Here is a 57,671-nt window from a genome sequence, read left to right as displayed (position 1 = left end):
GCAGGCACCCTACGGTGCTCCTTACGGCCAGGCACCGTACGGGCAGCAGCCGTACGGCCAGCCGTCCTACGGCCAGCAGGGATGGGGCACCCAACCCCAGGGCATGACGGACGAACAACTCCAGCAGATGTACAACCAGCCGTCTGCGGGCCCCGCCGACACCGGCAGGATGACATTCGACGACGTCATCATGAAGACCGCCGCCTGCCTCGGTGCAGTGGTGGTGGGCGCAGCCGTCACCCTGGTGGTGGCGCAGGGCCTGGCTTCCCTGCTGATGATCGTCGGAGCCTTGGGCGGCTTCGTGCTGGCCTTGGTCAACACCTTCAAGAAGCAGCCCTCACCCGCCCTGATCCTGGCCTACGCCGCCCTGGAAGGCCTGTTCCTGGGCGGCCTGACCCGCATCCTGGACGGCATGTTCCCCGGCGTCGGCCTGCAGGCCGTCATCGGCACCCTCTCCGTCTTCGCCGTGACCCTGGTTCTGTTCAAGAGCGGCAAGGTCCGCGCCACGCCCCGTGCGATGCGCTTCTTCATGATCGCCCTGATCGGCTATGCCGTCTTCGCGCTGATCAACATGGTGATGATGTGGACCGGAGCCGTGCAGTCTCCGTTCGGCCTCCGCACTTCCTTTGAGATCTTCGGCATCCCGCTGGGTGTCTTCATCGGCCTGCTGGCCATTGGCCTGGCAGCGTTCTCGCTGATCATGGACTTCACCAGCATCGAGGCCGGAGTCCGAAGCGGTGCTCCGCAGCGCTTCTCCTGGACGGCCGCCTTCGGCCTGACTGTCACGCTCGTCTGGCTGTACGTGGAGATCATCCGCCTGCTGGCCATCCTGCGCGGCGACGACTAGCCACCGGCGGCAACTGCCGCCGTCGTAAGCAAAGGCCATGGGCCCCACCAAACGGTGGGGCCCATGGCCTTTTTGCGCGCCCGGCCCGTCAGGGCCGCGCTGGCGCGCGCCTAGGCAATACGCATGGCTCCGGCGGCAGGGGAGACAGTGAAGATGTCCGGTGCCTTGAAGCCGGCGTCGGAGAAGGCCTTGGCGACGGCGGTCCGCACCTGCTGCTCCGCATCCACGGGAGTCAGGGCGATCGCGGCCCCGCCGAACCCGCCTCCGGTCATGCGGGCGCCGAGGGCCCCGTTCGCCCGGGACGTGTCCACGGCCAAGTCCAGCTCCGGGCACGATATTTCGAAATCATCGCGCATGGAAACGTGGCTGGCGTCCAGCAGCGGACCGATGGCAGCCGGGCCGGCACCGTCCAGGAGTTCGACGGTCTGGAGCACCCTGTCGTTTTCGGTCACCACGTGCCGCACCCGCCTGAACGTCACCTCATCGAGCAGCCCGGCAGCCTCTTCAAGGTCACCCACCTGGACGTCCCGCAGCGCCTTGACCCCGAGGACTTCCGCCCCGAGCTCGCAGGACGCGCGCCGGGAGGCGTAGCCGCCGTCGGCATGGGAATGGGACACCTTGGTGTCGATGACCAGCAGCACCAGGCCGGCGGGTTCTGTCTCGAACGGAACCAGGGCGGCTTTCTGGTCCCGGCAGTCGAGGAAAACCGCATGGCCCTTGGCGCCGCGCAACGACGCGGACTGGTCCATGATCCCCGTGGGCGCGCCCACGAAGTCGTTCTCCGCACGCTGCGTTGCCAGCACCATCTCCTCGGCCCCAAGCCCGGCGCCGGTGAGGTCGTTGAGGGCGGAGATCACGGCGCATTCGATGGCGTGCGACGACGACAGGCCGGCGCCCAGCGGCACGGTGGAGTCCAGGAGCAGGTCCAGGCCGGGGACGTCGATGCCCCGCTGCCTGAGGGCCCACATGACACCCAGGGGGTACTTGGTCCAGCCCTTGGCCGTTCCGGGGTGCAGGGAGTCCAGTGACGTGGTCACGATGCCCTGGTCACCGTAGGTGGACAGCAGCCGCACGGTCCGGTCCGGGCGGACCGCGACGGCCACCCGGGCGGTGCGGTCGATGGCGAACGGAAGGACGAACCCCTCGTTGTAGTCGGTGTGTTCGCCGATGAGGTTGACCCGCCCCGGCGCCTGCCACACGCCGTCGGCAGCGCCACCGAACGCCTCGGTGAAGCGGGCGGCGAGATCGTGGGCGGAGACCGGGGCTGTGCCGGCCTGGTCCTGGCTGCTCACGCGGAAGCTCCTTCTGGTGCGGCCGCCATGGCGGACGGCTCTGTCGACGACGGGACAGAAACACTGCGCAGGCGCTCCGCCACGCTTTCCGGCGTGGTGTCGTTGATGAACGCGCCCATCGCTGCCTCCGAGCCGGCGAGGTATTTCAGCTTATCCGCTGCCCTGCGAGGGGAGGTCAGCTGCAGGTGGAGGTAGCCGGCCGGGCGGAGGACCTCGTCCAGGGGAGCCTGGTGCCAGGCTGAGATGTAGGGCGTCGGGGTGGGGTAGAGGGCGTCCACCCGCTTGAGCAGGTCGAGGTACACCTGCGCCAGCTCGTCTTTCTCCTCCCCGTTCAGGGCAGCGAGGTCGGGGACGTGGCGATGCGGGACCAAGTGGATCTCCAGCGGCCACCGCGCGGCGAAGGGTACGTAGGCGCTGAAATGCGTGCCCTCCACCACCATCCGGCTGCCGTCTTCCCGCTCGGCCCGCAACATGGAGCCGGTCAGGGTTTCGCTCCCGTCCTTGGCGTCGTAGTACCTCCGGGCCGCAGCCCCCAGGACGCCGGCGCGCGGCGTGACGTAGGGGTAGGCGTAAATCTGTCCGTGCGGATGATGCAGCGTCACGCCGATATCCGCTCCCCGGTTCTCAAACGGGAACACCTGCTTGATGCCGGCCATGGCGCTGAGGGCACCGGTGCGCTGTGCCCACGCTTCGATCACCGTACGGGACCGCTCCTGGCTCAGTCCGCTGAACGAACCGGTGTGTTCCGGGGTGAAGGACACCACCTCGCAGCGGCCATAGGCGGGACCTTTCGTTCCCCAACCCGGATCCGCCGGAACGGGCCCCAGGGCCGGGCCAAGGGAAGGGAAGCGGTTTTCGAATACCACAACGTCATAGTCGGCGGCCGGGATCTCTGACGCGTTGGAGTCAGTGGTGGGGCAGATGGGGCATTGGTCCGCAGGAGGCAAGTGCGTCCGTGCCTGCCGGTGGGCGGCAACCGCCACCCATTCCCCGGTCAGTGCATCGAACCGGAGCTCGCCCGGCTCGCCCCTGGGCGGCAGTCCGCGATGGTCCGTGGTGAGTTCGGCAGTCCGGGGCGCGGTGGTGCCCGCATCGTCGAAGTACATCAGTTCCCGACCGTCGGAGAGCGTGGTGGTAGTCATCCCTGTCATGGCAAAAGTTTCTCATAAACGCTCAATAAAGAATAGTTAACAACAAAAAGTAACAGCGACGCTCATGCGGGCACGGCTCCGCCCGTTGTACGGTAGGCCCATGACTGCCTCGTCCGAACCCGAAAACCACGGTCCCGCGTTCCTCCCGTCCTGCGCTACCGGCCGCCAACACGAGCTGCGCCGCGGCGACGCCGCGGCGGTGGTCACCGAGCTCGCCGCCGGCCTGCGCTCGTACCACCGTGGCGGTGTCCTGCTCACGGAAACCTACGGCGATGACCAGATCGCGCCTGGCGCCACCGGCATTACGCTGGCGCCCTGGGCCAATCGGGTGGAGAACGGGACCTGGTTCCTGGATGGGAAGAAGCAACAGTTGGACATCACCGAAGTGTCCCGCAACAACGCCAGCCACGGACTCCTGCGGAACGCCGGTTACTCCCTCGTGGGGAAGTCGGAACACTCAGTGGAACTGGAAGCCACCATCTTTCCGCAGCACGGATACCCCTTCCTGGCCCGGCACCGGGTGCAATACCAACTCACCGAAGACCTGGGACTCCACGTCACACAGACGCTCACCAACGAGGCCACGGCGCCGGCCCCGTTCGTCCTGGGCGCACACCCTTACCTGCGGGTCGGTGACACCCCGGTTGAGGACCTGGTGCTGACAGTCGCCGCTGAGACCCGGCTGGTGGCCGACGACCGACTGATCCCGCGCAGCACGGCACCGGTGGACGGGGATACCGACTTCCGCTCCGGCAGTGCCATTGCCAATCTCGCAGTGGATGTTGCCCTGACCGACCTGCACTATGACGGGGGCAGGGCGCGGCACACCCTTGCCGCCGCCGACGGCGCCGCGGTGTCGCTCTGGCAGGACGAGGCCTGCCGCTACGTCCACATTTTCGTCAGCACCGAGTACCCCGGACGGACCCGCGCCGTGGCCGTGGAACCGATGACCGGACCGGCGAACGCTTCCAATTCAGGAGACGGCCTGCGCTGGCTGCCGCCGGGCGAATCCTTCAGCATCGAATGGGGGATCGACTACGTCCCGGCCCAGGCCGGGGCGTTGGTTTCGCATTAGCGCAAGGCTGCGGAAGTATTGGGTTATGACGCCACATGAGGACGCCGTGACCCAGGCAAACCGACCTTCTGCCACCGCCGCCCCGCTGAGGGTGCTGACGGATCGTGAACTCGACAAAGACATTCCCTACGGCGTCCGTATTGCGGCATCCTGGTCGTGGCGGCTGGGCCTGATCCTGCTGATGGCAGGAACCCTCGTGTGGCTGCTCAGCAAAATCACCCTGCTGATCATTCCGATCATGGTGGCCGCTCTCCTTGCAGGACTCCTGAGTCCCGTCACCCACTGGCTGAAACGACGGCGCCTGCCCGCCGGCCTCGCCGTCGCCGTGACGGTCCTGGGCTTCATCGGGGTCATCGCGGGCGCGCTGGCCCTGGTGGGCCGCCAGCTCGCGGTCGGGTTTGGAGAGCTCTGGTCCCAGGCCCTCGAAGGCATACGGCAGGTCCAGGACTGGCTGTCCACGGGCCCCCTGCACCTCACGGACGCCCAGGTGGACCAGTACGTCAAGGACGCCAGTGACGCGCTGCAGAACAACAGCAGCAGCATCCTCAGCGGTGCGCTCTCCTTCGGCAGCACCGCCGGACACTTCGCGGCCGGGATGCTCCTGTCCCTGTTCATCCTCATCTTCTTCCTGCTGGAAGGGGACCGGATCTGGGCCTTCCTGGTCAGGCTGCTGCCCCGGAAGGCCCGGGCCGCGACCTTCGGTGCAGGCCGCAAGGGCTGGGCGTCAATGGTCAGCTATGCGCGCATCCAGATGTTTGTCGCTGCCGTCGACGCAATCGGAATCGGCGTCGGAGCGGCCATCATCGGTGTCCCGCTGGCGCTTCCGCTCGGCGTGCTGGTCTTCCTCGGCTCCTTCATTCCGGTGGTGGGCGCCCTGGTGACGGGCGCCGTCGCCATCCTGCTCGCTTTGGTGGCAAACGGCCCGGTCAATGCCCTGGTGATGCTGGCCATCGTCCTGCTGGTCCAGCAACTCGAGGGCCACATCCTGCAACCCCTGGTCATGGGCAAGGCAGTCTCGCTGCACCCGGTGGCGGTGATCCTCAGCGTTGCGGCGGGCTCCTACCTCGCCGGAATCCCCGGGGCGCTGTTCTCGGTACCCATCCTCGCCGTAGCAAACTCGGCCGTTCGCTACATTGCCGCAAGAACGTGGGAACATGAACAGGTGCCGGTCATCGCCGGAAAGCCCATCACAGCCGGAGCGGGCGGGGACAACACCATCGAGGACGTTGAACCGCAGGCTGCATCCGATGCGGGGCTCGAGGCTGCCGGCGCAACAGCCGAACACCGCGATGCCCGCACCGCCTCCCGAGAGGGCACCGGAGCCGAATCCAGAGGAGAGTAGTCCGTGAAGATCCTTGAAACCCTTCCCGTCACACTGGACGATGTCCTTGAGGCGCAGAAGCTGCTTGACGGGATTATTGCGCGCACCCCCGTGGAATCGTCCCGCGCGCTGGGCGGCATGGTGGGCGGTGACGTCTACTTCAAATGCGAAAACCTGCAGCGGGCCGGGTCATTCAAGGTGCGCGGTGCCTACGTCCGCATGGCGCGGCTCTCCGCAGACGAGAAGAAGCGCGGCGTGGTGGCCGCCTCCGCCGGCAACCACGCCCAGGGTGTGGCCGTCGCCGCCAAGAGCCTTGGCATCAAAGCCCGTATCTACATGCCCCTCGGAGTGGCGCTGCCCAAGCTCGCAGCAACCCGCAGCCACGGCGCCGAAGTGATCCTGCATGGCCACAACGTTGACGAAGCACTCGCCGAAGCGCAGCGCTACAGCAATGAGACCGGAATGGTCTTTGTCCACCCGTTCGACAACGTGGACGTCGTGGCAGGGCAGGGGACTGTTGGCCTGGAAATCCTGGAACAGGTGCCCAACGTTGACACCGTTCTCATGGGCGTGGGTGGCGGAGGGCTCCTTGCCGGGGTCGCCGTCGCCATCAAGGCCCGGGCCAGGGAACTCGGCCGCGAGATCCGCATCATCGGGGTCCAGGCGGAGAACGCCGCCGCCTACCCGCCCTCGCTGGCCGCCGATGCGCTGGTGCCCCTGAAGAAGGTTTCCACCATGGCTGACGGCATCGCCGTGGGCCGCCCGGGACAGTTGCCCTTCAGCATCATCCGCGAACTGGTCGATGACGTGGTCACCGTCAGCGAGGACTCCCTGGCCCGCGCCCTGATCTTCCTGCTGGAACGGGCCAAAATGGTAGTGGAGCCCGCCGGTGCGGTGGGCGTGGCGGCCCTGATGGACGGCAAGATCGAGAACCCCGGAACCACGGTGGCCGTCCTCTCCGGCGGCAACATCGACCCCATGCTGATGCTCAAGGTCATCCAGCGCGGCCTCTCCGCCGCCGGCCGCTACATGACCGTACGAATGATGCTGGACGACCGTCCCGGCTCCCTGGCAACCATTGCGCGCATCATCGCCGAAAACGATGCGAACGTCACCGGCCTGGACCACACCCGCGTGGGTGGTTCCATCAGCATGGGCGACGTTTCCATCACGGTGAACCTTGAGACCAAGGGACACCAGCACGGTGAGCAAGTCCTCAGCGCACTCCGCGCTGAAGGTTTCCAGCCGATCGTCGTCCATTAGGACCTCCCATGGCCGGACCTGCTGGTAACGGACGCTTCCCGGCGCGCCAGACTTTGGCGTCGCGCGCGAAGGGCGGCCTGGCAGTGCTGGGCGGCTTCCTGGCCCTGTTGTTCGCCCTGGAGGTGGCCAACTCGCTCATGATGGGCGCGCTGGTCAGGACATTCGGGCTGCGGCCCAGGAGCGCCGACGGGCTGCTGGACATCTTCACCTTCCCGCTGCTGCACGCCAACCTGAACCACCTGCTCTCCAACAGCCTTCCACTGGTCATCTTCGGGTTCCTGGTGTTCCTGTCCGGGCTGCGCGTCTTCCTGACCGCGCTGGCCTTCAGCTGGCTGGGCAGCGGCCTGACCGTGTGGCTCATTGGCGACGGCGTTACCGTGGGGGCATCCGGCCTGGTCTTCGGGCTGTTCTCGTTCCTCCTGGTGCGCGGATTCTTCAACCGGAGCTGGCGGCAGATCCTGCTCGCTGTGGTCCTGTTCATGGGATACGGCAGCATCCTGTTGGGCGCCCTGCCATTGGTTGCCGGTTACGTGAGCTGGCAAGCCCACCTGGGCGGTGCTGCCGGCGGCGTCGTGGCGGCGCTCCTGCTGCGGCCCCGCATCCCAGCTGCCGTGGAGACCTGAGCGAGGGGCCTGTTTGCCAGCCCGGGGGCGTTTAAAACACGGCGGCGGCCGTCCCTTGAGGGGCGGCCGCCGGTGGTTGCTGAATTTATGCCGGCAGGCGAAGGCTAGGCGGCGTAGGGCTTGGCGGAGAGGATCTCCACCTTGATGTCCTTGCCGTTCGGAGCGACGTAGCTGAGGGTGTCCCCCTCCTTGTGGCCCACGATGGCGGCCCCCAGCGGGGACTTTTCGCTGAAGACATCCAGATCGGAGTCGCCGGCGATTTCACGGGAGCCCAACAGGAACGTCTCTTCGTCTCCCGCGATCTTGGCCACCACGATCATGCCCGGTTCCACGATGCCGTCATCGGCAGGTGCTTCGCCCACGTGGGCATCCCGAAGCAGCACCGTCAGCTGGCGGATGCGGGCTTCAATCTTGCCTTGCTCCTCCTTGGCTGCGTGGTAGCCGCCGTTTTCCTTGAGGTCACCCTCTTGCCGCGCTGCTTCAATCTTCTGGACGATCTCCGCCCGGCCTGCGCCGGAAAGGTGGTCCAGCTCTGCCTTCAGGCGGTCAAAAGCTTCCTGGGTGAGCCAGGCTACAGAAGCGCTGTTGGTGGTAGACACGGACTTCTCCTCTGGTGGTCCTACATGCAAAAGACCCCGCCATGGTGGCCACTTGTGGAGCAGCAACCAGCTCAGCGGGGTAAAGGTATCTGTCCAGTGTAGTCAATCACTTGGAGATAACCCAACCAGGACGAGTCGCGGGTCACATCCCTTATTGGGACTGGCTCGGAATCCAGCAGCTGTCCACCAGGCCCGACACGGACTCCGACTCCGTCAGCACGGTGACGCGCTGTGCGACTGTCCTGCCGCCGTCGGCCGTTCCATCCGCCGCTGACGGCGGAATGTCAACCACCTTCCAGCCCACGACGGCGAACTTGGAATCCAGCGCCTTGACGGCACACTTCACGGCGTTCCCGGGTTCGCGCGTGACCTGGAAGTCCACCTCGGCGACGGTGGCATCGGTGGTGCTGTAGCCGATGTCCTTGTATGTCACCCCGGACAGCGAATTCGATGTTGAAACCCATGCCAGGAACCCGATTCCGGCCGCCAGGGCGATTCCGATGGCGGTGCGGGTGGCCTTGGGAGTGAACCGGCGCTTTTTAGCACCATACCGATTGGCTAGGCTAGTGTCTGCAGGCGCGGATTGGGCCGGCTGGTCCGGGGAAGTCACCAGACCAGTTTAGTGCCCTTTCCTCCGGCACTCTGCGGCGGCTGCGGCCGCCGGTGGGCCACTGCCGCCCGCGACAACATCCTTCGGCTGCGACAAGCCGCGAAACAAGAATAAGGAGCCGTCCTTTCCATGACAGCGTCCAGCAACTCCCAGGTGCCGCTCCGGCTGCTCGCAGTCCATGCCCACCCGGACGACGAATCCAGCAAGGGCGCTGCAACCATGGCCATGTACGCAGCCACAGGCGTGGACGTCATGGTGGCAACCTGCACCGACGGGTCGCGCGGGGACATCCAGAACCCGGCAGTCGAAGGCGAACCACACCCGAAGCGGGACATGGCAGGTGCCCGCAGGCTGGAAATGGCCAACGCTGCCTCCATCCTGGGCATCAAGCAGGCGTGGCTCGGATTCGTCGACTCGGGACTTCCGGAAGGTGATCCGCTTCCGCCGCTTCCGGCCGGTTCGTTCGCCACCCTGCCCCTGGAGCGGGCTGCGGCGCCGCTGGTGCGGCTGGTTCGTTCGTTCAAGCCGCACGTCATCCTCAGCTACGACGAAAACGGCGGCTACCCCCACCCTGACCACATCATGGCCCACCGTGTGGCGGTTGAAGCTTTTGAAGCCGCGGGCGATCCCGGACGATACCCGCACGCGGGGGAGGCGTGGGAGCCGAGCAAGCTCTACTATGACCGCGCCTTCAGCCCCGAACGGTTCCGGGCGCTGCACTTTGCGCTGGAAGAGGCGGGCCTCCAGTCCCCGTATGCCGAGCGTTTGGCCGCGTGGCTCGAATCCGATGCCGAGGGCCACACCCCGCCGCCGGCGCCGCACCCCACCACCACGCAGATTGACTGCGGCGACTACTTTGAAGTTCGTGACGACGCCCTGCGCGCCCACCGGACGCAGGTGGACCCGCTGGGGTTCTTCTTCGCCGTCTCTCCCGACATGCAGCGCCGGACCTGGCCTTGGGAGGACTACTCCCTGATCCATTCGAGGGTGCCGTCCGAGCTCCCGGAGAAGGACCTGTTCGCCGGGCTAAGATAGTCAGAGCAGGCTATTTCTATCCAGCGTAGAAGTCGGGTGCGGCCAAGGCCCGTGCTGTCCGCTTCCTGCTGCATCCGTTCCACCAGAAGGTATCAACCGTGCATTCTCTGCTCCTCCGCCTCGCCACCACGCCGACCCCGTTGCCCACTCCGACGCTTCGGGACGGGATCTCCGAGGACCAGGTGACCCCCGGCCTGCTGGGGTTCGTCATGACGGCCTTCTTCGTGGTGGCCACGGCCCTGCTGATCGTCGACATGGTGCGGCGGATCCGCCGGGTGCGCTACCGCGCCCAGGTGGAGGAAGAACGCATGGCGGCCGCAACCGCGGCGGACGTCGAGGCCGCTGACGCGCAGGACGGGCTCGACGAGGGCCCGCGGCCGGCAGCGCCGGAGTCCAACGGAAATGGGCTCCAGCGCCCGGGCGAGTAAACCGGCGTCAGGCCAGGACGGCCAGGGCGATGGCGACGAAGTGCGCTGCGAAGGCGAACACCGTCAGTGCATGGAACAGTTCATGGAAGCCGAAGTGGTGGTAGCTGAAGTTTGGCTTCTTCAGGGCGTAGAAGACGGCGCCCGTGATGTACAGGACCCCGCCCACGCAGATCAGGACCGCTGAAGCCGGACTCGCCTGGAAGAACTGCGGCAGGTAGAACAGGGCGCCGCACCCCAGCGCAATGTAGATGGGCACGTACAGCCAGCGGGGTGCATCGGTCCACAACAACCTGAACAGCACGCCAAGGATGGCCCCGGACCAGATGACCCACAGGAGTATCACCGCCTGGGGGCGTTCCAGGAGCGTCCACGCAAGCGGCGTGTAGGTTCCGGCGATGACGAGCATGATGTTGGTGTGGTCCAGCCGTTTGAGGACCAGCTTGACCCGCGGGGACCAGTTGCCGCGATGGTAGACGGCGCTGACGCCGAACAGCAGCACGCCGGTGGCCGCGAAGACTGCAGAAGTGATCCGCCGGTCCGCGGTGGGGGCCAGGACAACGAGGACGATGCCCGCGGCAAGGGCCAACGGGGCCGTCACGGTATGGATCCAGCCGCGCCATTTCGGCTTGATCATCAGCAGTTCCGCCAGCCGGACTGCGGCATCATCCACTGCGTTCGGCTCCGAGCCGTCGCCCGGGTTCCGGTCCTCCGGCCTGGATGGCTGTGAAGCCTGCGGGGAGTCGCTGTTCATTGGTCCAGAATAACTTACGGATCAGTAAGTTACTCGCTGGTAACTTATCGCCGAGCCCACCACCCCGGACCCGGCGCGTCCCGGAGCGCCGCTGGCGGTAGCCTAGGATGTGGATGTACGTACGGCAGGAAAGTCAGGTGAGTGGACGCGTGGAGTTGCCCGGGTTCCTCTATGGCTACTACGAACGCCGGCTCCTCAAGGATCTCCCGCGCGACCGCATTCCCCGCCACATTGGCGTCATGGTGGACGGCAACCGGCGCTGGGCCAAGCAGTTCAACGCCCCCACCAGCCAGGGCCACCAGGCAGGGGCGGACAAGATCCACGAGTTCCTCGGCTGGTGCCAGGAACTCGGCGTCAAGGTAGTCACGCTGTACATGCTGTCCACGGACAACATGAACCGGTCCAGCGAAGAACTGGACCTCCTGATGGGCATCATCGCCAACACGCTGGACCGGCTCGATGACGACGCCAATATTTCCGTCCACGCGATGGGTGCCCCCGAACTGCTTCCGGACTACCTGGCCGAGCGGCTCAACAAGCTGACGTCCCGGACCCCGGTGCGGGAAAAGATCCACGTCAACGTGGCAGTCGGGTACGGCGGAAGGAGGGAAATTGTCGACGCCGTCCGCGAACTCCTGCACGACGCCGTCGCCAAGGGCATGGACATTTCCAAACTCGCCGACGACCTGTGCGTCGATGACATCTCGCGCTTCCTCTACACCCGCGGCCAGCCTGACCCGGACCTGGTGATCAGGACATCGGGGGAGCAGCGGCTCTCCGGCTTCCTCATGTGGCAGAGCGCCTACAGCGAGTTCTACTTCTGCGAAGCCTTATGGCCTGCCTTCCGCAAGGTCGATTTCCTCCGCGCGCTGCGTGACTACGCCGGCCGGCAGCGGCGCTTCGGCGCCTGACACCTCCGGTTCAGAACTAGTTAATCGACGCGCAACGGGAATCGCCGCGTAATGGTTGCGGAAACTTGCCCGGGTGGATTTACGTTATATCCATCAGCAGGCAAAACCGCCGGCTGATCGGGGAGGCCAATACATGGAGCGAAACATCGCACCGGTTGTATGGGAGGCCGGACCCGGCCTCGTGGCCGAGCCGCCTCACCAATAACAATTCCGGGCTGGTGCCCGGGGCTGGAGTCGATGTGGCTACTTCTGAACAACTGCCCGAGGTCCTGGCTGGACAGGGCGGAAAAGCTACCTCTCGCGCCGAGCGCGTCACTTTTGAAACCGGCGCAGCAACTGATGCTGCGGCCGGTTTCGCTGTCTCCCGAAGGGAAGCCGACATCCACACCTTCGTCATCGACACGTCCGTCCTGCTCTCGGACCCCCGGGCACTCCTGCGGTTCGCCGAGCACGAGGTCGTGGTGCCAATCGTTGTCATCACCGAACTTGAGGCAAAACGGCACGACCCCGAACTCGGCTACTTCGCCCGGAAGGCCCTGCGGCTCCTGGACGACCTCCGGGTCAAGCACGGCGGACTGAACCAGGCCATTCCCATTGGTGACGACGGCGGCACCCTCGTGGTGGAGCTCAACCACATTTCGGCGGAGGTCCTGCCGCTGGGCTTCCGCAGCGGTGACAACGACAGCCGGATCCTCGCCGTCGCCAAGAACCTGGCCAACGAGGGCCGCAACGTCACGGTGGTCTCCAAGGACCTCCCCATGCGGGTCAAAGCGTCCGCCATGGGGCTCACCGCCGACGAATACCGCAATGAACTCGTCAAGGACTCAGGCTGGACCGGCGTCGCCGAAATCGAAGCCGACGAACAGGAAATCTCCACACTGTACGGGCACGAGCCCGTGTTCATCCCCGCCGCGGCGGAACTGCCGGTCAACACCGGCCTGGTCCTCCTTTCCAACCGCGGCTCGGCCCTGGGCCGGGTGGGCACGGACAAACAGGTGCGCCTGGTGAAGGGCGATCGCGACGTCTTCGGCCTCCACGGCCGGTCCGCCGAGCAGCGTCTCGCCATCGACATGCTGATGGATCCCGGCGTCGGTATCGTGTCCATTGGCGGACGCGCCGGAACCGGAAAATCGGCGCTCGCCCTTTGCGCAGGACTCGAAGCCGTGCTCGAACGCCGCGAACACCGGAAGGTGATCGTGTTCCGTCCGCTGTATGCCGTGGGCGGCCAGGAGCTTGGCTACCTGCCCGGTTCGGAGTCCGAAAAGATGAACCCCTGGGCCCAGGCCGTCTTCGACACGCTCGGGGCCCTGGTCAGCCAGGAAGTGGTGGAGGAAGTCATGGACCGGGGCATGCTGGAAGTCATGCCGCTCACCCACATCCGCGGCCGCTCCCTGCACGACGCCTTCGTAATCGTGGACGAGGCGCAGTCGCTTGAGAAGAACGTCCTGCTGACGGTCATGAGCCGGATGGGCCAGAACTCCAAGATCGTCCTCACCCACGACGTCGCCCAGCGGGACAACCTCCGCGTCGGGCGCCACGACGGAATTGCCGCCGTCGTCGAAACCCTGAAAGGCCACCCGCTCTTCGGCCACATCACCCTGACCCGCTCCGAAAGGTCCCCGATCGCCGCCCTGGTGACGGAGCTGCTCGAAGGGTAGGTCGCTTAGTGAGGGGCCGTGGCCGGGTTCGCCGAGCCACGGCCCTTCGTGCGTTTCGGTGTCTGGGTACGTCCGCCCCAAGCCCTTCGCCGTCGCTTAGACACCTCCCGGCGCGGTGCTTCGGTCGCTGGGCGACCTGCGCAACGCTCTGGTCGGCGATGCGCTCCTACGCGAAGGACTTGGGCCGGTCTCGTGCAGTCAAGTCACCTTCAGGAACTTCGCCGCTGCTTCGTGGCCCTCCACCTTCAGCTTCCATTCGGGGCGGTTGAAGGTTTCGGGGGTGAGGCGGACGTGCTGGAGTGTTTCGACCTTTGTGCCCCAGGCTTTGCGGGTGACCCCGTTCAACTCGTAGCCAAGGGAGCGCGAGACGCCCAGGGAGGCGGCGTTCCAGGCCGCGGCCTCGGATTCGGCCACCTCTGCGCCGAGCCAGTCAAAGGCCCACAGAACGACGGCGGCACGCATCTCCTTGCCCAATCCGCGGCCCTGGACAGACTGCTGCAGCCAGGAGCCGGTGCTGACGGTCTTGAGGCTTGCGAAGTCCTTGGCGCCAATGTCCTGGCAGCCGACAAACTTTCCCTCGTGCCAGATGCCAAGCAGCAACGTCCAGTTTTCCGCGGCGCTTTCGGCCCTGCACCGCCAGTACCAGCGGCCCATGTTCGGGCCCAGTTCGTCGTCCGGAAGCTCGGTCCAGGGCATACTGAACGGGTTCCGGCCTGCCTCGTGGATGCCGCTGCGGGCCGCTGCCAGGGCGGCGGGCATGTCGTGATCCGTGATGGGCCGGAGCTCCAGCCTGGGTGTGGCCAGCCTAAGGTCGAACAGGGGCCAGATGGAGCTCAGGGAAGTCATCCGCGAAGCCTAGCTGATCGCTGCAACCGGTACCTGTCACACTCAGACGGGGAGGTCCCAGCTGATATGCCGCCGGACGTCCGTGAGGTTCATGGACTGGGCCAGGAACAGGTCATCGAGCATGTATTCGTCCACGGCCATGATGCGGATCCAGTGCCCATAATCCCCCGTCCCCGGTTCCAGCGACCGGCTGGCGACGCAGACCCCAGTGCCCACGTCCACCCGGAGACGTGTGCGCCCGGGAAGGCACAGCGGAGCAGCTGCATCCCCCGGGTGGTAGGCGGCATTCGGGACCACCACCGCTTCCAGGACGGGCCTGCCCTCGTGCTCGGCATGCTGGACATCCTCGATCTCCAGCGCGTTGGTGCCCGGGAATTCGATCGGAACCGGAGCATTGCCCGCAAGCTCAACGGGATCCAGGGCGGCTGAGAAGCGGCCGTTGCCGAACCCCGGTTCGCCGTACGCGGCCTCAGGCCTGCGGCGGACGTGTCCGGCGTCGTCATACACGGGGGTGACCAGGTGGGGCGGCAGGAGCCAGGACTTGCGGGTGGCGCTGACGTAGAAGTCACCACGGGAATCATTGATTCCCGTGGTGCTGTGCAACACCAGGCCATCCGGACTTTCCAGCCGCAGCGCCCCGGGCCGTCGCAGCCACGCCCGGACGAACGGCACCCCCGGCCCGGGCGCCGAATCGAAAGGCTGGTCCCAGTACTCGAACCTCAGGGACTGCCACTTCCAAGGGGACGACCGGCACAGGTTCCGAAACGTGGCTGGCGGGTCCACGGGCGTGCCGGGAGGGTCCGGAACCGTCCGGCGGCGGGACTCCCAGGTCGACATATCCACAGTTTACGCGGCGGCGCTACGACCGGTACGGCCGGATCCAGTAGCATCCGAGGGGTGATCGGACGACTGGGCGACCTCTGGCAGTACACCCCCGTGGCCTTCTGGCTGGTGCTGGCCGCCTGCCTCTATTTTGTGGTGATGGCTGTGCGGCTCACCGTTATCGATGTCCGGCACCATCTCCTGCCCAACCGCATCGTGTTCCCCTCCTATGCCGTGGCGGGATTCCTTCTCCTGGCCGCAGCGGCGGTGGCGGCCTGGGGCGGGGCGGTGGCGGCCGTAGGGGATCCGAACGGCAACCCCATCCTGCCGGTCGTCAGGGTGTTGGCGGGGGCCGCGATCCTCTGGCTCTTCTATTTCGTCCTTCGCCTCGCCTATCCGCCCGGGATGGGATTCGGCGATGTGAAGCTGGCGGGCGTCCTGGGCATGTACCTTGGCTACCTCAGTTGGGGACATCTCTTTGCCGGTACCTTCCTGGCGTTCCTGCTCGGCGGCCTGTGGTCGCTGGCGCTCCTGGCCGCCCGCAGGGGAACGCTCAAGTCCGCCATACCGTTTGGCCCGTTCATGTTGGCAGGGGCCGCGGCCGCCATGCTGCTGCCGGCGTAGGTGTACGGCCTTGGGAGGTCTTTGACCTTGGGTAGGCTGGCAGTATGCCTGCACCTGAATACGTCCTGAAACTGCGCGAGAAGATCGGCAACGACCCCCTCTGGGTTCCCGGCGTCCGGGGCGTGGTGGTCGATGACGGGGGCAGGATCCTGCTGGCCCAGCGGGCGGACAACCAGCAGTGGGCTTTGATCAGCGGGATGCTGGACCCGGGGGAGCAGCCTGCCCGGGGCCTGGTCCGGGAGATCTTCGAGGAAACGGCCGTGGTGGCGGAAGCCGAGCGCGTGGTATCCGTGGGGGCGGTGGGTCCGGTGACCTACCCGAACGGCGACGTCTGCGAATTCCTGGACGTCGTGTTCTTGTGCCGGTATGTGTCCGGCGACGCCAGGGTGAACGATGACGAGTCCCTCGCGGTTGGCTGGTTCGGACTGGACGAGCTTCCCGAGCTCATGCCGGGCCACCTCACCAGCATCCGACAGGCGTTGACGCCGGCTGGAGCCGTCTACTTCGAGGCGTAGGAGTGCCCGGACCCGGCTCCGCGCCCGACGCCAAGGTTGGTGGTAAGGAACAGGGACGCCGCAACCCCCAAGATTGCGGCGTCCCTGTTGGTTTCCGGGCGGCCTGAGGCCGCAGCCTTGGCCGGCCACGGCTGCGCCGGGCGTCCGACGACGGTCAGCGGCCAGGGGAGACCAGCTCGCCGTCGTCGTCCTTGGCGTGCGCTGCGTCCAGGCCGGCGTCCGCAGGCCGGCCCGCGGTATTGGCGGGCAGCCCGGCGGCGAGCCGTTCCGCTTCCTCTCCGCCGACGGCCTCCCCGCGCGCCACCATACCGGCGGTGTCCGACAACGGGATCTGCTTGAGCGTCAGGGCCAGCAGCAGTGCCACGGCAATGAACGGCAGCAAGTACCAGAACACGGGCGCCAGCGAATCCGCGTAGGCGTTCACAATGGCATCGCGCAACTGTGAGGGGAGCTGGCTCAACGCCTGCGGGTCCAGCGTCCGGGTGGACTGCCCGGCCTGCTCGGCGGAGGCTCCCGCACTCGTGAAGGCATTGGTCAGCGCCTCGGAGAGGCGCGTGGTGAAGATCGACCCGAACACGGCCACACCCATGGCGGCGCCAACTTCGCGGAAGTAGTTGTTGGTGCTGGTGGCGGTGCCGATCTGGTCCGCGGAGACGGAGTTCTGGACCACCAGGACCACCACCTGCATGATCAGGCCCAGCCCGGCCCCGAACACGAACAGCTGGAGGCAGATGACCCAGATGGGGGTGCTGGCGGCAAGGGTGGTCATCCACAGCATGGCCGCCATGGTGAACGCGGCACCCAGGATGGGGAACATCTTGTATTTGCCGGTTTTTGAAATCCGGATGCCCGAGTAGATGGACGTGCCCATGAGGCCTGCCATCATGGGCAGCATCAGCAGCCCGGATTCGGCGGCCGATGTGCCCGAGGACATCTGCAGGAACGTGGGAACGAAGGCGATGGCGGAGAACATGCCAAGGCCCAGGGTGAAGCCGATGGCGGTGGCGTTGATGAAGATCCGGTTCCGGAAGAGGCTCAGCGGGATGATCGGATCCTCGGCTCGCCGCTCCACCAGCACGAACGCGGTGGCCGAGAGCAGCAGGCCGGCGCCAAACGCCCAGGTGAGGGGTGAATCCCAGCCTTCGTCCTTCTTGCCGCCGAAGTCGGTGAAGAAGATCAGGCAGGTGGTGGCCGCGGAGAGCAGGACAACGCCCAGGATGTCGATCCGCTTGTCGGCCTTCTTGTTGGGCAGCGTCAGGGCGAACCAGGCGATGGCGAACGCGGCAACGCCCACCGGAATGTTGATGTAGAACGCCCACTCCCAGGTGAGGTGGTCAACGAAGAAGCCGCCCAGCAGCGGGCCTGCCACCGCCGACAGGCCGAAGATGGCGCCCAGCGGGCCCATGTACTTGCCGCGCTCCTTGGCGGGCACGATGTCCGCGATGATTGCCTGGGACAGGATCATCAGGCCGCCTCCGCCCAAACCCTGGATGGCACGGAAGATGACGAAGCCCCAGAAATCGGTGGCCAGTGCGCAGCCGACGGACGCGAGGGTGAAGAGCGCGATAGCTACCAAAAAGAGGTTGCGGCGGCCCAGGATGTCCCCGAATTTGCCATAGATGGGCATGACGATGGTGGTAGCCAGCAGGTAGGCCGTAGTGATCCAGGCCTGGTGTTCCACGCCGCCCAGCTTGCCCACGATGGTGGGCATGGCGGTGGAAACGATGGTTTGGTCCAGGCTGGACAACAGCATTCCGGCGATCAGCGCGGAAAAGATGATCCAGATGCGTTTTTGCGTCAGCAGGAGTGGTCCTGCAGGTGCCTTGGTGGCGGTACTCATGATTGTCCTTCTGCGGCGGTGGTGTCCGGAATGTCGAATGGCTGGGAAAAGAGCAGGCTGGCAGCGGAGATGTTCGCCAGGAGCAGGTCCCGGTAAGGGCGGATGTTGCCGTCGGAGAAATAGGCCATGCTGCTCTTGCGGGCGATGGTGCTCAGCAGGACCACGGCCATCTGCACCACAGGATGGTCCGGCGCCACGCCTTCGCGCCGCGCCACGTCCTTGGCGAACTGGGCTTCCCGCTGCTCGGTGACGCCGATGATGCGGAGGATGAGCTGCGGTTCCTTGCGGACCACGCCTATGAGTTGCCGGGTGTCTTCCTCGGACGCCGTCATGTCCTCGGCCAGGCGCAAAGACAGCCGGATTAGGTCCCTGAAGAGGGTAGGCGAGATGGTACCGGCCGGTGAACCCGAGCCGCCGGCCACGAATTCGTCGATGACCGCAGACGGGATGTCATCGTCCGCGTGGCCGATAATGGCGTCTTCCTTGGTGGGGAAGTAGTTGAAGAAGGTCCGGCGCGAGATATCCGCGGCCTCGCAGACTTCCTCCACGGTGTAACCGTTCAGCCCGTGCTCGGCGGTCATGCTGCGGGCAGCGGCGGTGATGGCGCGCCGGGTGGCAGCCCGTTTGCGTTCACGAAGGCCGGGGTCCGAAGTTGCACTGTTACTCACAAAGTAAAGTTTTGCACTAATTCAAAACAAGTGCAAGTTTTTCGGCAAGCCGGCAGGGGACTTAAACGACGACGGCGGCCGGTACCTTTCCTGCGAAAGGTACCGGCCGCCGTCGGACGCTGTGGCGTGTTAGGCCTTGTGCGCCGGAGCCGTCATGGTGGTGACGTCCAGGGCCTTGTCCAGGTCCGCCTCCGAAACCTTGCCGTCGCCGTCGCCGACGAAGCCAAGCTGCTCGGTGGCCTGGCGGATGGTCAGGCCCTCCTTGACGGCGGTCTTGGCGATCTTGGCCGCGTTCTCGTAGCCGATGTACTTGTTCAGCGGGGTGACGATGGACGGGGAAGCCTCGGCAAGGAAGCGGGCGCGTTCCACGTTGGCGGTGATGCCGTCGATCATCTTGTCCGCCATGACCCGGCTGGTGTTGGCCAGCAGCCGGATGGATTCGAGCAGGTTGGCGGCCATGACCGGGATGCCCACGTTGAGCTCGAAGGCGCCGTTGGTGCCGGACCAGGCGATGGCGGTGTCGTTGCCAATGACCTGGGCTGCCACCATGATGGACGCCTCGCAGATGACCGGGTTGACCTTGCCCGGCATGATGGAGGAGCCCGGCTGCAGGTCCGGGATGGCGATTTCGCCGAGGCCGGTGTTGGGGCCGGAGCCCATCCAGCGGAGGTCGTTGTTGATCTTCATGAAGGAGATGGCAATGTTGCGCAGCTGGCTGGAGGCTTCGATCAGGCCATCGCGGTTTGCCTGCGCTTCGAAGTGGTCGCGGGCCTCGGTCAGCGGCAGGCCGGTGTCCGTGGCGAGCAGTTCGATGACACGCTCCGGGAAGCCTGCGGGGGTGTTGATGCCGGTTCCCACGGCGGTGCCGCCCAGCGGAACCTCAGCCACGCGGGGGAGCGAGGCGTTGATGCGCTCGATGCCGTAGCGGACCTGCGCGGCGTAGCCGCCGAACTCCTGGCCCAAGGTCACAGGGGTGGCGTCCATCAGGTGGGTGCGTCCGGACTTGACGACGTCCTTGAACTCGACGGCCTTGCGCTCCAGCGACTCGGCCAGGTAGCCCAGGGCGGGGATGAGGTCGTTGATCAGCGCGGACGTGGCGGCCACGTGGACGGACGTGGGGAACACGTCGTTGGAGGACTGCGAGGCGTTGACGTGGTCGTTCGGGTGGACCACCTTGTCGCTGCCGGCGGCCTTCAGCGCACGCGTGGCCAGCTCTGCCAGGACCTCGTTGGTGTTCATGTTCGAGGACGTGCCGGAGCCGGTCTGGAAAACATCGATGGGAAAGTCGCCGTCGTACTTGCCCGCGGCCACCTCATCGGCAGCGTCTGCAATAGCCTTGGCCAGCTCGCCGTCGAGCACGCCCAGTTCTGCGTTGGCCTGGGCGGCAGCCTTCTTGACCCGGGCCAGCGCCTCAATGTGGGTGCGTTCCAGGGTCTTGCCGGAAATGGGGAAGTTCTCCACTGCCCGCTGCGTCTGCGCGCGGTACAGTGCGTTCACGGGGACGCGGACTTCGCCCATCGTGTCATGTTCAATGCGGAACTCTTCAGTGGAAGTCATGGGGCTAGCTTATGGCGACCAGGCGTCCCACCGAAAACCGTTAAGGGGGCCGCACGGGCGTCCCGTGCGGCCCCCTTAACGGTGTGGCTAGAGCTCGCCGTTTCCGTAAACCAAGTCAGCGCGGCCTTCGGCCAGGCGGTAGGAAAGGCCAACGACGGCGGTGCGGCCGGCCTCGATTGCGTCGGAAATCACACGGGAGCTGTCCGCCAGGCGCTGCGAGGTCTGCTTGACGTGTTCCACCACCATGTCGTTGACCTCGGGCTGGTCGTTGCGCAGCGAGGTCAGGACAGAGGGCGTGATGCGCTCCACGAGGTCGCGGATGAAGCCCGCCGGCATCTCGCCGGTCTGTACGGCGTCCTTGGTGGCTGTCACGGCGCCACAGTTGTCGTGGCCGAGGATCACGATCAAGGGCACGTTCAGCACGCCGACGCTGTACTCCAGGGAGCCCAGGACGGCGTCGTCGATCACCTGGCCGGCGGTGCGGACCACGAAGACGTCGCCCAGGCCGACGTCGAAAATGATCTCCGCGGCGAGCCGGGAGTCGGAGCAGCCGAAGATCACCGCGAACGGATTCTGCGTCTCCACCAGCGATGAGCGTCGGGAGGCATTCTGGTTCGGATGGGAGGACTCGCCGTTTACGAAACGTTCGTTGCCTTCGCGCAGGCGGCGCCAGGCCAGTGCAGGGGTCAGGTTAGTCGTCACGGCCCCACCTTACGGCGTGGGGGCCGCCGAGGGTGAAACTGTGACGGCCGGGCTGCTGTCCAGGGAGGTCACGACGGCGGCCGCCAGCGTGGAGAATTCGTCCAGTTGGGCGGCGCCGGAGAGGATGACGGTGCTGCCCCGGTAGTTCAGGATCATCGACTTTTCCCCCTTGCCGGTGTCACGCAGTTCCCAGTTCTGGCCGCCGGCGTTCCGGGTACCGGTAACGGGGGCGTTCTTGGTCTGCTGGAGGAGCCAGGTGGGGTTGGCACTCTTGGTCTGCACGAGGGCGATGAACGAGGTCTTGGGCGTCAGGTAGCCAACCTCCCACGTGGGCACGCCGCTGCCCGTCCCGGCCTCCCACCGTGCGTAGTTGGCGCGGAAGGCGTTGCCGGTATCCGGAGCTACGGGTGTGAATCCGGCCACATCCGCGGCATTCCGGGCCACCGACGCGACGTCGATGTCCGGCCGGTAGCCGTCACTCTTCGGCTGCGGGTTCATCAGGACCACAGGCAGGAACGCGGCAATGCTGAGCACCAGTGCAATGACCATGCCGATCACCGAGGCATTGGCCCGCTTGGCGGCCGCCGCCGGAATGACGGGCTTTACGGGGGTGTCCGCGCCGGCCCTGGCGGCCTCGGGCCTGCCTTCGGGCTGGGCCTGGCCGGGGTTGGGGCTGGTGGCTTCCTGCATGTCATTCACTTCTCTATAGTCGCCCATCCCGGAGCCGTAGTTCCATTCGGGCGTCAGCGGGCTGCGGCGGCGGGCGTCCGGGCACATTGCGCTGCCGCGTCATGGGCCGCCCGCCGCGTGGCGCCGCGACTATGATCGATACCAGAGGAATCACCGCTCTGCTGCACCGGCAAGCGGGTTCAATGATCGCCACTCGAAGAAGAGGTTCACGTGTCACCAGCGTCCATGACCCAGAAGTACTCCACGATTTCACCGTCCCTTGCGGTGGGCCACGACGAGCCGGACCGCAACCTTGCCCTTGAACTTGTCCGCGTCACCGAGGCCGCGGCCATCGCCGGCGGCCACTGGGTTGGCTTTGGCGACAAGAACACCGCCGACGGCGCCGCCGTCGACGCCATGCGTTCCTTCCTTCAGACCGTCCACTTCAATGGCGTCGTGGTGATCGGCGAAGGCGAAAAAGACGAAGCCCCCATGCTGTTCAACGGCGAGCGTGTTGGCGACGGCACCGGCCCCGAGTGCGACGTCGCCGTCGACCCGATCGACGGAACCCGGCTGACCGCCCTGGGCATCAACAATGCCCTGGCCGTCCTGGCCGTTGCCGAGCGCGGCTCCATGTTCGACCCCTCCGCCGTGTTCTACATGGAGAAGCTCGTCACCGGCCCGGAAGCGGCCGACATGGTGGACCTCCGCCTGCCCGTCAAGCAGAACCTGCACCTCATCGCCAAGGCCAAGGGTGTCAAAGTCAACCAGCTCAACGTCATGGTGCTGGACCGCGACCGCCACAAGCCGCTCATCGAGGAGATCCGCGAGGCCGGCGCACGCACCAAGATCATCCTGGACGGCGACGTCGCCGGCGCTATCGCGGCGGCCCGCTCCGGCACCGGCGTGGACGCCCTGATGGGCATCGGCGGCACCCCTGAGGGCATCGTGGCCGCCTGCGCCATCAAGTCCCTCGGCGGCGTCATCCAGGGCCGTCTCTGGCCCACCAGCGACGAAGAGAAGCAGAAAGCCATCGACGCCGGCCACGACCTGGACCGTGTGCTTTCCACGAACGACCTCGTATCCAGCGACAACTGCTACTTCGCCGCAACGGGCATCACCGACGGCGACCTGCTCAAGGGCGTCCGCTACTCCAAGGACAAGGTCCTGACCCAGTCCATCGTGATGCGGTCAAAGTCGGGCACCATCCGTTTCGTCGACGGCGAGCACCAGGCCAGCAAATGGGAGGGCTACGCCCGCAAGAGCTGATCCGCATCCGGAAACGGATACCAGAGCCCCGGGGCGCCGCGCGCGCTCCGGGGCTTTGCCGTTAACGCCTTGGTATAGGGTTTAAGCCATGATTCCTGCCGTTGTGCCCTGTACTGACCGCGCCCTCTGGGACGAATATGTCGACCGGTTCCAGGGCCACCCGCAGCAGCTGTGGGGCTGGGGGGAGACCAAGGCGATGCACGGCTGGTCCGTGGACCGGGTCCTCGTCAAGGCCGGTGACGACACCATCGGCTGTGCCCAGCTGCTGGTCCGGAAGCTGCCTGCACCCTTCCGCGCCCTGGTTTACATCCCCCGCGGTCCGATGTGCACCGTGGAGAATACGCAGGAGGTGCTTAACCGGCTGGCCGAGCACGCAGCCCTCCGGCACCGGGGCGTTGCCCTCAGCATCGAACCGGACTGGGACCGCGGTTCAGCCTTCGCCGGTGCCGTCGCCGCTGCCGGCTTCCGGGAATCGGCCAACACCGTGCTGATCCCCAGGACTCTTATCCTGGACCTCACCCGGTCAGACGACGAACTGATGGCGGAGATGTCCAAGTCAACGCGGGCCAACATCCGCAAGGCGATGCGCAGCGACGTGGAATTCCGCAAGGTCAAGAACGACGCCGAGCTTGAGCAAGTGCTCGCCATCTACCACGACACGGCGGAACGTGCGGGCTTCGGCATCCACGAGGACCAGTACTACCGCGATATCTTCCGGAACCTGGGGGACGCCTCGCCCATCATCGCAGCGTTTGACGGCGAACAGATGCTTGCCTTCACGTGGCTTTCCCGCAGCGGGACCATCGCGTTCGAACTCTATGGCGGCGTGTCTGCCGAGGGGCAGAAGCAGCGCGTGAATTACGGGGTCAAGTGGGCGGCACTGCAGTCCATGCGGGAGGACGGCTGCAGCCGGTATGACTTCAACGGCCTGCTGAACGACGGCATCTCGGACTTCAAGAAGCAGTTCGCCAAGCATGAGGACATGCTCCTGGGCACCTGGGAGAAGCCGTTGTCGCCGTTCTACCCCGCGTACTCCACAGCCATGCCGTTGGCCCGCAAAGGCCTCCAGGCGGCCCGCCGGCTGGTCAAGGGCGCGGCGGGCCGGGCGCAGGCGCTGATTAAGCGGCGCTAGAGTCCGGTGGTCACGGCGAAGGCCAGCGCGGGCTCGTTGCTGCCTGCCGCGCGGTGGATGTTGACGGGGGCCTCGGCTGCCGCCACGAACGCGCTGGAACCGCGCGAAAGCTCCAGGTCGCCCTTCGGTGAATCCAGATAGACGGCGCCGGCCACCACTATGACCACGGCGGCGCCGGACTGGGCCAACGGGACGGGGCCGGAGTCCTGGCCCAGCTCGATGCGCTGAAGCTGGAACTCCCCGAACGGCGGCCGGTACACTTCCTGGTCCATCATGGTCGTACCGGCACGAAGCATCGGCACCGCCACCGGACGGAAATCGACGGTATGCAGGAGTTCAGGAACATCTACGAACTTGGGCGTCAGGCCGCCGCGCAGGACGTTGTCCGAAGACGCCATAACCTCCACGCCGAGGCCATGCAGGTACGCGTGGACGTTTCCTGCCGGCAGGTAGACGGCCTCGCCGGGCTGCAGCGAGATCCTGTTCAGCAGCAGCGAGATCAGGACTCCGGGATCGCCAGGGTACTTCTCGTTGAGGCTGATGACGGTTCCGAGTTCGGCCTCGTGCGGCTCCAGGGCAGCACCTGAAAGCAAAGCTGCCACCACCAGAGCCGTAGCTTCGGCCACCGCCTGCCCGCCGGTGATGAGCCGTTCGAAGGCATCGTGGAGGCCAGCTCCTTCGTCTGCCGCGGAGAGGTCGGACAAGAGGTCCTGCACCAGGGCAGGGCACTCGTCCGCCGACGGGAAGGCCCCGGCAACGTGGTGCAGGATCGTCCGGGTCTCCGCCGCCGGGCGGAACCCGCACAGCGCCTCGAACGGCGTGAGGGCGAAGATCATTTCCGGCTTGTGGTTGTCGTCTTTGTAGTTCCGGTTGGCGGCATGTGGGTCGAGCCCTGCATCGTTTTCCCGTGCGAACCCGGCCCTTGCCTGCTCCAGGCTGGGATGGACCTGGAGGGACAGCGGCTGGGCTGCGGCAAGGATCTTGGCCAGGAAGGGCAGCCGGGGGCCAAAAGCGGAGACTGATTCCGCGCCCAGGAAATGCTCGGGGTCGGAGGCGATCAGCTCATCGAGCGGGCGTCGTCCGCCGTCTTCCGGAATGTGGGCCACCGACGGCGAATCAGGGTGCGCGCCGATCCACAGTTCGGCCTCGGGCCGCCCGGATTCGGGGCGGCCAAGCAGCGAGGCGATCGCCGTCGTCGAGCCCCATGCGTAATCCCGAAGGACGTTCTCGATCTCGTACAAGGATGTTCCGTTTCCCTAGGTGTGTGGGGGCGGCTACAGTGCGGCGCACTGGCCGTTGGTGGCCACGAGGTTGCGGATGGCCTGCTCGTTGCCGTGGCGCTTGAAATCGTCCAGCATCTGCTCCGTGATCGGCTCGCCGTCGGGGGTGGTGGTCACCGGTGTGAAGTCCGACGGCGCCGTGGACTCGTGCGGCAGTCCTCCGGTCATGACCCGGGACAGCCCGGCGGGCCCCGCGGCCTGGACGTGCCCGGCACCGGCCGCCGGTGCGCTGATGCCGTCGTCGCCCGCCCCGGTTGCCTGGGGTCCTGACGCGGACGCCAGCAGCTGGTCCACGCGGTCGTGGATCTGGCCGAAATCGGGGTTGGTGGAGAATGCGGGGTCGAAGTCCGGCGGCCCGATGGTGAGCCGCTTGACCTCCTTGCCCTTTGCCTTGATGGCCAGGTCCACAAAACTGCCCAGCTGGGTAGAGGAGATGTTGGACTCCACCACCTTGGTGCCGGCGTTGGCAATGTCCTCGAATTTGGACAGCAGGGTGGCCGGGTCCAGCTGCTTGAGCATGGCCTGCTGCACACACTGCTGGCGGGCGATGCGGGCATAATCGTCCACGAACTCGCGTGACCGCCCGTACCAGAGGGCGTGGTAGCCGTCCAGGGTGTTCTCGCCGGCCGGTATCCAGCCCAGGGGCATGCCGTGGATGCCATTTGCTTCATCGATGGTTTCGCCGCTGATGGGCACCCAGCCACCGGCCTTGATCCTGATGCCGCCCATGGCATCGATTAGCTTGGAAAAGCCGTCCATGTCCACCAGGACGTAAGCCTGGATGTCCATGCCGAGCGTTCCGGACACGGCCTCCAGGGTGGCCTGCGCCCCCGGGTCCGCTACGCCCGGGTAGAGATTGGCGTGTTCGTTGGTGACCTCGGTGTTGATGGCGTTGATCAGGCATTCGTCGCCGCAGTCGTACCCGTCGGGGTAGATGGCGCGCATGGGGGACTTCGCACTGAACTGGGCGTTTTGGAAGTTCCGAGGAATGGAAATGATGGCTGTCTGGCCGGTCTTGGCGTCGACGCTCAGCACGGAGAGGCTGTCCGGCCGGCGACCGGTGCGGTCGTCGCCGGCGTCGCCGCCCATCATCAGGAAGTTGTACCTGCCGTCCACCGGCTCAATGGCAGGCCCGGACGAGAAGATGCTGCCGATCGCATTCCGGCCCACGTTCAGAAGGTAGGCGGTGTAGCCCAGGGACCCGCTGCCAAGGACCAGGGCCAGCACCAGGGCGATCCCGACGGCGGGGCGGGCCCGCGGTGCCAGCAGGACCGGGCGGATGATTCGCAAGGTGTTGACGAAGAGCAATGCCCAGCCAACAGCCAGGGCCGTCAGCAGTACCACCAGGACCAGTGACGTGACGGGGTTGGTGAAGACGTTGATCACCAGCGTCCGGTCCAACAGCAAGAGGACAACTGCCAGGACCAGGACTGCCCAGACGCAGAGCGTGGCGCGCAACGCGATCCTGCCCAGCTTGCGGTCGCCGGCCACGAGCTGGGCGCTCCCCGGTACCAGCAGCGTCAGGAGGACCAACACAAAGGCGCGCTTTGTGCGGACTGCCGGGGAAGCGCCGGCCGGGTAACGGACCGGATCGGTCAAACTCGATCCGGCGCCCGGCTGCTGCGTGCTGCTGGCCATGCCCGCCGCCCTAACGGCTGCCCCGAAGGGAGCTGGACGCGTCAGGGAAGACTTCGCTGACTTTCTGCCGCAGGTTGGCGCCCTTGCGGGAGGCGACGGCGTTGAGGTCGGCGGCGAAATCCAGGAGGTCGGCGCGCAGGGTCGCGGCGAGTTCGTCCGTGCCTGAGGCAAGCATCCGCACGGCCAGGAGGCCTGCATTGCGTGCACCGCCGATCGATACCGTTGCCACCGGAACACCCGCAGGCATCTGGACGATGGACAGCAGGGAGTCCATGCCGTCAAGGGTCTTCAACGGGACGGGGACGCCGATGACCGGCAGGGGAGTGACGCTGGCCAGCATCCCGGGCAGGTGTGCCGCGCCGCCGGCCCCTGCGATGATGACGCGCAGCCCCCGCTCGTGCGCCGTCTGTCCATAGCGGATCATCTCGGTCGGCATCCGGTGTGCTGAGACAACGTCAGCTTCGAACGGAATGCCGAATTCGGCGAGGGCCTCGGCCGCCGCCTCCATGACGGGCCAGTCCGAGTCGGAACCCATGACCAGGCCCACCAGTGGGCTGTCACCGGGACCGGCGGCTGGAAAGGCTTCGGCGCTCATGCGTTCTCCTCGAAGATAGGGGAAGGTTCCTCGGCCCCGGCACGTCCATCACGGATGATGGCCGCCACCGCCGTTGCCCGGCGCCTGACCGAGTCGACGTCCGTCGTCGAACTTCCCACCAGGTTGACATGGCCGATCTTACGTCCGGGCCGCACGGATTTGCCGTAGCAGTGGACCTTGGCGGCCGGCTCGCTGGCGAGGGCCATCGGGTAGGCCGAAAAGAGGTCCTGGTTTTCCCCGCCCAGGAAATTCTTCATCACGGTTACGGGGGCCAGTGCGTCGGTGGCACCCAGTGGCAGGTTGAGGACGGCGCGCAGATGCTGTTCGAACTGGCTGGTAATGGAGCCATCCTGGGTCCAGTGACCGGTGTTGTGCGGCCGCATGGCCAGTTCGTTGACCAGGAAGCCGGCGCCCGCGCCCGGCGTCTCGAAAAGTTCAACAGCGAGCACTCCGGTGACATTGAGTTCCGCCGCGATGCGCAATGCGGCGTCCTCGGCAGCCGCGGCAACCTCCAGCGGGATGTCCAGTGCGGGCGCGATCACCTCGTCACAGACACCATCCACCTGGATGGTGTGGACCACCGGCCAGGCCCGGGCTTCGCCATCCGGGGTCCGCGCCACCAGGGCCGACAGCTCGCGGGTGAACTCCACCTTCGCCTCGGCCAGCAGGGGACTCATGGCGGCGAACCATTCCTCGGCGCCGGCCGCCTCCTCGGCGGACGCAACAATTCGGACGCCCTTGCCGTCGTAACCGCCGCGCGGCATCTTCAGTACCACCGGCCATCCCGTTTCCTCGCCGAAGCGGACCAGGTCTGCGACATTGGCCACAGACGCCCAGGCGGGGTTGGGCAGTTCCAACCGGTCGATGGCAGCCCGCATGACCAGTTTGTCCTGGGCGTGGACGAGGGCGTCAGGTCCAGGCTGGACATTGACCCCCGCTTCCTGGAGCGCCCTGAGGTGCGCCGTGGGCACGTGCTCGTGGTCAAATGTCATCACGTCAAGGCCCCGGGAAAAATCCAGGAGGGTCTGCAGGTCCTTGTAATCGCCCACCGGCGTGGCCGGTACGGCAGAGACCGCGGAAACGTCGTCGCCTTCGGCGAGGACACGGAGTTCAAAGCCGAGTGCTGTAGCGGCAGGGGCCATCATTCGCGCAAGCTGGCCGCCGCCAACTACACCTATTACTGGAAAAGTCACGTACGCCAGCCTACCGAAGACGCACCGCATCCCGCTTTTCCGGCCCGGCAGGAGAAGGACATTTTCTGCCGGGGGCCGGGAGCAGGGGCAGTCCGGGGGCCAGTCCAAAGCTTTGGGGGCTAAAATGGGTCCTTGGCCGAGTGGCCCACAGTTCGGACGGCCATGGAGGGTCATGTTTAGCGCACTTGCAGATCGTATCCGGGGGCTCGCCTCGCTCTTCTGGCGGGAAGTGGCCAAGTTCGGGGCCGTAGGCGGTGTGGCATTCGTCATTGACAACGGGCTGACGTATTACCTGATGCACGGCCCGATGTCGGACAGCGAAGCAAAAGCGCGCTTCGTGGGCGCCACGGTGGCCACGGTCTTCTCTTGGGTTGCAAACCGTTTCTGGACTTTCCGGCACCGGCGCCAGGCGAATGTGCTTCGCGAGTTCGTCATGTTCGTCATCATCAACGGCATCGGGATCGGGATCTCCACCGGGTTCACCGCGTTGGCCAAGTACGGGATGGGCATCGACGACAAGAATGTGCTGTTCCTGGCAGGTGTCGCGGGCATCCTCGTCGCCACGGTGGTCCGTTTCTTTGCGTACCGCTTCCTGGTGTTCAACCAGGAACTGGACCAGGAGCCGGAGTTCTCGCACGACCACGAACTCATCGAAGCCCACCCGCACCGGGAGTCCGCACACGCCGAACGTCCCGCTTCCGCCCCTGTCGACGGTGGCCCGAAGGCCTAGGACCCGCGCCTGCTAGCTGCCGTGGATGCGTTCGTCGGCCAGCAGTTTGTCCGTGAGTTCAACATCCGGGTGGGTCAGGACCACGGAGCCGCCGTGCTCCCAGGCGCCCAGCGCGTTGGACAGCGCCGACTCGAGGCCGTTGCCCGCTGGAATGTGGAGGCGGACGCCTTCCCCATGGGATGCCCCAAACTTGGTGAGCAGGTCTTTGTGCTCCACCGGACGCCCGTCGCCCGTCAGGAGCGCACGGGCTGACGGATCCGGATCAGCGTGCGGCATGAACACGTCACCGTGGGACCGCACCTCTGCCGCGTAGTCGATGCAGCCACCCGGAAGTTCCCCTGCCCAGCGCATGGCGAGGGCTGGCAGCGCAACTGCGATCACGGCGTCGTGCCCGTTTGTTGCGTCGCCAGGGGTGGCCGTCACAAGGAAGTCTGCCGGGCCGCCGTCGAGCACTGCTTCCAGGCCCAGCTGCCAGCCTGCCAGCGCCCAGACCAGGGCTTTCCAATGCGCCGGAAGCGCAAGTCCGAGGCGCATGCCCGGCTCTGCGTCGAGCTCGTCCTGCAGCAGGTTGCTGGTCTTGGCCACCCAGTTGTCCAGGACCCGACCCGACAATTCGACCCGTTCCGAATTGGGCCCGTACCACGTCAGGCGCGGTGCCGTGGAGTTGCCGGAACGGAGGCTGCCCATCAGGGTGATGGCGGGGATCGATGTCATGGCTTCATCCTGCCATCCTGCAATCCCCGGGTCACCAGCGGCTGGACATCGCTTCCAGTTCCGCTGCCATAGTGATGTTTATCACTAGATCTACTAAGCGTGCTTGCTATTTTGGCTCGCAGCGGGTATTTTCCCCGTCGTGGCGCTGTTTTTGCGGCTTTCGCGTCCGGAATATGCCGCTTCCGGCCCGCGCCACGCCCAGCCGGCAAAAAATCCCGGGCGTGGCGTGCGCAAAGTTCTCAGGTTTCACTGTCTATTATCCCGGCTACGGCTTGACTCGCCCTAGTTACACACGTGTAATTAGGTATCTAAAGCAATTGCGTAAATACCGGCACACAACCGAGTGTCCACGTATCAAGGCAGTGGCTGCAATGTCAGGAGGGTCGCCGTGGGGCAAGCAGAGCGTATCCAGGAAGATGCCGTCGTAGCCGGCCAGGCAACGGCAAAGTACCGTGCGCGGGGGGTGCCAAGCGATTGGTACGTGGACCCTGCCGATCCTGATGCTGCGGAACGGTACAAAAGGAATACCGGCAGTGTCCTCGAAGACCAGGCCACGGCCTTCCTCGCGGCGCATGAGGCCCTGCTGGACGGCGCGGAGCCCGAGGACGATCTGGATCCGCCCATGGAGCTGGCCGCCGCCGGAAGTGCGCAGCCGGTATGGATCGGGCTGCCCCTCCAGCAGGACTTCGACGACGAAGGCGAACTTGGCTGGCAGACTGATGCTTTGTGCGCCCAGACTGACCCGGAGGCGTTCTTTCCGGAAAAGGGCGGTTCCACCCGCGACGCCAAGAAGGTGTGCGGCGCCTGCAACGTACGGTCGCAATGCCTGGAGTACGCGCTGGCCAATGACGAACGGTTCGGCATCTGGGGAGGCCTTTCCGAGCGTGAGCGCCGGCGGCTTAGGAAGCGAGCGATCTAATTCTTCAGGATGTCCATGTCACTGCCGTTGTGGTTGCCCGCAACGGCAGTGCCTATCTGCCCAGAACCCTCTCAGCCCTGGCAGGCCAAACCCGGCCTGTTGACCATGCCATCGGCGTCGATGCCGGTTCCACCGACGACTCCCACAGCCTGCTCCGGGAATCCTTGGGCGACGCCGGCGTCCTGGCCTACCCCCGGACCAAGGGCGGCATGGGCGCGGCCATCTCCGCAGGGCTCAGCAGGCTGGTTCCTCCTGCGGGAGCGGGCAGCTTCGACAGGACGGAATGGATCTGGCTGCTCCACGACGACGCCGCACCGGCGCCGGATGCCCTCGCTGAACTCCTCGGCGCCGTGGAGCGTGCGCCCTCGGTGACCGTTGCCGGCTGCAAGCAGCTTGACTGGCATTCGCCGCGGCGGCTCATCGACGTCGGTCTCTCCACCAGCCGGTGGGCTGAGCGGCTCACCTTGATCGACGCCGACGAGATGGACCAGGGCCAGTACGACGGCCGCACCGACACTTTCGCCGTCAATTCCGCGGGCATGCTGGTCCGCCGGGACATTTGGGAACAATTGGGCGGTTTCGACCCCGCCCTGCCTGGCAGCGGCGACGACGTTGATTTCTGCTGGCGTAACCGGCTGGCCGGCCACCGCGTGGTGGTGGTCCCCGCAGCGCGCATGTTCCATGTCGCGCACCGGCCCCACGCGTTGGGCAACCCCGCAGCAGCCCGTAAGGCACAGGTACACCTGCGGCTCAAGCACAGCCCCCTGTGGATGGTGCCGGTCCACGGCCTTGGCGCACTGCTGGGCAGCCTCTTTAAACTCGTCCTGAGCATTGTGGTCAAGGATCCCGGCCACGGCATTTCCCAGCTCGTTGCCACCTGCGCGGCCCTGGGCCGGCCACGGGCAGTGGCCAAGGCCCGGAGGGCGGCCAAGCGGACCCGGCGGATCCGACGCTCGGTGATCCGCAAGCTGCAAACCCCCCGCCGCGAAGTATGGAGCCACCGCCGGTCCCTGATGGAGGCGCTGGGATCGGATGGATCCGGCGCCGACCACCTGGTGCAGGATCCGCTCGCGCACCAACCGACCGGCGACGCCGCCGATGACTTTGCCGCCCTCGCAACCGCCAAGAGGGGATGGGTAGGCAACGGTGCCCTGGCTGCCGTCATCATTGCGTCAATCGCCTCGCTCCTGGCCCTCACCGGCCTGTTCCGGGCCAATGCCGTCACGGGCGGCGGCCTGATCCCGGTCTCAGCCGGCCTGGGCGACATCTGGCACAACGCCTCCGGCTGGTGGATCAGCCTGGGAGCCGGACTTCCCGGCCACGGCGACCCCTTTGACTATGTGCTGTGGATCATCGGCGTCCTGGGCGGCGGCGATGCCAATCCTGCCATGGCCTGGCTCCTCCTCCTGGGGGCACCGCTTTCCGGCCTCACCGCCTGGTTTGCGGCAGGCGGCCTGACAACCCGGCGCCGGCTCCGGCTCGCGGCGGCCATCTTCTGGGCGGCCGCCCCGGCCCTGCAGGTTGCCCTCAACCAAGGCCGCGCGGGCGCGCTCATAGCGCACATCATGATTCCGCTGGTGGTCCTGGGCCTGCTGCGGGCCACTGGTTCAGCCGTGGGCCACGGCAGCTTCAGCTCGGAAGCCCCGGCCGATGGCCGGCCGGCGGACCAGCCGCTTGCCAAACCGGGCGTCAACGGCATGCCGTCCTGGACTGCCTCTGCCGCAGCCGGCCTGGCGCTGGCCGTCTCCACAGCCTCGGCCCCCTCCCTGCTTGTGCCGGCCGTTGTGCTCATCGTTCTCTGCGGCATCATGCTGGGCCGGCGCGGGCGAACCGTGTGGTGGGCACTGCTGCCCAGTGCGGCGCTGTTCGCACCGTTCGCCCTGTCCACCATCGACCGGCCGCGCGCACTCCTGGCCGACCCCGGGCTCCCGCTCGGATTCGACGCCGCGCCACTGTGGCAGCAAATCCTCGGGCAACCCCTGGCGTTCGAACCCGCCGGCGGGCTGCAGGGACTGGGACTCTTTGCCGGCGGCCCGGTGCCGTGGGCCCTGCTGTTGGCCCTTTTCATCGCGGTCCCCGTACTGTTGGTGGCCATCGTTGGCCTCTTCGTCCCGGGGCGCCCGGTCCGGGCCGCGCGTTGGTTCTGGGTTGCGGCACTGGTATCCCTGGCCTGCGGATGGCTGACCAGCCACGTGGCCACGGGCATCAACGCGGATTCCCTTGTGACCCCCTTCCCGGGACCGGCGGTCTCGGCTGCCTCCTTCGCCCTGCTGTCCGCCGCTGTCCTGGGCGCCGGCCAGGTCATGTCCGCCGTGGATAGCAGATCCGCTGTCGCGTCCAAGGCCACCACTGCGGCACGCGCCGGGCTGGCAGTGGGCCTGGTTGTCCTCCTGGCCGGACCACTGGCCGGGATGGCTGCGTGGTCCGGCCAGAACCTCCTGCGTCCGGCCGCCGCTGCCCCCGCATCTGCGCCGGCAGCACCGGGTGGCACGCCCGCGCCATTCGGCTCCGGGACCGGCGGAGCGCTGGGCGCCCCCCGGCTGGTGGAGGCCGCGAACGCACGGTCCCTGCCCGCGACGGCAATCGACCGCGGTACCGGACCGGAACAGACCCGCACCCTGCTCATCAGCACCAGTGACGATGGAACCTACAAGGCTTCCCTGATGCGGGGGTCCGGCACCACCTTGGACACCCTCTCGGCGATTGCCTCCGCCCGCAACATCATCGGTGCTCCCGGCGCGGAAGAGGTCCGCGACGACGACGACGTCACTGCCGCCGTCCGCCGCGTCGTGGCCACGCTGGTTGCCGGGCAAGGAGTGGATCCCCGTACCGACCTCGAACAACTTGGCGTCGGATTCGTGGTGCTGCGGGCCGCGGACACGGCAGCCCAACTGACGGCCAGCCGCATGGATGCCGTGCCCGGCCTGGTGGCGGTGGGGCAGACGGACGTCGGCTGGCTCTGGCGCATCAGCCCGTCGAACCAGGCGGTGCTGCAGGCTGCGGACGTCGCCCACCGTGTCCGCATCGTGGATCCGCGCGGAGCCACCACAACCTCGATCCCCTCGGGAACGGACGGCGTTGACGCTGCCCTCCCCGCCGGTCCGGAGGGCAGGCTGGTAGTCCTCGCCGACCGCGCGGACCCGGGCTGGAGTGCCTGGCTCGACGGCCGCAAGCTGACCTCCACCACGTCAGGCTGGGCCCAGGCCTTCACCCTTCCGGCTTCGGCCGGCCAGCTTACGGTCCGCTACGAAAACCCGTGGGCTTTCTGGGCCGCTGTCGGCCAAATCACGGTAATCGGCCTGACTGTCATCCTCGCCATCCCCATGCCGACGCAACGGCCGCGGACCGGTCTCTCACGCGACGAGGGCTCCCTGCGTAAGGAACACCAACATGCATGAGCACACCCCGCCGGCGGCCGCCGAGGCTCCGGCCCCGGTCCACGCACCGGCCCCAGTCCATGCTGAATCCGGCGGTGACGACAAACGGTCCGGCCGCGGTTCCACCCGGGTGCCGCGCGGCAGGGGCCGGGCAGCATCCGTGGCGGGGGTAGCCGCAGGGGTTCTCATCCTGGCCGGCGGCGGAGCCGTGGTGGCCGCCGGATCGCTGGTGCAGGGGCCGGCGTCGAGCCGTGTTCTGCCGGTGGTACGGGCAGCTGTTCCGGCAGGAGCCAGTGTGGGCGTGTGCCCGGGCCCTGCGAGGCTGTTGGAGGGGACGGGAACAGGTACGGACGCCCAGTTCCGGCCGGAGTCGGCCACCGCGGCGACCAAGGTCACCGCGGCCGTGCTGGGCGCCGGCGGCGTGCTGCCAGCGAGCCGCCTGACCCGCCTGGACGGCACGGCCGTCGTCGAGATCGCCAAGGACGCGGGGCAGCCACAGGCGGCCGGCGCACCACAGGAACTCCTCGCCGGAGTAGTGGCGGACCGGGCCGCGGACCAGGTCAACGTCCTCCGCGCCAATGCGGTGGCGAACCAGAACGCCTCGGCTGCAGGTGCCATGAAATACACCGCCACCGACGGCGACCTGCAGGGGAGTGCGGCAGCCACCTGCGGCCAACCCTCGAACGACCAGTGGCTGGCAGGTGCCAGCACCACGGTGGGCCGCACGTCCGTCCTGGCGTTGACCAACGCCTCCAGCACTCCTGCCACGGTAAGCCTTGAGCTGTACGGTGGCTCAGGGCAGATCCAGGCGCCGGGCAGCCGCGGGCTGCTGGTGGCTCCCGGAACCACCCGCAGCGTCGTCCTTGCCGGCCTGGCGCCCAACGTTCCCCAGCTCAGTGTGCGCGTTCGCAGCGCCGGCGGGCCGGTGGCAGCCTCGATCCAGCAAAGCGTCCTGCGCGGGCTGACCCCGGGCGGGGTGGACTTCATTGCGCCGGGGGCGGCTCCGGCCGTCCGGCAGGTAGTGGCAGGAGTGGATATCCAGGATCCGGCCGGGCTTGCCGCGCTGACGTCCCGCACTGGTTACGGGGATGCCGCGCCGGCGCTCCAGCTGACGGTTCCGGGCGCTTCCGACGCCGTGGTGGAGATCAAGCTGTATGGACGGGGCGGCCAAACTGCGCTTCCCGCCGGCGGCGTGGTCACCGCCAAAGCCGGGTCTGTCACAGATGTATCCCTCGCCGGAGTTCCGGCGGGCCAGTACACGATTGCTGCCTCATCGGACGTTTCCTTCGTGGCCGCCGCGCGCATGAGCCGCGGCCTCCAGGCCGGGCAGCCTTCGGATGTGGCGTGGGCGGGTTCCGCTGTGCGGCTGGGCAGCCAGCATGTTGTTCCCGTCCCCAAGGGCGGCCTCCGTCAGCTGGTGTTCGGGGCACTGGACACGAGGGCCACCATCACCTACGCGCCAATCACCGCCGATGGCAAGGTGCGGGCCGCCGCCACCGCGGACATCGCCGGCGGAACCACCGCCACCATCACCGTTCCGGATCAAGCCGAGGGTGCCGACGTCGTGGGTTACGTGGTGTCGGCTTCGGGGGATGCCGCCTACGGTGCCGTCCTTTTAGGCCAGGACGGGCGCAACGACGTCTCCAACTTGGCGTTCCTGCCGGCTGCCGCCGGACAGGAAACCGTCCCGGTTACCCTGGGCTACTAGGATTCCTGACGGCCGGGACGGCCCGGTCAAGACCCGGGAAGGCGCCGGCCGCCCGGGTCAGTAGCGACGGCGGTATACGGGGTCCAAGGTCTCCGGTGCCACGCCGAGCATCTCCGCGGTGTGCTCCACCACGACGTCGTGGACCAAGTCCTGCAGCTCTTCCGCACTGGAGCATGCGTTCTCAACAACGCGGCGGTACACCGTAATCATGGGACCGTCGCCACCGGAGGCGGGCGTGTAGGCCCCCATCGGCGCAGTGGTGCCGTTGGCGGCCAACTGTTCGAGATCCGGCGGGATTTCGTCGACGCCGAACCGGACGCCGTCAAGGGTCTTGCCCCAAATGTCATGGAGCCGCTGCGCGGAGTCCAGGACCAGATCGTCGAAGCGGTCGCCACGGGTCCGGTAGCCGGGGTGGGTGGGGAGCATTACTTCGCCGCGCAGGCCGCGTCCGTGGCGGTTCCGGCGCCGCCGCAGGAAGCTCCTGCCGGTGGTTTCCACGCCCGGCGCAGCCGAGGCATCCGGGTCAGCCAACCGGACCGAAAAACCTGATTCATGGTTCGATGACTGCATATACCGACTCTAAACCCGGGGGCGGATTTACGCGATATATTCCCCTGGCGGCCCGGGCGCGTCGGGGACTGCCGCCAATGCGCGGCTTTCGAGGGATTCAAGGGTAGTCTGTGATGTCGTGGGAGCTATCCGTCAATGTTCAAGGTCCGCCTGCCGCCAGTCCGCGGTAGCCACCTTGACGTACGTGTATGCGGACTCCACCGCCGTCCTCGGGCCACTGGCTACCTATGCCGAGCCGCACTGCTACGACCTCTGTGAACAGCATGCGGGCTCGTTGACGGTTCCGCGCGGATGGGAAGTTTTGCGGCTGGCCATGCCTTCCACCCCGCAACAGCCCGGGCCGGACGACCTCCTGGCACTAGCCAACGCCGTCCGTGATGCCGCGGCGCGCCCGTCGGAGCCACAGCCGCCCACCCAGCGCGGGCACCATTCCGCCCTCGAAGCGCCGGCAGGAACCGAAGGCACCCGGCGGGGGCACCTGCGCGTCCTTCGCGAACCTTCCTGACCTGCATCTGGCGGTAGGCTGGTTTCTGCACATCTTTTCCGCTACCGGCGCGAGCGCGCCCGCCAGGGAGCAAGAACACATGCCAAAGATCAGTCCCGAGCTGTTGTCCGTCCTGCGCTGCCCCGTGACCGGCTCGCCCCTGGTCCAGGAAGGCGAAGAACTGGTGGCCACCACGGCAGATGTAGCCGGCGTAAAGAACCGGTACGCCATCGAAGACGGTATTCCGCTGCTTCTTCCGCCGGAACTGTTGGCGGCAGCGGCAACCGCGGGCTCGGACCAGCACGATCCTGCCGCGGCAGGGCAATAGATCCACCTGCAGCAGCCCGCACCGAGAAACAGCAGAACGGGGACCAGGACCCCGCCTCAAGCAAAGGACCATTCATGACTTTTGAGTACAAAGTTGCCGACATTTCCCTGGCGGAAGCCGGACGGCACCAGATCCGCCTGGCGGAGCACGAAATGCCCGGCCTGATGTCCCTGCGCGAAGAATTCGGACCGACGCAGCCGCTCAAGGGGGCCCGTATCGCCGGGTCCCTGCACATGACGGTGCAGACGGCTGTGCTGATCGAAACCCTCACCGCGCTGGGCGCGGAGGTCCGCTGGGCCTCCTGCAACATCTTCTCCACCCAGGATGAGGCCGCAGCGGCCGTCGTCGTGGGCAAGGGCACCATTGAGGACCCGCAGGGCGTGCCCGTTTTCGCCTGGAAGGGCGAGACCCTCGAAGAATATTGGTGGACGGCCGAGCAGATCCTTACCTGGCCCGGTGCCGAGTCCAACCCCGAACTGGGTCCCAACATGATCCTGGATGACGGCGGAGACGCCACCATGCTTGTCCACAAGGGAGTCGAGTTCGAGGCCGCGGGCAACGTCCCGTCCGCCGACCCCGAAGATTCCGAGGAGTACGGCATCTTCCTCGAGGTGCTCCGCCGCTCCCTCGCCGCGGACCCGCAGAAGTGGACCCGCACGGCTGCCACCATCAAGGGCGTCAGCGAAGAGACCACCACCGGGGTCCACCGCCTGTACCAGCTCGCGGACCAGGGCAAGCTGCTGTTCCCGGCCATCAACGTCAATGACTCCGTCACCAAGAGCAAGTTCGATAACAAGTACGGCATCCGCCACTCCCTGCCCGACGGCATCAACCGGGCCACCGACGTCCTCATGGGCGGCAAGGTAGCCGTCGTGTGCGGATACGGCGACGTCGGCAAGGGCGCCGCGGAGGCCCTCCGCGGCCAGGGCTCGCGGGTGATCGTCACCGAGATCGATCCCATCTGCGCGCTGCAGGCAGCCATGGACGGCTACCAGGTGGCCAAGCTGGAATCGGTCCTGGCCCAGGGCGACATCTTCATCACCACCACGGGCAACAAGGATGTCATCATGGCCGAGCACATGGCAGGCATGAAGAACAAGGCCATCGTGGGCAACATCGGCCACTTCGACAACGAAATCGACATTGCCGGCCTGGCCCGCGTTCCCGGCGTGAACAAGGTTGAGATCAAGCCGCAGGTCCACGAGTGGGTCTTCGAGGCCGGCAGTGACGCCGAGCGCTCCATCATCGTGCTGTCCGAGGGCAGGCTCCTCAACCTGGGCAACGCCACGGGCCACCCGTCCTTCGTGATGAGCAACTCCTTCGCCAACCAGACCATCGCGCAGATCGAGCTGTGGACCAAGAAGGACCAGGACGAATACGGCAACAAGGTGTACGTCCTGCCCAAGGTCCTGGACGAAAAAGTCGCCCGCCTGCACCTGGATGCCCTGGGTGTGGAGCTCACCGAGCTGACCAAGGACCAGGCTGAATACCTGGACATCGACGCCGCCGGCCCCTACAAGCCCGAGCACTATCGTTACTGACACGTGAGGGCCCGGGCGCAGCAACGCGCCCGGGCCGTTATTTTCTGCACGTAGGATCGACACTATGGAGCCTGAGGAAAAGCCCCGCCGCCGGGGGAGCATAAAGAAGATTCTCGCTGTGGCGGCCGTGTGTGTCCTGGCTGCCGTCGGCGGGGTTTTCGCCGCCGTCGCACCTGGCCTTGCAGGCGGCCCGCTCGAATCTGAAGCCGCCTCCGCACTGCGGACGTCGCCCGGGATCGCTTCCCCCGTGGTTCCTCCGGTAACACTGGATGCGTCGCCGGCCAACGGCGCCAAGCAGGTCAACCCCGCCGCCCCGGTTTCCCTGAAGGTGGCCAACGGGACCATCCAGCGCGTTACCCTCACCAGCACCGCCGGGAAGATCGTCGAAGGCAGCATCGACCCGAACGGGACGGCCTGGTCCGCCTCCGGGCCCCTGGAGTTCAACACGGACTACAGCTACACGTACGTGGTCAAGGACTCGGCCGGACGCGAAACCAGCACCACCCAGGCCTTCAACACCGTGTCCAGCTCGCATGAGGCGGACGCCGCCGTCTACCCGCTCAACGGCATGAAGGTGGGCGTAGGGCAGCCCTTGCAGATCATCTTCAGCGAGCCGGTAGTCAACCGCGGCGCCGTAGAAAAGGCCATCAAGATCACCACCACGGCAGGCCAGGCCGGTGCGTTCCACTGGTACAGCGACACCATGGTCCGTTACCGGCCCGAAAACTTCTGGGCAGCCAACTCCACCATCACCATGGACATGCAGCTCTTCGGTGTCGACCTGGGCAACGGCCAGATCGCGAACTTCAACAAGAAGGTCAACGTCTCGATCGGAGACAAGAAGGTGGCGGTCGCGGATGCCACCGCGCACACATTCACGCTCAGCATCAACGACCAGCCGGTCAAGACGCTGCCGGTCAGCATGGGGGACAAGCGGTTCCCGTCGGCCAAGGGGTACGCGGTGCTGATGGAGAAGAACAGGTTTGACCATTTCCGGGCCTCCACCATCGGACTGAAACCCGGTGACCCCGCCTACTACGGTGAAGCCGACGTCGAATACACCATCCGCCTCACCCTCAGCGGCGCGTACATCCACCAGGCACTTGAATCCGCCTACCCCTACATCGGGAACACCAACGTCTCCCACGGCTGCATCGGATTCCTGCCCGACGGCGCAGCCTGGGTGTTCGACAACATGGGAACCGGCGACGTTGTCCAGATCATCAATACCGAGGGCGATTACGCAGCAAACACTGACGGCTACGGGGACTGGAACATCCCGTGGAACGAGTACGCCAACTGAGTCAGCCGCTGAACGGGAGCCGCTGGAGCTGTTGACCCACCGCGGAATTCCGGCGGCGTGATTCAGAAAGCCTGGCGAACTCCCGGTTCCGGCGCTCGGCGACGACGGCGGCCAGGAAGTGGTCAGGGCCGGTCCCCGGCGGCGGGGCAGGGGATACGTGCGCCGACAGTTCGGAGGCGATCGCGGCGGCCATTTGCGCCCTGGACTGCGGCGCCATCCGGCCGGCCTGGCGAATGAACTGCGCGGCCCTTCGGGCCGTGGCGTCCGGAATCCGGCCGATGTCCGCGGCCGCTGCCCAGGACTGCAGGTGGGGCGGCACGAACACGCGGATTGCCTCGTCGGCAGGCACCCGGCTGCGGACCGCGTAGGTGCCGGCCAACAAATCGCCCAAGCGGCGGGATTTGTCATTGAAGAGCGCCACCGCGCATGCCAGGCCGCCGAACGTCAGGTAGATTTCGAGGAATCCCGTCAGTCCCCGGATCAATGCGTGCCGGAACCTGATACTGCCGCCGTCCTCGCGGACAACCCGGAGGCCGGTGGCCAGCTTGCCCAGCGACCTGCCCCGGCTCAGGGTCTCGACGCCGACCGGGACGACGACGAGGCAGAACACCGCGGCGGCCAGGGCCAGGGCACGCGCGGCGGCCCCATCCAGGCCCCTGCCGGCGGCGGCCAGGCCAAACATGAATCCCACCAGCAGGACCACATGGAAGACGACGTCGATGACCAGGCCGAGAGCGCGGGCGGCGAAGGTGGCAGGCCGAAGTTCGAGGACGACTGCCTCGCCGGTGATGATCGGGCTCACTGCGTCCCTGCCCTTCGCAGCTGGTGATGCGGACGACCGCACGGTGTGGACGGTCAAAGTCTAATGCCGGGCGCTAGGCTGTAGCCGTGGATATGGACGCCTTCTCCGCCGTCAACGCGGACAAGTGGTCGCGGCTGAAGGAGCTCGCTGCCAAACGCAGGCTCACGGGTGCCGAGGCCGATGAACTGCTGGCCCTCTACCAGTCCGCGTCCGGGCACCTGTCACTGGTCCGTTCCATTGCGCCCGAGAGTGCATTGTCCGGCTCCCTCTCCGCTACGCTCGCCTTGGCCAGGACCCGTTTCACTGGTGCGCGGTCCAACGCGATGGCAGACCTTGCACGGTTCTTCGTGGCGGCCCTGCCGGCCGCGCTGTACCGCCTGAGGTGGCTCACTGTGGCCTGCGGGGCAGTGTTCGTCCTTGTCGCTGCCGCCTACGCGGCGTGGATCGGGACGTCCCCGGACGCCCTCCGTGCGGTGGCATCCGAATCCGCCGCTGCGCAGTATGTCGACCAGGACTTCATCAACTACTACTCGGAAAATCCGGCGGCATCTTTCGCCGGTGCCGTGTGGACCAACAACGCCTGGATCTGCGCCCAGGCGGTGGCACTCGGAATTACCGGTGTCTGGGTGCCGATGATCCTGTTCAACAACGCCCAGGGCGTGGGTATCGCGGCCGGGATCTTCGCATCGGCCGGTAAATCCGACGTCTTCTTCAGCTACATCCTGCCGCACGGCCTGATGGAGCTTACCGCCGTCTTCGTCGCCGCTGCCGCCGGCCTGCGGATCTTTTGGGCAGTGGTTTCACCGGGCCCGAGGACCAGGAGCCGCGCCGTGGCGGAAGAGGGCAGGTCGCTGGTGACGGTGGCCCTGGGGTTGGTCCTGGTGCTGTTCGTCTCGGGCCTCGTGGAAGGTTTCGTGACGCCCAGCCCGCTGCCGGCCTGGGCCAGGATCGGCATCGGCGCGGCGGTCCTTGCGGCGTACTGGAGCTACGTCCTGGTGTGGGGCCGGCGGGCCTTTCTGGCTGGGGAGCGCGGGGACCTCCGCAGCGAAGACGCCGGGTACACGGAAATCGCTGCCTGAATCGTTGTAATCCAGCCGGGGTGGTTCCTCGCCCAGCAGAAGTTCCGGACGGTAGGCTCGAGGGCAGAATGAATCGCGCCGGCAGACTTGGACCGGTGCGGAACCTGACGGAAGTGACGCTGCTGTGAACGACGAAACACCGGCCCGCGCCAAAAGCGAAGCGCCGCAGCCGGAACCGATCCTGGACACCTCCGGGGATTCCGACGAGCCCGCGTTTTCCTGGCTGACACCTGCCGGCGGCAAGAAGTCCGGCCGCGAAGAAACTGTGCAGGAAACCAAAGCACCGCAGGCTGACAGCAGGTCGGGCCGCCGGGCGGCGGAATCCGCCGTCGGCTCCTCCGGCACCGGATCTCCGGCCAGCGGAGCCACGCAGGCCGCTGCCGGGACCTCCGTCGATGAGCCGGGCGGAACCTCCGGCCAGGTCTTCAAGGAGCCGCTGCCCACCTCCGCCCTGCACGTCCGGCCGCCTGAGGAAGAGGTGGAGCGCCGCAACGCCCAGCGCGAAAGCGCCGCGAACGCCAAACCGGTGGCCCCCCGCGTCATGCAGGTCCTGCTGGCCATTATCTACCCCTTCATCCTCCTCATCCTGGCCGTCCGGGCCGTGACCAGCCCGCTCTTCCTGTGGGTGGAATACAACCGTCCCGGCTTCCCCGGCGACGGATACGGTTTCAGCACTGACGACAGGATGACCTACGGCTCCCACGCCGTTGACTACCTGAGTAACTGGGCCGGCCCGCGGTACCTGGGAGACCTGGTGCAGCGCGGCGGCGAAAAGCTCTTCAAGGACGGCGAGGTCAGCCACATGGCTGACGTCAAGGTGGTCATCCTCTCCACCTTCGGCGCCGGCACCGCGCTGCTCATCCTCGCCCTGATCGCCATCGTGTACCTGCGCAGGCGCAGCAGCGGCGGAGTCCGGCGCGCCCTCTTCGCCGGTTCGATCATCACCCTGGTGCTGATCCTGGGCCTGGGTACGCTGGCGGCCTTGGGCTGGCAGCAGTTCTTTACCGAATTCCACCGGATCTTCTTTGCCGACGGGTCCTGGACCTTCAGCCTGGACGACACCCTGATCCGGTTGTTCCCGAGCCAGTTCTGGATTGATGCGGGTATCGGCATCGGCGGCATGGTGCTCCTGGCATCCATCATCACGCTGGTGCTGACCTGGCCCACCCGCCGCCGTCGCGGTATTGTCCGGGAGGACGCGGACACCGCCGCGGAGCCGGCGCCGGCGGATCAGCCGTAGATCTTGGCGATCTCCGCCTGGTAATCCTGGACCACGGCGGCCCGCTTCAGTTTCAGTGACGGCGTCAGGTGCCCGGACTCCACGCTGAATTCGGTGTTGAGCAGCGTAAAAGTGCGCACCGACTCGGCTTTGGACACCAGCTGGTTGGCCAGGTCCACCGCTTCCTGGACGGCGGCAAGGACCTGGGGATCGCTGGTGGCCTCGCTGAGGGGGAGCGGTGGGAGGCCACGCTCCTCCCGCCAGTTGGCCACGCCTTCCGGGTCAAGGGTGAGCAACGCGGAAACGAACGGCTTTCCGTCTCCCACCAGCACCGCATGTCCCACCAGCTGATGGGTCCGGATCTTCTCTTCCAACGGCCCGGGCGCCACGTTCTTGCCGCCCGCGGTGACCAGCAGATCCTTCTTCCGGCCGGTGACGGTGAGGAAACCGTCTTTGTCCAGCACACCAAGGTCTCCGGTCCGGAAGAAACCATCCACGAACGCCTCGGCGTTCGCGGCGGGGTTTGCGTGATAACCGCGGAACACGCCAATACCCTTGACCAGGATCTCTCCGTCCTCAGCCACCCGGATGGTGGTGCCCGGAATGGGGATCCCCACCGTTCCCACCTTGGTGCGGGTCGGCGTGTTGGCCGTGCACGGTGCCGTGGTTTCGGTCAGCCCGTAACCTTCCAGGACGGGAATGCCCACGCCCCGGAAAAAGTGCGCATCCTCCAAAGCGAGGGGACTGGCTCCGGACACGGTGTATCCCACCTGGCCGCCGAGCGCCTGCCTCAACCGGGGATAGACCAGCCGGTCGAACAGTCCGTGCCGCACGCGGTTGAGCAGGCCAGGGCCTGGTCCGTCGCCCCGGTCCTGCCGGTCCTGTTCCCTGGAGTATTCGATGGCTGCCGCCGAGGCCGCCTCGAACAGCCGGCCCTTGCCCGCCACCGCGGCCTTGTGGGCAGCCGTTGCCCGGACCTTCTCGAAGATCCGCGGCACCACCAAAAGGAACGTTGGCCGGAACGAACCCAGATCCTCCAACAGCTGCGCCGCGCCCGGGGTGTGCCCCAGGGTCGCTCCGGCGGTAAGGCACACCACCTGCACGGCCCGGGCCAGCACATGGGCCAACGGAAGGAACATCAGTGTGCGAGGCTGGCCCCTTTGCAGGATCTCCGGCAGGAACGCAACGATGTTCTTGGCCACCAGCGCGAAGTTTCCGTGCGTGATCTCGCATCCCTTGGGCTTGCCGGTGGTGCCCGACGTGTACACCAGGGACGCGAGGTCGGCCAGGCCGGCGCGGCTGCGCTGCCGTTCCAGCTCGGCGTCGCTGACGCCGGCCCCGGCAGCGGCCAGGCTGGCGAGGTCCGGGGCCTCGCCGTCGTAATCCATCCGCACCACGTTGACCAGGCGGTCCCTGAGCGCGGCGGAGCCTGCCAGGACGCCGGCCACGAGCTGTACCGTCGCGCGGTCGCCGGCGAACACGCGACGGACCCCCGCGTCCTGGATGATCCACTCCACCTGGCTCGCGGATGACGTTTCGTAGATCGGCACGGTGACGCCGCCGGCGAACCAGATGGCGAAGTCCACCAGCGTCCACTCATAGGAGGTGCGGGACATCACCGCCACCGTGTCACCTGGTTCAAGGCCGCCGGCGATGAGGCCCTTGGCCAGGGCGCTGACGTCCTGGAGGAACTTCTGCGCCGAAATGTCCACCCAGCCGTTCGGGCCCTTGCGCCGGTACAGGGCGTGGGCGGGGTTGGCGGCATGCTGCTCCAGCAGCAGGTCAGTCACGTTGCTGTTGGCATCAAGCTCAACCAACAGTTCCGTGCTCGCTTCTCTCACAGCAGGTCTCCGTTTCCGCTGCCACGCCGCGGCGGCGGCTCTATCAGGTCTCTGTTGCCATCCTGCCCTAGATCCAGGACGGCATCCACATCCGGACTTTCCAGTCCACGTAGGGGATGACTTCGGCCGTCCAGATCGGGTAGAAGAACGCCGACAGCAGGACGGCAGCGGCAAGGTACAGCGCCACCAGGTACAGGCCGGAGCGCCGCCGCCAGGGCGGGTCCGTGGGGCGGCCCAGCACCAGGCCCAGGCAATACACCAGGGCAAGGATCAGGAACGGCTCAAAGGACACCGCGTAGAAGTAGAACATGGTGCGCTCGGGGTACATGAACCACGGCAGGTATCCTGCGGCCACGCCCGCCAGCACTGCGCCCGCGCGCCAGTCCCGGCGGCCCGCCCACCAGAAAAGCAGGACCACCAGCGAGATGGCCGCCGCCCACCAGATCAGGGGGTTTCCCACGGACAGGATGGCGGAGGTGCACTTTTCCACGGCGCAGCCCGGGGTGCCCTGGGGCGGGGATTCATAGAAGAACGACGTCGGCCGTCCCATCACCAGCCAGCTCCAGGGACTTGACTGGTACGGGTGCTCGGAGCTCAGGCCCTGATGGAACTTGTAGGCTTCCAGGTGGTAGTGGATGAGGGACCTGACGGAGTCGGGGAGCCAACCCCACTCGGTGGAGGGGTTGCTCTCGGCCCAGTGGCGGAAGTAGGCGTTGTCTGACCGGAACCAACCCGTCCACGTGGCCGAGTAGACGATGCCGGCCACGGGTACCAGGCCGCCGAAGGCCGGAATGCCGTCCCGGATGAGACCGCCACTGATCCAGCCCCGAATGCCCGCGACCCGACGCGCGTTGAGGTCCCACAGCACCGTGAGGATGCCGAACCCGGCGAGGAAGAAGAGGCCGGACCACTTGGTGCCCACTGCCAGGCCCAGGCAGATCCCGGCGACGATCCGCCACCAGCGGACGCCAAGCCATGGCCCTGCCAGCAGGGCCCGGCCCGGCGGCTGCCCGCCGTACGCGGCAGCAGTCCGAGCCAGCCGTGCCGCGAGCCGGCGGCGGCCGTCGTCCCGGTCCATGAGCAGGGCTCCGAATGCTGCAAGGATCCAGAACGCCAGGAAGATGTCCAGCAGCGATGTGCGGGACATGACCAGGTGGTGGCCGTCGACGGCGAGGAGCAGCCCTGCTGCACCCGCCAGCGGAAGCGAACGGAACAGTTTCAAGGCGATCAGCGAGACCAGCAGTACCGTAAGGGTTCCCGTGAGCGCCGCGGCGAAGCGCCAGCCGAACGGATTCTCCGGCCCGAAGAGCCACATCCCTGCCGCGATCATCCATTTTCCCACCGGCGGGTGGACGACGTATTCGGGGGTGTTCAGCAGGACGTCCGGATTGCCGGCAATGAACGAGTCGTTGGCTTTGTCCGGCCAGCTGCGCTCGTAGCCGCTGACCAGGTAGGAGTACGCGTCCTTGACGTAGTAGGTCTCGTCGAAGACCAGCTTGTGCGGCACCTCGAGCCGTACGAACCGGAGGACCCCGCCGATAAGCGCCGTCAGGGCCGGAACCAGGATGAACCACAGTCGCAGGGACGCCGGATGGTCGCGCCAGGAAGCGTGCGTGCCCAGGAGCCGTGCCGTCAGGGCTTGGACGGTGAACGCCTCATCCGGCCGGCTGACCCATCGATGGGCCTGTTCCTTGGGATCCGCGGTCGTTGTCGCGGCTCTGGCCGGGGATGGCGGCGGGGTGGGTTCACCGGCGCCGGCCGGCCGCGTCGAGGTCTGCGTCACGAGCCCCATGCTACCTTTTGCGGCTGGAAGACCCTGCGGCAGTAGGCTTGACGGGTGGACCCGAACCCCAGCCCCCTTCCTGATCCAGGCCCGTCGACGACGGGGCGGATTGTCCTTGCCGCCACCCCGATCGGGAATACCGGTGATGCCTCTGCCCGGCTCGTGGAACTGCTGGGTACCGCCGACATCGTGGCGGCGGAAGACACCCGCCGCCTGCACCGCCTGGTCCAAAGCCTCGGCGTGACAGTGGCCGGCCGGGTCATCAGCTATCACGAACACAACGAGGCGACCAGGACGGCAGAGCTCCTTGACCAGGTGCGGGCGGGCAGCACGCTGGTCATGGTGACCGACGCAGGCATGCCGGCCGTCTCGGACCCCGGCTTCCGGCTGGTGGAGGGCGCCATCGCGGCCGGTCTTCCGGTTACCGCCGTCCCTGGTCCCTCCGCGGTCCTTACGGCACTGGCGCTGTCCGGCCTGCCCACGGACAGGTTTTGCTTCGAAGGGTTCCTCCCGCGCAAGGCAGGCGAACGGGCGTCGCGCCTGGCCGACCTCGCCGCGGAGCGCCGCACCATGGTGTTCTTCGAAGCCCCGCACCGCCTCGAAGCCATGCTCCGGGCGCTGCGCGAGCGGTTCGGTCCGGACCGGCCCATCGCCGTGTGCCGTGAACTGACCAAGACGTACGAGGAAGTGATCCGCGGAACCATCGGTGAACTCCTCCAGTGGGCCGAAGGCAACGAGGTCCGCGGCGAGATTGCGGTGGTCCTCGGCGGTGCTCCGGAACAGGCGGCCGGTAAACCGGAGGATCATGTAGCCGCCGTCAACGAGCTGGTGGCCCAGGGCATCCGGCTGAAGGAAGCCGTGGCCGCCGTTGCCGAGGACTTCCGGGTCAGCAAGCGAGAGCTCTACGCGGCGGTCCTCGCCGCCCGGTAAGGACGGCCCCGGGAACCCTTCCGCGTCTGTGCAGGTGCACAGCGCCAGGCCGATTTGGCAGTGCGCAACGGCGTAGACCGGGGGAGGGGCCCGCAGTAGTCTGGCTGTTAATCAGCCCAATGATCCCGGTCACTCCGGCCGCGGCGCAGGGCTGCCAGAAACCCTACTGACGAGGGAGTCATCGTGACTGTCACTGCACAGCCGGCCGTTACCGCCGAGCGCGAAACCCGGCTTTTGGCCTCCGTTCCCACCGGGCTGCTCATCAACGGTGAGTGGCGCGACGCCGTTTCGGGCAAGACGTTCGACGTCGAGGATCCCGCCACCGGGAAGGTGCTGCTCAGCATTGCCGACGCCGGCGCCGAGGATGCCGCTGCGGCCCTGGACGCTGCCGCTGCGGCCCAGGAATCGTGGGCCAAGGTGCCCCCGCGTGAACGCGGTGAAATCCTCCGCCGCGCCTTCGAGCTGGTCACCGAACGGGCCGAGGACTTTGCGCTGCTGATGACCCTGGAAATGGGCAAGCCGCTGGCGGAGGCCCGCGGCGAAGTCACCTACGGTGCCGAGTTCCTGCGCTGGTTCTCCGAGGAAGCCGTCCGGGCATTCGGCCGGTACTCGGTCTCCCCGGACGGCAAGTCCCGGCTGCTGGTGACCAAGAAGCCGGTGGGCCCGTGCCTGCTGATCACGCCGTGGAACTTCCCGCTGGCCATGGCCACCCGCAAGATCGCCCCGGCCGTTGCCGCAGGCTGCACCATGGTGCTGAAGTCCGCCAACCTGACGCCGCTGACATCCCAGCTGTTCGCCGCCGTCATGCAGGAGGCCGGCCTGCCGGCCGGGGTCCTGAACCTCATCCCCACCTCCACGGCCGGACAAACCACCGGGCCGCTGATCAAGGACTCCCGGCTGCGCAAGCTCTCCTTCACCGGCTCCACCGAGGTGGGCCGCCGCCTGCTTTCCGAAGCCTCCGGAACTGTGCTGCGCACCTCCATGGAACTGGGTGGCAACGCCCCCTTCCTGGTCTTCGAGGACGCCGACCTGGACGCGGCCGTGACCGGTGCAATGCTGGCGAAGCTGCGCAACATGGGTGAGGCCTGCACCGCCGCCAACCGGTTCATCGTGCACGAATCCGTGGCCGCCGAATTCGCGGAGAAGTTCGCGGCGAAAATGAAGGACATGACCACCGCCCGCGGCACCGAACCCGAGTCCAAGGTGGGTCCGCTGATCGACGCCAAGAGCCGGGACAAGGTCCACGAACTGGTTTCCGACGCCGTCGCCTCCGGTGCGAAGGCGGTCCTGGGCGGCGCACCGGTCGAGGGCCCGGGCTACTTCTACCAGCCCACCATCCTCTCCGGCGTCTCCGAAGGCACCCGTATCCTCTCGGAGGAAATCTTCGGGCCCGTCGCCCCGATCATCACCTTCTCCACCGAGGACGAAGCCGTGCGGCTGGCCAACAACACCGAATACGGGCTGGTGGCGTACGTCTTCACGAAGGACCTGAACCGTGGCCTCCGGATGGGTGAGCGGCTCGAGACCGGCATGCTCGGCCTGAACGCCGGCGTCATCTCCAACGCCGCGGCACCGTTCGGCGGCGTCAAGCAGTCCGGCCTGGGCCGTGAAGGCGGACTCGAAGGCATTGAGGAATACCTCTACACCCAGTACATCGGCATCGCCGACCCCTACGCGGGATAGCTTCGGCGGTTCCATGCCCGCACGTGCCGGCCGGGATTCTTCCCGGCCGGCACTTTTGCGTTCAGCCCCTGACCCTCCCGCGAACGCCGTCGTCCACCGTTGCCCCCGGACGCCCCGCCGCCGGCGCCCCGGACGTTTTGGCGGCACGGCTGTTTCGGGAATGGATTGCCGCGTGGAAGACCCTCCGGATGCCGCTGCCGGCTGACCGGAACGGCAGGCCCAGCAGCAGGCCCAGGCGGTGGACGACCGACGGCGGAAGCCATGCCGCCCGCAGGCGGCGGGGCAGGGTTGAGTTCTGCCGCAAGGAGTCCTCCAAGGCGGCGACCCCGGCCTGGATGTCCTGGCCCGCCGGATGCACCCGCTGGCCGTTTGGCGGCGAACCGCTGTCCGGGCGGCCGTACCGGTGGTGCTCGAAGGCCGACGTCAGCAGCGCCACGGCCTGGTGCGCTTCACGGTCCAAGCCGTCGGGTTCGCCCAGCAGCGTTTGCCGGAACCTGGCCGCATACGCCCTGGGAGTCTCGCTGGGTGCGGCCGGCACGCCGTAATCGGTGCCAAGGTCCGTCAGCTCGTTCCACGCCAGCGGAACGGCCTGGTCCAGGGACCGCGGGTTCAACCGGCGCTCCTTGGTACCGGAACGGACCAGGTGCGGTGCAGCCGCCAGGAGCAACGCGCCCAGCACCGCTGCAGCGCCGACGAGCAACGGCATCACGCGGGCCGAATCGCCCTCGCCGCTGCCCGTGCCCCCGGGGCCCGGCAGGGCCGTGGCGCTCGGGGAGGCGGAGGGGGCCGGGGCGGCGTTAGGGACGAGTCCGTCGTTGTTGCCCAGGGTATCCGGGACGGCGAGCGCCGGCGCGTCGGTGGCGTAGTCAGGGACCACGCCCCGCGACGGCGTGGGTTCGAACGGCACCCAGCCCAGGCCCTGGAAGTACAGCTCGGGCCACGCGTGGGCGTCGCGTGCGTCAGCCTCGTATTCCGGGAGTGCACCTTGCCCGGCCACGGTTATGGTCGCCCCGGTCAACCTGCCCGGGGCATATCCCACGGCGATCCTGCTGGGGATTCCCTCCAACCGCGCCATCACCGCCATGGCGGAGGCGTAGTGGATGCAGTATCCGCTCTTTTGCTGCAGGAAATCCGCCAGGACAGAGAGGCCGTTTCCGTCATAGCCGCCCTGGACCGGTGACTGGAGGGAATATGTGAACTCGGATGAGCGCAGGTACCTCTGGATGGCCATCGCTTTCTGGTACGGCGTCCCCGCGGCGCCGGCCACCGTGTTGGCGGTGGCCTTGACGATGTCCGGGACATTGCCCGGAATCCTGCTGAAGTCGTCAGGGATCCCCCGGACGGGTCCGGACGCCTGGGCAAGGAGCGCGGCCGAGAGCTTTGGCTCGGTCGACGTCACGACGTACTCCTGGCGGCGGGTGGTTGTGTCGGTGCCTTTGATGCTCAGGGTGGCAGGGTCCCACGACCACTCGCCGCCGAGGCCCCGGATGGTTTCGGGCGCGTACGGGACCGGCAGGTAAGGGCTGGTGAAGGAACCGGTTTCGACGGCGGTCACCAGACGCACCTGCTCGTCTGCGAGGACTGCATAACCGGGATCTATCCGGCCGTCCAGCGGGACCCGGGACGCGGTGCGGTCATCCGGACCCCACGAGTCTCCATCGAAATTGTCCACGGTGACAGAACGCAGGTAGAGCGGGGTGGGGGAATTCGTGGCGTAGGTGATCCGTCCGCTGCCGTCCGGTGCGCGGAGGCTGCTGCCCAGCGTGATCATCGGGTTCAGGCCGGCGGCGCCGCCCCACGGGTTGAGCCTGGACCCTTGCGGGAACGTGCCTTGGTCGAATCCGGGAATCGCCAGCGGCAGCAGCAGGGTGGCCACCATGGCCGCCGCCCCGGTCAGCGCTGCCCTCCTTGCCAGGCCGGGGCTGCGGGGCGCGCCGGACGCCAGCCGGCCGTCCGGGGCAAACCGCTGGCTGCAGGCCAGGATAACCAGGTAGCCGGCCGCGGTGGCAGCGAAGCTCCACACGCCCACGCTCTGGGGCTTGATCATGGCCGGAACCACCAGCAATGCCAGCAAGCCAACCCCCGAGGCGGCTGGCATGCGGAGGGGCACGGCCAGGGCATCGACCAGGATGACGGCCAGGCCAAGCACCGCGCAGACCACCATGACGATCCCGGCGTTGGGAGCCACCGGCGCCGTCTCCGACAGGACGGTCTCGCTGGCCCGCCGCATCAACCGGTCAAGGTCGGGGAGCGTGGCGCCGGTCGGAATAACCCACAGGAAACTTGAACTGCGGAAGAACGTCAGCGTGAGGACGGCGGCCAGGGAGATGAATCCGCCTGCGGTGACCAGCAGGGGCTGGGCGCGGACCGAACGCAGGGCCGCCAGGGACACGCTGACCGCCAGCACGGTGGTCAGGACGGGCCAGAACCAGTTCCAGCCCCGGAGGACGCCGTTCAGCGACAGTGCCGCCCCGCAGACAGCCACTGAAATCGCCACCGCCATCGCCCACGGATAAGCGCCGGCCTGCGCACGGCCGCCAGGCGGTGCGGGCTGGTTGTGGGCTTCATGCCCGGTGCCCGAAGGCCGGGCCGGTGCCATTGTCATGTGGCTACTCCTGCTCCGCGTCGGACCTCCGACGCCGGTGCCACGGGCACGGCAGGGTCCTCGTCGAACTGCCCCCAAGCTGCCGCGAGCGCGGCACGCGGCGTCACGGCGGCAGCGCGCCAGCCGTTCTGCCGCAGCACTTCCAGCACGCCGTGGAAGTCGGCCGGCTTGTCCACCGCCAGGAGGGCGAACGCGTTGGTGCCGTATGCTGCGGCCGGTGCCAGCGCCGTCGCCTCCTCGGCACTGATCCTTCCCAGCACTGCGATCAACGGTCCGCGCATCCGGTGTGCGGTCAGTTTATCCATCAGGTGGTCGTCGAAGGCGGGCGGCTCCTGGTCCGCACCCGGAGGCCTCCCTCCGCTGACGGGCCGGTGCCGCCTGTTCCGGTCCTGGGCGTCCCGGGCCGCACTGTCCCGGCGTGGGTGGGATGGCCCGGACAGGTGGATCGCGGCGAGGCTCTCGGCTATGGACTGCAGGCCGGAGGTGCCACTGAACTCTTCGGCCGCAGGTTCCGGGGATGACGGTGAATGCAGGAAGGCCGGATTGCCGCCGGCATCGAGGACGCGGAGGCTGTAGTTGCGTTCCGCCAGGTGGGCGCTGACGGACATGGCGGCGACGACCGACCATTCAAAGGTGTCGCTGGTGGCCGGTCCATGCCCGTTTCGCCCCGGCAGCCCGGGCATCGTCGACCCGGAGGCGCCGCCGAACGCACCGGAACGATGGTCCAGGATGATGGTGGCTTCCGGCGTGGTGACGGATTCCTCCTGGCGGACCATCAGTTCCCCGTGCCTCGCCGTCGCGGCCCAGTGGACCCGGCGCATGGGGTCCCCGTGCCGGTATTCGCGGGTCATGACATCGTCATCGCTCGGATTGGCGCGGGTGCGGGTGGCGGTGACGCCGTCGTTGCCCCGCGCTCCGTCCAGTGCCGTGGGAGGCAGCACGACGGCGGCCGGCGTCACGGTGAGGACATCGCCGTCGTCGATGGCCTGGCGGTGCAGCGACAGTCCGAACGGGTCGGTGAACTCGGCCGTGACCGGCCCGATCCGGAACAGGCCGCGGTAGCCCGACGTCAAGTGGTATTCGTAGCGGCTGGTGCCGCCCGCTGCGGAACGGGAGGGAAACCGGAAAGCCGGCGCCTGGCCGAAGTGCGGAGGCAGCCGCTCCTCCATGGTCACCTGGCCCGTTCCCGGGCCGGTCCTGCCCACCGCGAGGTGGACGATGGCCGGCGCGGACGTTTCCACGGGCGAAGGATTGAACTCGCGGTACACCCGGAACTTCGGTTTCACCAGCCGGATCCCGGCCAGGGACACCAACGGCAGCACCAGGAGCAGCAGCGCCAGTGTCAACAGGTCACGGCGCCCCATGACCTGCGCAGCGGCCAGTGCGAACGTTCCCGCGGCGAGCATGCCCCAGCCGCGCCTGGTGAACAGGTGCCGGGGAAGCTTGTCCACGAACGCCATGGTCCGCCCCTAGCGGTTCCTGCCGCCGGCAGCCGCCGCCGGCCGCGTTGCCTGCCCCGGGGGCGCTTGCGGAACGGGCAGGCGCGAGAGGATTCCGTGCAGGACGCTGTGCGGGTTTTCGCCCGCCCCGGCAGCCTTCCGGTCGACGATGATCCGGTGGGCCAGCACGGCCTCGGCGACGCCGGCGACGTCGTCCGGCAGGACGAAATCCCGTCCGTCCAGTGCGGCAATAGCCTTGGCCGCGCGCAGCAGCTGCAGCATGGAACGGGGGCTCGCCCCCAGCCGGAGCAGGGGACTTTCCCGGGTGGCGCGGCCCAGTGACACCGTGTATTCCTTCACGGCTTCGGACACGTAGACCTGCTGGACGGTGGTGGTCATGGCTGCCACATCGGATGCCGTCACAACCGGGCTGACGGTTGCCAGCGGCGATACCGCCTGGTGGGTCTCAAGCATTTCGATCTCGGCCTCTTTGTCCGGATAGCCCATGGAGATCCGGGCCATGAAGCGGTCCCGCTGGGCTTCCGGGAGGGGGTACGTCCCTTCCATCTCGATGGGGTTCTGGGTGGCCACCACCATGAAGGGTTCATCAAGCTTGTAGGTGTTGCCGTCCACCGTCACCTGGTGCTCCTCCATGCACTCCAGCAGGGCGGACTGCGTCTTGGCGGAGGCCCGGTTGATTTCATCGCCGATCACGATGTTCGCGAACACGGCGCCGGGCCGAAATTCAAAGAGCCGGGAGGCCTGGTTGTAGATGGACACCCCGGTCACGTCCGAGGGCAGCAGGTCCGGGGTGAACTGGATGCGGTTGACGGTGCAGTCGATGGTCCGGGCAAGCGTCTTGGCCAGGAGGGTTTTTCCGACGCCGGGCACGTCCTCCACCAGCAGGTGGCCCTGTGCGAGCAGGACAGTCAGCGCCAGCTTGGCGGCCTCCGATTTGCCATCGATCACCGTGTTGACGGTGGTGAGGATGCGTTGGGCCGCGGCATGGAACGACTCCGGGTCCATGGCGGCGGGCCGGTGCCCGTTCAGCCGGCTGACGGCATCCGTGACGCCGGCCAGGTTGAGGTTCGGTGCGCTCCCATTGTTGGCAGTGCGTCGGTGGGGTTCCATCGGCAACCTTTCAGCCCGGGTTCACCTGGACGGGACAGCAACCCTGCCTTCGCCCGTCGGTGGGCGTGCGCGTGTGTTCGTTCCAGACTACTAACACAACTGCCGTGCCTGACAGAGAGTTCCGGCAAATATGCCACCGCTTTCGGCGGCTAGGCTGGTTGGATGTGCAACCCGCTGACTCCCGCCGCCTACCGGGCCCCTGACACAGGCCCCTTCGACCCGGAAGCTCCGCCCCGCAAGCAATATCCGCCAGCGCCTGAACCCCTGCCTGTACCGGTCATGGACAACCACACCCACCTGGACTTCCCTGATGGAACGGCGCCGGTGGGAATCAAGGCCGCGCTTGACGCCGCAGCGGCGGTGGGGGTCCAGGGAGCGGTCCAGGTGGGCTGCGACCTGGCATCGTCGCGGTTCACAGTGGAAGCCGTGGACCAGGACCACCGTCTCCTGGGCGCCGTGGCGCTCCACCCCAATGATGCTCCGCACTATGCCGCCAGGGGCGAACTGGAGGCAGCCCTCGCCGAGATCGAACGCCTCGCGGCGCATCCGCGGGTCCGCGCGATCGGCGAGACAGGATTGGACTTCTACCGCACGGAAGGTGAGGGACTGCGCCACCAGGAGCATTCGTTCCGGCGCCACATCGACATCGCCAAGCGCCTGGACCTCACCCTCCAGATCCACGACCGGGACGCGCACGACGACGTGGTGCGGGTGCTGCGGGAGGAAGGCGCCCCGGACAGGGTGGTATTCCACTGCTTCTCCGGCGACGAAGACCTTGCCAGGACCTGCAACGAACAGGGCTGGTGGATGTCCTTCGCCGGTACCTTGACCTTCAAGAACGCCGCGAATCTTCGCGCCGCGCTGGCCGTCGCCGACCGCCAACTCATCATGGTCGAAACGGATGCGCCGTTCCTGACGCCGCATCCGCACCGGGGGAGGCCGAATGCCAGCTACATGGTCCCTTACACGGTCCGGGCCATGGCAGAATTGACAGGCTCCGACCTCGCCGGACTGTGCAACGCCATCAGTGAAAATACCGTGCGGGCATACGGATCCTGGACCTGAAATCCCACCCCGTTTCGTGATCGATGGCAATACCTGGTATGCAAAAATGTTGGTCGCTTTATAACGCTACGGTTACAGTGGACAACTATTAGCCGGGGTCGGGGAAGGCCAACGGGTAATTTCGCTCCATTCGCAGCCGCTCCGGGCACGTCAGTTTCCGGCCACGCCGCTGCGTGGAGTGTGGCGGTGCATCGATGCCCGGACGGTCTATTTGAGGTTGTTCCGGGCATTCCCTTGCGCGATTCCCCGTGCCCGGATGGACCTAGAGTTACGGGCAATCGTGATCAAGTTCTTCACAACGGACGGCAAGTTCAGCTATATCAAGGTTGGCGCCCAACTTCTGGTGCTCTGCGGTCTCGTCGCAGGCCTCGTGGCTTTCGTGGGCAATAACAAAACAATCACGCTCAACGTGGACGGCAAAGCTTCGTCCGTGCAGTCCTTTGGTGGAACAGTGGCGCAGGTGGTCAAGAGTGCCAACCTGGACCTGAAGCCCGGCGACCGTGTATCCCCGTCCTTGGACGCTTCCGTGCAAAACGGCACCGTCATCAACGTCAACCAGGCCAAAGAGGTCAAGGTCAGCCTTGACGGGGCCGAAAAGACCGTCAACACCACCGCCCAGGACGTCGAAGACCTCGTCAGCGAACTTGGCGTCGCCAGCGCCTCGGCCGTCTCGGTGCCCAAGGATGCCACGCTTGCGCTGGCCGGCTCCTATGTCTCCATCTCCACGCCCAAGACCGTCAGCATCGTGGCCGATGGCAAGGTGAACACCGCCACCACCACCGCCGCAACCGTAGGCAAGGTCCTGGAGGATTCCGGTGTCACCCTGGGCGCCAACGACCGCTCCTCCCAGCCGGCCAACGCCAACGTGGTGAACAACATGGTCATCAAGGTCTCCCGGGTGGACACCAGCAAGACCGCCGTTTCCAGCGAAGACGTGCCCTTCGAGACCGTCACCGCCGAAAGCGCCGACATGCTCAAGGGTGACAAGCAGGTGACCCAGGCCGGGGCGGCCGGAAAGATTGAGCGCACCTTCAAGCTGGTGCTCGTTGACGGCCGGGAAGCGTCTCGCACCCTCGTGTCCGAGAACGTCGCGGTGCAGCCGGTTACCGAAAAGGTCACCGTGGGCACCAAGGTCAAGCCCGCCGTCGAAGCGGCGCCCGCGGCAGCAGCCGCCAACACCGGCGCCGCAGCGCCGGCCATGATGAACGAAGCCATGTGGGACAAGATCGCCCAGTGTGAATCCAGCGGAAACTGGAGCATCAACAGCGGCAACGGCTACTACGGCGGCCTCCAGTTCGACATCCGCACCTGGATCGGAGCAGGCGGCGGCGCGTATGCCCCGAATGCCAGCCTGGCCACCAAGGCCCAGCAGATCGATATCGCCAACCGCGTCTACGCCCAGCGCGGGCTCTCACCGTGGGGTTGCGGCTGGGCAGCCAGCAGCTGATTCAGCGGACCAGTACGACGCCCACGGCAGCGGCCGGACCCGGATAGCCGGGTCCGGCC

Annotated in this window: 51 protein-coding genes (1 of these 51 running past the window's edge); 27 read left to right on the top strand and 24 right to left on the bottom strand. The window is 66.9% G+C overall.

Going from position 1 to position 57,671, the window contains the following annotated elements:
- Window positions 1-847 carry the 3' portion of a Bax inhibitor-1/YccA family protein gene (locus ACFVVC_RS21485; protein WP_387458160.1) on the top strand. It extends 71 nt beyond the left edge of the window, so 847 of the gene's 918 nt are visible here — the last part of the coding sequence; its start codon lies beyond the left edge, outside the window; it ends in the stop codon at window positions 845-847.
- A gap of 110 nt (window positions 848-957) precedes the next feature.
- Here the strand turns inward: ACFVVC_RS21485 and galK are convergent, their stop codons facing one another.
- A complete protein-coding gene (gene galK, locus ACFVVC_RS21480) occupies window positions 958-2,139 on the bottom strand; it encodes a galactokinase (RefSeq protein ID WP_387458157.1) in 1,182 nt (393 codons plus the stop codon).
- Window positions 2,136-3,290, bottom strand: coding sequence for a galactose-1-phosphate uridylyltransferase (gene galT / locus ACFVVC_RS21475; protein WP_387458155.1), 1,155 nt, complete (start codon window positions 3,288-3,290; stop codon window positions 2,136-2,138). The genes galK and galT overlap by 4 nt, the downstream gene beginning before the upstream one ends.
- A 100-nt stretch (window positions 3,291-3,390) precedes the next feature.
- Here galT and ACFVVC_RS21470 point away from each other — a divergent pair, with 100 nt between their 5' ends.
- From ACFVVC_RS21470 to ACFVVC_RS21455, 4 genes are read left to right on the top strand one after another with little or no spacing between them, the layout of a single operon-like run.
- Entirely contained in the window at window positions 3,391-4,365 is a 975-nt protein-coding gene (locus ACFVVC_RS21470; RefSeq protein ID WP_387458152.1) for an aldose 1-epimerase family protein, read from the top strand.
- A 25-nt stretch (window positions 4,366-4,390) separates the two neighbouring features.
- Window positions 4,391-5,707 carry an AI-2E family transporter gene (locus tag ACFVVC_RS21465; RefSeq protein WP_387458149.1) on the top strand — a complete coding sequence of 439 codons (1,317 nt, stop codon included), beginning with the start codon at window positions 4,391-4,393 and terminating at the stop codon, window positions 5,705-5,707.
- Between the two features lie 3 nt (window positions 5,708-5,710).
- A complete protein-coding gene (gene ilvA, locus ACFVVC_RS21460; RefSeq protein ID WP_387458146.1) occupies window positions 5,711-6,949 on the top strand; it encodes a threonine ammonia-lyase in 1,239 nt (412 codons plus the stop codon).
- A gap of 8 nt (window positions 6,950-6,957) precedes the next feature.
- On the top strand, window positions 6,958-7,572 hold the full coding sequence (locus ACFVVC_RS21455; RefSeq protein WP_387458143.1) for a rhomboid family intramembrane serine protease: 615 nt from the start codon (window positions 6,958-6,960) through the stop codon (window positions 7,570-7,572).
- A gap of 104 nt (window positions 7,573-7,676) precedes the next feature.
- Here ACFVVC_RS21455 and greA read toward each other — a convergent pair whose 3' ends face one another.
- Both greA and ACFVVC_RS21445 read right to left on the bottom strand, forming a co-directional pair.
- Window positions 7,677-8,171 carry a transcription elongation factor GreA gene (gene greA / locus ACFVVC_RS21450; RefSeq protein ID WP_387458140.1) on the bottom strand — a complete coding sequence of 165 codons (495 nt, stop codon included), beginning with the start codon at window positions 8,169-8,171 and terminating at the stop codon, window positions 7,677-7,679.
- 151 nt (window positions 8,172-8,322) lie between these two features.
- A complete protein-coding gene (locus ACFVVC_RS21445; protein ID WP_387458137.1) occupies window positions 8,323-8,781 on the bottom strand; it encodes a DUF4307 domain-containing protein in 459 nt (152 codons plus the stop codon).
- Between the two features lie 129 nt (window positions 8,782-8,910).
- Here ACFVVC_RS21445 and mca point away from each other — a divergent pair, with 129 nt between their 5' ends.
- Both mca and ACFVVC_RS21435 read left to right on the top strand, forming a co-directional pair.
- Window positions 8,911-9,816, top strand: coding sequence for a mycothiol conjugate amidase Mca (gene mca / locus ACFVVC_RS21440; RefSeq protein ID WP_387458134.1), 906 nt, complete (start codon window positions 8,911-8,913; stop codon window positions 9,814-9,816).
- Window positions 9,817-9,914: 98 nt separating this feature from the next.
- The gene (locus tag ACFVVC_RS21435; protein ID WP_387458131.1) at window positions 9,915-10,244 is read left to right on the top strand and encodes a hypothetical protein; all 330 of its coding nucleotides are present in this window, start codon (window positions 9,915-9,917) and stop codon (window positions 10,242-10,244) included.
- Window positions 10,245-10,251: 7 nt separating this feature from the next.
- Here the strand turns inward: ACFVVC_RS21435 and ACFVVC_RS21430 are convergent, their stop codons facing one another.
- Complete coding sequence (locus tag ACFVVC_RS21430) at window positions 10,252-10,995, bottom strand: hemolysin III family protein (RefSeq protein WP_387458128.1); 744 nt, start codon at window positions 10,993-10,995, stop codon at window positions 10,252-10,254.
- A gap of 149 nt (window positions 10,996-11,144) precedes the next feature.
- Here ACFVVC_RS21430 and ACFVVC_RS21425 point away from each other — a divergent pair, with 149 nt between their 5' ends.
- Together ACFVVC_RS21425 and ACFVVC_RS21420 are read left to right on the top strand one after the other, a co-directional pair.
- A complete protein-coding gene (locus ACFVVC_RS21425; protein WP_387458180.1) occupies window positions 11,145-11,906 on the top strand; it encodes an isoprenyl transferase in 762 nt (253 codons plus the stop codon).
- Window positions 11,907-12,145: 239 nt separating this feature from the next.
- Entirely contained in the window at window positions 12,146-13,564 is a 1,419-nt protein-coding gene (locus ACFVVC_RS21420; RefSeq protein ID WP_387458126.1) for a PhoH family protein, read from the top strand.
- A 198-nt stretch (window positions 13,565-13,762) separates the two neighbouring features.
- Here ACFVVC_RS21420 and ACFVVC_RS21415 read toward each other — a convergent pair whose 3' ends face one another.
- Window positions 13,763-14,410, bottom strand: a complete 648-nt coding sequence (locus ACFVVC_RS21415; protein WP_387458123.1) for a GNAT family N-acetyltransferase — start codon at window positions 14,408-14,410, stop codon at window positions 13,763-13,765.
- A 42-nt stretch (window positions 14,411-14,452) separates the two neighbouring features.
- On the bottom strand, window positions 14,453-15,247 hold the full coding sequence (locus ACFVVC_RS21410) for a hypothetical protein (RefSeq protein ID WP_387458120.1): 795 nt from the start codon (window positions 15,245-15,247) through the stop codon (window positions 14,453-14,455).
- Between the two features lie 60 nt (window positions 15,248-15,307).
- Between ACFVVC_RS21410 and ACFVVC_RS21405 the strand changes: the two genes are divergently transcribed.
- Both ACFVVC_RS21405 and ACFVVC_RS21400 read left to right on the top strand, forming a co-directional pair.
- On the top strand, window positions 15,308-15,856 hold the full coding sequence (locus ACFVVC_RS21405; RefSeq protein ID WP_387458118.1) for a prepilin peptidase: 549 nt from the start codon (window positions 15,308-15,310) through the stop codon (window positions 15,854-15,856).
- Window positions 15,857-15,900: 44 nt separating this feature from the next.
- Entirely contained in the window at window positions 15,901-16,371 is a 471-nt protein-coding gene (locus tag ACFVVC_RS21400; protein WP_387458115.1) for an NUDIX domain-containing protein, read from the top strand.
- Between the two features lie 154 nt (window positions 16,372-16,525).
- On the opposite strand, the gene ACFVVC_RS21395 is transcribed toward ACFVVC_RS21400, so the two are convergent.
- The 5 genes from ACFVVC_RS21395 to ACFVVC_RS21375 form a co-directional block, all read right to left on the bottom strand.
- Entirely contained in the window at window positions 16,526-18,211 is a 1,686-nt protein-coding gene (locus tag ACFVVC_RS21395; protein ID WP_387458112.1) for an MDR family MFS transporter, read from the bottom strand.
- Window positions 18,208-18,879, bottom strand: a complete 672-nt coding sequence (locus ACFVVC_RS21390) for a TetR/AcrR family transcriptional regulator (RefSeq protein ID WP_387458109.1) — start codon at window positions 18,877-18,879, stop codon at window positions 18,208-18,210. The genes ACFVVC_RS21395 and ACFVVC_RS21390 overlap by 4 nt, the downstream gene beginning before the upstream one ends.
- Window positions 18,880-19,008: 129 nt before the next feature.
- Entirely contained in the window at window positions 19,009-20,436 is a 1,428-nt protein-coding gene (locus ACFVVC_RS21385; protein ID WP_018761880.1) for a class II fumarate hydratase, read from the bottom strand.
- A gap of 87 nt (window positions 20,437-20,523) precedes the next feature.
- Window positions 20,524-21,138 (bottom strand): carbonic anhydrase, encoded by a 615-nt coding sequence (locus ACFVVC_RS21380; protein WP_387458104.1) that lies wholly within the window; start codon window positions 21,136-21,138, stop codon window positions 20,524-20,526.
- Window positions 21,139-21,147: 9 nt separating this feature from the next.
- Complete coding sequence (locus ACFVVC_RS21375; RefSeq protein ID WP_387458177.1) at window positions 21,148-21,828, bottom strand: DUF4245 domain-containing protein; 681 nt, start codon at window positions 21,826-21,828, stop codon at window positions 21,148-21,150.
- A gap of 225 nt (window positions 21,829-22,053) precedes the next feature.
- Here ACFVVC_RS21375 and glpX point away from each other — a divergent pair, with 225 nt between their 5' ends.
- Complete coding sequence (gene glpX / locus ACFVVC_RS21370; protein ID WP_387458175.1) at window positions 22,054-23,076, top strand: class II fructose-bisphosphatase; 1,023 nt, start codon at window positions 22,054-22,056, stop codon at window positions 23,074-23,076.
- An 88-nt stretch (window positions 23,077-23,164) separates the two neighbouring features.
- Window positions 23,165-24,208 (top strand): lipid II:glycine glycyltransferase FemX, encoded by a 1,044-nt coding sequence (locus ACFVVC_RS21365; protein ID WP_387458101.1) that lies wholly within the window; start codon window positions 23,165-23,167, stop codon window positions 24,206-24,208.
- Here ACFVVC_RS21365 and manA read toward each other — a convergent pair.
- Genes manA through ACFVVC_RS21345 form a run of 4 tightly spaced genes read right to left on the bottom strand, consistent with a single transcriptional unit; the run spans window position 24,205 to window position 28,914 of the window.
- Entirely contained in the window at window positions 24,205-25,449 is a 1,245-nt protein-coding gene (manA, locus tag ACFVVC_RS21360; RefSeq protein WP_387458098.1) for a mannose-6-phosphate isomerase, class I, read from the bottom strand. The genes ACFVVC_RS21365 and manA overlap by 4 nt on opposite strands.
- 33 nt (window positions 25,450-25,482) lie before the next feature.
- The gene (locus ACFVVC_RS21355) at window positions 25,483-27,126 is read right to left on the bottom strand and encodes an LCP family protein (RefSeq protein WP_387458095.1); all 1,644 of its coding nucleotides are present in this window, start codon (window positions 27,124-27,126) and stop codon (window positions 25,483-25,485) included.
- 10 nt (window positions 27,127-27,136) lie between these two features.
- Window positions 27,137-27,721: a 5-(carboxyamino)imidazole ribonucleotide mutase gene (gene purE / locus ACFVVC_RS21350; RefSeq protein WP_387458092.1), complete on the bottom strand. Its 585-nt coding sequence runs from the start codon at window positions 27,719-27,721 to the stop codon at window positions 27,137-27,139.
- Entirely contained in the window at window positions 27,718-28,914 is a 1,197-nt protein-coding gene (locus ACFVVC_RS21345) for a 5-(carboxyamino)imidazole ribonucleotide synthase (protein ID WP_387458090.1), read from the bottom strand. Before ACFVVC_RS21345 ends, purE begins: the two co-directional genes overlap by 4 nt.
- 172 nt (window positions 28,915-29,086) lie before the next feature.
- Between ACFVVC_RS21345 and ACFVVC_RS21340 the strand changes: the two genes are divergently transcribed.
- Entirely contained in the window at window positions 29,087-29,644 is a 558-nt protein-coding gene (locus tag ACFVVC_RS21340) for a GtrA family protein (RefSeq protein ID WP_387458087.1), read from the top strand.
- Between the two features lie 12 nt (window positions 29,645-29,656).
- Here ACFVVC_RS21340 and ACFVVC_RS21335 read toward each other — a convergent pair whose 3' ends face one another.
- Window positions 29,657-30,358 carry a TIGR03089 family protein gene (locus tag ACFVVC_RS21335; protein ID WP_387458084.1) on the bottom strand — a complete coding sequence of 234 codons (702 nt, stop codon included), beginning with the start codon at window positions 30,356-30,358 and terminating at the stop codon, window positions 29,657-29,659.
- A gap of 388 nt (window positions 30,359-30,746) precedes the next feature.
- Between ACFVVC_RS21335 and ACFVVC_RS21330 the strand changes: the two genes are divergently transcribed.
- From ACFVVC_RS21330 to ACFVVC_RS21320, 3 genes are read left to right on the top strand one after another with little or no spacing between them, the layout of a single operon-like run.
- Complete coding sequence (locus ACFVVC_RS21330; RefSeq protein ID WP_387458081.1) at window positions 30,747-31,277, top strand: WhiB family transcriptional regulator; 531 nt, start codon at window positions 30,747-30,749, stop codon at window positions 31,275-31,277.
- Between the two features lie 29 nt (window positions 31,278-31,306).
- Window positions 31,307-34,675 (top strand): glycosyltransferase, encoded by a 3,369-nt coding sequence (locus ACFVVC_RS21325; RefSeq protein WP_387458078.1) that lies wholly within the window; start codon window positions 31,307-31,309, stop codon window positions 34,673-34,675.
- On the top strand, window positions 34,668-36,362 hold the full coding sequence (locus ACFVVC_RS21320) for a DUF5719 family protein (protein ID WP_387458075.1): 1,695 nt from the start codon (window positions 34,668-34,670) through the stop codon (window positions 36,360-36,362). Before ACFVVC_RS21325 ends, ACFVVC_RS21320 begins: the two co-directional genes overlap by 8 nt.
- 57 nt (window positions 36,363-36,419) lie before the next feature.
- On the opposite strand, the gene ACFVVC_RS21315 is transcribed toward ACFVVC_RS21320, so the two are convergent.
- On the bottom strand, window positions 36,420-36,932 hold the full coding sequence (locus tag ACFVVC_RS21315) for a metallopeptidase family protein (RefSeq protein ID WP_387458072.1): 513 nt from the start codon (window positions 36,930-36,932) through the stop codon (window positions 36,420-36,422).
- 118 nt (window positions 36,933-37,050) lie between these two features.
- Between ACFVVC_RS21315 and ACFVVC_RS21310 the strand changes: the two genes are divergently transcribed.
- The 4 genes from ACFVVC_RS21310 to ACFVVC_RS21295 all read left to right on the top strand — a co-directional run bounded on the left by ACFVVC_RS21310 (window position 37,051) and on the right by ACFVVC_RS21295 (window position 40,588).
- Window positions 37,051-37,437 carry a DUF3499 domain-containing protein gene (locus ACFVVC_RS21310; protein ID WP_026264922.1) on the top strand — a complete coding sequence of 129 codons (387 nt, stop codon included), beginning with the start codon at window positions 37,051-37,053 and terminating at the stop codon, window positions 37,435-37,437.
- Between the two features lie 79 nt (window positions 37,438-37,516).
- Complete coding sequence (locus ACFVVC_RS21305; RefSeq protein ID WP_387458069.1) at window positions 37,517-37,744, top strand: Trm112 family protein; 228 nt, start codon at window positions 37,517-37,519, stop codon at window positions 37,742-37,744.
- A 74-nt stretch (window positions 37,745-37,818) separates the two neighbouring features.
- The gene (gene ahcY, locus ACFVVC_RS21300; protein WP_387458066.1) at window positions 37,819-39,285 is read left to right on the top strand and encodes an adenosylhomocysteinase; all 1,467 of its coding nucleotides are present in this window, start codon (window positions 37,819-37,821) and stop codon (window positions 39,283-39,285) included.
- A gap of 64 nt (window positions 39,286-39,349) precedes the next feature.
- Window positions 39,350-40,588 (top strand): Ig-like domain-containing protein, encoded by a 1,239-nt coding sequence (locus ACFVVC_RS21295; protein ID WP_387458063.1) that lies wholly within the window; start codon window positions 39,350-39,352, stop codon window positions 40,586-40,588.
- A gap of 1 nt (window position 40,589) precedes the next feature.
- Here ACFVVC_RS21295 and ACFVVC_RS21290 read toward each other — a convergent pair whose 3' ends face one another.
- The gene (locus tag ACFVVC_RS21290; RefSeq protein WP_387458060.1) at window positions 40,590-41,390 is read right to left on the bottom strand and encodes an RDD family protein; all 801 of its coding nucleotides are present in this window, start codon (window positions 41,388-41,390) and stop codon (window positions 40,590-40,592) included.
- 86 nt (window positions 41,391-41,476) lie between these two features.
- On the opposite strand from ACFVVC_RS21290, the gene ACFVVC_RS21285 reads away from it, so the two are divergent.
- Together ACFVVC_RS21285 and ACFVVC_RS21280 are read left to right on the top strand one after the other, a co-directional pair.
- Window positions 41,477-42,469 (top strand): stage II sporulation protein M, encoded by a 993-nt coding sequence (locus ACFVVC_RS21285; RefSeq protein ID WP_387458057.1) that lies wholly within the window; start codon window positions 41,477-41,479, stop codon window positions 42,467-42,469.
- A 124-nt stretch (window positions 42,470-42,593) separates the two neighbouring features.
- On the top strand, window positions 42,594-43,709 hold the full coding sequence (locus ACFVVC_RS21280) for a TIGR01906 family membrane protein (RefSeq protein WP_387458055.1): 1,116 nt from the start codon (window positions 42,594-42,596) through the stop codon (window positions 43,707-43,709).
- Here the strand turns inward: ACFVVC_RS21280 and ACFVVC_RS21275 are convergent.
- Window positions 43,700-45,529, bottom strand: a complete 1,830-nt coding sequence (locus ACFVVC_RS21275; RefSeq protein WP_387458052.1) for an AMP-dependent synthetase/ligase — start codon at window positions 45,527-45,529, stop codon at window positions 43,700-43,702. The two genes, ACFVVC_RS21280 and ACFVVC_RS21275, sit on opposite strands and share 10 nt — an antisense overlap.
- A gap of 67 nt (window positions 45,530-45,596) precedes the next feature.
- The gene (locus ACFVVC_RS21270) at window positions 45,597-47,321 is read right to left on the bottom strand and encodes a dolichyl-phosphate-mannose--protein mannosyltransferase (RefSeq protein ID WP_387458049.1); all 1,725 of its coding nucleotides are present in this window, start codon (window positions 47,319-47,321) and stop codon (window positions 45,597-45,599) included.
- A 45-nt stretch (window positions 47,322-47,366) separates the two neighbouring features.
- Here ACFVVC_RS21270 and rsmI point away from each other — a divergent pair, with 45 nt between their 5' ends.
- Window positions 47,367-48,242, top strand: coding sequence for a 16S rRNA (cytidine(1402)-2'-O)-methyltransferase (rsmI, locus tag ACFVVC_RS21265; RefSeq protein ID WP_387458046.1), 876 nt, complete (start codon window positions 47,367-47,369; stop codon window positions 48,240-48,242).
- Between the two features lie 183 nt (window positions 48,243-48,425).
- A complete protein-coding gene (locus ACFVVC_RS21260) occupies window positions 48,426-49,925 on the top strand; it encodes an NAD-dependent succinate-semialdehyde dehydrogenase (RefSeq protein ID WP_387458043.1) in 1,500 nt (499 codons plus the stop codon).
- 61 nt (window positions 49,926-49,986) lie between these two features.
- On the opposite strand, the gene ACFVVC_RS21255 is transcribed toward ACFVVC_RS21260, so the two are convergent.
- From ACFVVC_RS21255 to ACFVVC_RS21245, 3 genes are read right to left on the bottom strand one after another with little or no spacing between them, the layout of a single operon-like run.
- Window positions 49,987-52,530 (bottom strand): DUF3488 and DUF4129 domain-containing transglutaminase family protein, encoded by a 2,544-nt coding sequence (locus ACFVVC_RS21255; protein WP_387458040.1) that lies wholly within the window; start codon window positions 52,528-52,530, stop codon window positions 49,987-49,989.
- Window positions 52,527-53,990: a DUF58 domain-containing protein gene (locus ACFVVC_RS21250; protein WP_387458037.1), complete on the bottom strand. Its 1,464-nt coding sequence runs from the start codon at window positions 53,988-53,990 to the stop codon at window positions 52,527-52,529. The genes ACFVVC_RS21255 and ACFVVC_RS21250 overlap by 4 nt, the downstream gene beginning before the upstream one ends.
- A 9-nt stretch (window positions 53,991-53,999) precedes the next feature.
- The gene (locus ACFVVC_RS21245) at window positions 54,000-55,100 is read right to left on the bottom strand and encodes an AAA family ATPase (RefSeq protein ID WP_387458034.1); all 1,101 of its coding nucleotides are present in this window, start codon (window positions 55,098-55,100) and stop codon (window positions 54,000-54,002) included.
- A gap of 162 nt (window positions 55,101-55,262) precedes the next feature.
- Between ACFVVC_RS21245 and ACFVVC_RS21240 the strand changes: the two genes are divergently transcribed.
- On the top strand, window positions 55,263-56,165 hold the full coding sequence (locus ACFVVC_RS21240) for a TatD family hydrolase (RefSeq protein ID WP_387458031.1): 903 nt from the start codon (window positions 55,263-55,265) through the stop codon (window positions 56,163-56,165).
- 280 nt (window positions 56,166-56,445) lie between these two features.
- The gene (locus ACFVVC_RS21235) at window positions 56,446-57,612 is read left to right on the top strand and encodes a transglycosylase family protein (RefSeq protein WP_387458029.1); all 1,167 of its coding nucleotides are present in this window, start codon (window positions 56,446-56,448) and stop codon (window positions 57,610-57,612) included.
- Window positions 57,613-57,671 lie beyond the last annotated feature (59 nt).

This window comes from Pseudarthrobacter sp. NPDC058196 (assembly GCF_042882685.1).
GTDB lineage: Bacteria > Actinomycetota > Actinomycetes > Actinomycetales > Micrococcaceae > Arthrobacter.
Note: the sequence above shows the minus strand (reverse complement) of the source record. Positions and strands in the feature narration are given on the sequence as shown.

Coding starts and splice junctions, on each gene's coding strand:
- galT (WP_387458155.1), bottom strand. CDS start 3,290: ATGACAGGGATGACTACCACCACGCTCTCCGACGGTCGGGAACTGATG.
- ACFVVC_RS21470 (WP_387458152.1), top strand. CDS start 3,391: ATGACTGCCTCGTCCGAACCCGAAAACCACGGTCCCGCGTTCCTCCCG.
- ACFVVC_RS21465 (WP_387458149.1), top strand. CDS start 4,391: ATGACGCCACATGAGGACGCCGTGACCCAGGCAAACCGACCTTCTGCC.
- ACFVVC_RS21455 (WP_387458143.1), top strand. CDS start 6,958: ATGGCCGGACCTGCTGGTAACGGACGCTTCCCGGCGCGCCAGACTTTG.
- mca (WP_387458134.1), top strand. CDS start 8,911: ATGACAGCGTCCAGCAACTCCCAGGTGCCGCTCCGGCTGCTCGCAGTC.
- ACFVVC_RS21430 (WP_387458128.1), bottom strand. CDS start 10,995: ATGAACAGCGACTCCCCGCAGGCTTCACAGCCATCCAGGCCGGAGGAC.
- ACFVVC_RS21415 (WP_387458123.1), bottom strand. CDS start 14,410: ATGACTTCCCTGAGCTCCATCTGGCCCCTGTTCGACCTTAGGCTGGCC.
- ACFVVC_RS21410 (WP_387458120.1), bottom strand. CDS start 15,247: ATGTCGACCTGGGAGTCCCGCCGCCGGACGGTTCCGGACCCTCCCGGC.
- ACFVVC_RS21400 (WP_387458115.1), top strand. CDS start 15,901: ATGCCTGCACCTGAATACGTCCTGAAACTGCGCGAGAAGATCGGCAAC.
- ACFVVC_RS21395 (WP_387458112.1), bottom strand. CDS start 18,211: ATGAGTACCGCCACCAAGGCACCTGCAGGACCACTCCTGCTGACGCAA.
- ACFVVC_RS21385 (WP_018761880.1), bottom strand. CDS start 20,436: ATGACTTCCACTGAAGAGTTCCGCATTGAACATGACACGATGGGCGAA.
- ACFVVC_RS21375 (WP_387458177.1), bottom strand. CDS start 21,828: ATGCAGGAAGCCACCAGCCCCAACCCCGGCCAGGCCCAGCCCGAAGGC.
- glpX (WP_387458175.1), top strand. CDS start 22,054: ATGACCCAGAAGTACTCCACGATTTCACCGTCCCTTGCGGTGGGCCAC.
- ACFVVC_RS21365 (WP_387458101.1), top strand. CDS start 23,165: ATGATTCCTGCCGTTGTGCCCTGTACTGACCGCGCCCTCTGGGACGAA.
- ACFVVC_RS21355 (WP_387458095.1), bottom strand. CDS start 27,126: ATGGCCAGCAGCACGCAGCAGCCGGGCGCCGGATCGAGTTTGACCGAT.
- purE (WP_387458092.1), bottom strand. CDS start 27,721: ATGAGCGCCGAAGCCTTTCCAGCCGCCGGTCCCGGTGACAGCCCACTG.
- ACFVVC_RS21340 (WP_387458087.1), top strand. CDS start 29,087: ATGTTTAGCGCACTTGCAGATCGTATCCGGGGGCTCGCCTCGCTCTTC.
- ACFVVC_RS21335 (WP_387458084.1), bottom strand. CDS start 30,358: ATGACATCGATCCCCGCCATCACCCTGATGGGCAGCCTCCGTTCCGGC.
- ACFVVC_RS21320 (WP_387458075.1), top strand. CDS start 34,668: ATGCATGAGCACACCCCGCCGGCGGCCGCCGAGGCTCCGGCCCCGGTC.
- ACFVVC_RS21315 (WP_387458072.1), bottom strand. CDS start 36,932: ATGCAGTCATCGAACCATGAATCAGGTTTTTCGGTCCGGTTGGCTGAC.
- ACFVVC_RS21305 (WP_387458069.1), top strand. CDS start 37,517: ATGCCAAAGATCAGTCCCGAGCTGTTGTCCGTCCTGCGCTGCCCCGTG.
- ahcY (WP_387458066.1), top strand. CDS start 37,819: ATGACTTTTGAGTACAAAGTTGCCGACATTTCCCTGGCGGAAGCCGGA.
- ACFVVC_RS21295 (WP_387458063.1), top strand. CDS start 39,350: ATGGAGCCTGAGGAAAAGCCCCGCCGCCGGGGGAGCATAAAGAAGATT.
- ACFVVC_RS21270 (WP_387458049.1), bottom strand. CDS start 47,321: ATGGGGCTCGTGACGCAGACCTCGACGCGGCCGGCCGGCGCCGGTGAA.
- ACFVVC_RS21255 (WP_387458040.1), bottom strand. CDS start 52,530: ATGACAATGGCACCGGCCCGGCCTTCGGGCACCGGGCATGAAGCCCAC.
- ACFVVC_RS21250 (WP_387458037.1), bottom strand. CDS start 53,990: ATGGCGTTCGTGGACAAGCTTCCCCGGCACCTGTTCACCAGGCGCGGC.
- ACFVVC_RS21245 (WP_387458034.1), bottom strand. CDS start 55,100: ATGGAACCCCACCGACGCACTGCCAACAATGGGAGCGCACCGAACCTC.
- ACFVVC_RS21240 (WP_387458031.1), top strand. CDS start 55,263: ATGTGCAACCCGCTGACTCCCGCCGCCTACCGGGCCCCTGACACAGGC.